The organism is Gilvimarinus sp. DA14, from assembly GCF_024204685.1.
Taxonomy (GTDB): Bacteria; Pseudomonadota; Gammaproteobacteria; order Pseudomonadales; family Cellvibrionaceae; genus Gilvimarinus.
In genome coordinates, this window is record NZ_CP100350.1 from 1,094,838 (window position 1) to 1,150,829 (window position 55,992).

General features: G+C 53.6%; 62 protein-coding genes and 1 tRNA gene (2 of these 63 running past the window's edge). 17 read left to right on the forward strand and 46 right to left on the reverse strand.

Annotated features, from left to right (window positions below; genetic code table 11):
- From lysS to cueR, 4 genes are all read right to left on the reverse strand, one after another.
- Positions 1-1,058: the 5' portion of a lysine--tRNA ligase gene (gene lysS / locus NHM04_RS04760; RefSeq protein ID WP_254265901.1), read on the reverse strand. Its footprint begins 427 nt before the window's first position; 1,058 of the gene's 1,485 nt are visible here — the first part of the coding sequence; its start codon is at positions 1,056-1,058; its stop codon lies off the left edge, out of view.
- A gap of 8 nt (positions 1,059-1,066) precedes the next feature.
- Positions 1,067-2,162 (reverse strand): peptide chain release factor 2 gene (prfB, locus tag NHM04_RS04765; RefSeq protein ID WP_254265902.1). Its coding sequence is split into 2 segments (ribosomal slippage): positions 1,067-2,089 and positions 2,091-2,162, totalling 1,095 coding nucleotides; the frame shifts between segments, so codons are not numbered across the junction.
- 91 nt (positions 2,163-2,253) lie between these two features.
- Positions 2,254-3,336 (reverse strand): permease, encoded by a 1,083-nt coding sequence (locus NHM04_RS04770; protein WP_254265903.1) that lies wholly within the window; start codon positions 3,334-3,336, stop codon positions 2,254-2,256.
- Positions 3,329-3,757, reverse strand: coding sequence for a Cu(I)-responsive transcriptional regulator (cueR, locus tag NHM04_RS04775; protein ID WP_254265904.1), 429 nt, complete (start codon positions 3,755-3,757; stop codon positions 3,329-3,331). The genes NHM04_RS04770 and cueR overlap by 8 nt, the downstream gene beginning before the upstream one ends.
- Before the next feature lie 354 nt (positions 3,758-4,111).
- Here cueR and NHM04_RS04780 point away from each other — a divergent pair, with 354 nt between their 5' ends.
- Positions 4,112-4,339: a 4-diphosphocytidyl-2C-methyl-D-erythritol kinase gene (locus NHM04_RS04780; RefSeq protein WP_254265905.1), complete on the forward strand. Its 228-nt coding sequence runs from the start codon at positions 4,112-4,114 to the stop codon at positions 4,337-4,339.
- A 19-nt stretch (positions 4,340-4,358) separates the two neighbouring features.
- Here NHM04_RS04780 and NHM04_RS04785 read toward each other — a convergent pair whose 3' ends face one another.
- Positions 4,359-4,613, reverse strand: a complete 255-nt coding sequence (locus tag NHM04_RS04785; protein WP_254265906.1) for a DUF4404 family protein — start codon at positions 4,611-4,613, stop codon at positions 4,359-4,361.
- Positions 4,614-4,724: 111 nt separating this feature from the next.
- Here NHM04_RS04785 and NHM04_RS04790 point away from each other — a divergent pair, with 111 nt between their 5' ends.
- Together NHM04_RS04790 and NHM04_RS04795 are read left to right on the forward strand one after the other, a co-directional pair.
- Positions 4,725-5,159, forward strand: coding sequence for a GtrA family protein (locus NHM04_RS04790; RefSeq protein WP_254265907.1), 435 nt, complete (start codon positions 4,725-4,727; stop codon positions 5,157-5,159).
- 21 nt (positions 5,160-5,180) lie between these two features.
- Positions 5,181-6,158, forward strand: coding sequence for a glycosyltransferase family 2 protein (locus NHM04_RS04795; protein WP_254265908.1), 978 nt, complete (start codon positions 5,181-5,183; stop codon positions 6,156-6,158).
- Between the two features lie 19 nt (positions 6,159-6,177).
- Here the strand turns inward: NHM04_RS04795 and NHM04_RS04800 are convergent, their stop codons facing one another.
- The 3 genes from NHM04_RS04800 to NHM04_RS04810 form a co-directional block, all read right to left on the reverse strand.
- Positions 6,178-7,482 carry an MFS transporter gene (locus tag NHM04_RS04800; RefSeq protein ID WP_254265909.1) on the reverse strand — a complete coding sequence of 435 codons (1,305 nt, stop codon included), beginning with the start codon at positions 7,480-7,482 and terminating at the stop codon, positions 6,178-6,180.
- Between the two features lie 80 nt (positions 7,483-7,562).
- Positions 7,563-10,037 carry an ABC transporter permease gene (locus NHM04_RS04805; RefSeq protein ID WP_254265910.1) on the reverse strand — a complete coding sequence of 825 codons (2,475 nt, stop codon included), beginning with the start codon at positions 10,035-10,037 and terminating at the stop codon, positions 7,563-7,565.
- Positions 10,038-10,045: 8 nt separating this feature from the next.
- The gene (locus NHM04_RS04810) at positions 10,046-10,735 is read right to left on the reverse strand and encodes an ABC transporter ATP-binding protein (RefSeq protein ID WP_305881959.1); all 690 of its coding nucleotides are present in this window, start codon (positions 10,733-10,735) and stop codon (positions 10,046-10,048) included.
- A gap of 49 nt (positions 10,736-10,784) precedes the next feature.
- Here NHM04_RS04810 and NHM04_RS04815 point away from each other — a divergent pair, with 49 nt between their 5' ends.
- Entirely contained in the window at positions 10,785-11,411 is a 627-nt protein-coding gene (locus tag NHM04_RS04815) for an arylesterase (protein WP_254265911.1), read from the forward strand.
- 16 nt (positions 11,412-11,427) lie between these two features.
- Here the strand turns inward: NHM04_RS04815 and recJ are convergent, their stop codons facing one another.
- From recJ to NHM04_RS04865, 10 genes are all read right to left on the reverse strand, one after another.
- Positions 11,428-13,158: a single-stranded-DNA-specific exonuclease RecJ gene (recJ, locus tag NHM04_RS04820; protein ID WP_254265912.1), complete on the reverse strand. Its 1,731-nt coding sequence runs from the start codon at positions 13,156-13,158 to the stop codon at positions 11,428-11,430.
- Between the two features lie 111 nt (positions 13,159-13,269).
- The gene (thrC, locus tag NHM04_RS04825; RefSeq protein ID WP_254265913.1) at positions 13,270-14,667 is read right to left on the reverse strand and encodes a threonine synthase; all 1,398 of its coding nucleotides are present in this window, start codon (positions 14,665-14,667) and stop codon (positions 13,270-13,272) included.
- 54 nt (positions 14,668-14,721) lie between these two features.
- Positions 14,722-16,029 (reverse strand): homoserine dehydrogenase, encoded by a 1,308-nt coding sequence (locus tag NHM04_RS04830; RefSeq protein WP_254265914.1) that lies wholly within the window; start codon positions 16,027-16,029, stop codon positions 14,722-14,724.
- A 103-nt stretch (positions 16,030-16,132) separates the two neighbouring features.
- A complete protein-coding gene (locus tag NHM04_RS04835) occupies positions 16,133-16,930 on the reverse strand; it encodes a thioredoxin fold domain-containing protein (protein WP_254265915.1) in 798 nt (265 codons plus the stop codon).
- 59 nt (positions 16,931-16,989) lie between these two features.
- Positions 16,990-17,892, reverse strand: a complete 903-nt coding sequence (gene xerD, locus NHM04_RS04840) for a site-specific tyrosine recombinase XerD (protein WP_254265916.1) — start codon at positions 17,890-17,892, stop codon at positions 16,990-16,992.
- Between the two features lie 126 nt (positions 17,893-18,018).
- Complete coding sequence (rplS, locus tag NHM04_RS04845; RefSeq protein WP_254265917.1) at positions 18,019-18,369, reverse strand: 50S ribosomal protein L19; 351 nt, start codon at positions 18,367-18,369, stop codon at positions 18,019-18,021.
- 38 nt (positions 18,370-18,407) lie between these two features.
- Complete coding sequence (gene trmD / locus NHM04_RS04850) at positions 18,408-19,112, reverse strand: tRNA (guanosine(37)-N1)-methyltransferase TrmD (RefSeq protein WP_254266595.1); 705 nt, start codon at positions 19,110-19,112, stop codon at positions 18,408-18,410.
- A 91-nt stretch (positions 19,113-19,203) separates the two neighbouring features.
- Positions 19,204-19,740, reverse strand: coding sequence for a ribosome maturation factor RimM (rimM, locus tag NHM04_RS04855; RefSeq protein WP_254265918.1), 537 nt, complete (start codon positions 19,738-19,740; stop codon positions 19,204-19,206).
- A 14-nt stretch (positions 19,741-19,754) separates the two neighbouring features.
- A complete protein-coding gene (rpsP, locus tag NHM04_RS04860; RefSeq protein ID WP_254265919.1) occupies positions 19,755-19,994 on the reverse strand; it encodes a 30S ribosomal protein S16 in 240 nt (79 codons plus the stop codon).
- Positions 19,995-20,202: 208 nt separating this feature from the next.
- A complete protein-coding gene (locus NHM04_RS04865; RefSeq protein ID WP_254265920.1) occupies positions 20,203-22,101 on the reverse strand; it encodes a beta-ketoacyl synthase in 1,899 nt (632 codons plus the stop codon).
- Positions 22,102-22,229: 128 nt separating this feature from the next.
- Here NHM04_RS04865 and NHM04_RS04870 point away from each other — a divergent pair, with 128 nt between their 5' ends.
- A complete protein-coding gene (locus tag NHM04_RS04870) occupies positions 22,230-23,225 on the forward strand; it encodes a GlxA family transcriptional regulator (protein WP_254265921.1) in 996 nt (331 codons plus the stop codon).
- On the opposite strand, the gene NHM04_RS04875 is transcribed toward NHM04_RS04870, so the two are convergent.
- From NHM04_RS04875 to NHM04_RS04885, 3 genes are all read right to left on the reverse strand, one after another.
- The gene (locus NHM04_RS04875) at positions 23,208-23,870 is read right to left on the reverse strand and encodes a class I SAM-dependent methyltransferase (RefSeq protein WP_254265922.1); all 663 of its coding nucleotides are present in this window, start codon (positions 23,868-23,870) and stop codon (positions 23,208-23,210) included. The two genes, NHM04_RS04870 and NHM04_RS04875, sit on opposite strands and share 18 nt — an antisense overlap.
- A gap of 68 nt (positions 23,871-23,938) precedes the next feature.
- Entirely contained in the window at positions 23,939-24,427 is a 489-nt protein-coding gene (locus NHM04_RS04880; protein ID WP_254265923.1) for an Hsp20 family protein, read from the reverse strand.
- Between the two features lie 127 nt (positions 24,428-24,554).
- Positions 24,555-25,505, reverse strand: a complete 951-nt coding sequence (locus NHM04_RS04885) for a TIGR01777 family oxidoreductase (protein ID WP_254265924.1) — start codon at positions 25,503-25,505, stop codon at positions 24,555-24,557.
- A 128-nt stretch (positions 25,506-25,633) separates the two neighbouring features.
- Between NHM04_RS04885 and NHM04_RS04890 the strand changes: the two genes are divergently transcribed.
- Positions 25,634-26,062, forward strand: coding sequence for a universal stress protein (locus NHM04_RS04890; protein WP_254265925.1), 429 nt, complete (start codon positions 25,634-25,636; stop codon positions 26,060-26,062).
- A 71-nt stretch (positions 26,063-26,133) separates the two neighbouring features.
- Here NHM04_RS04890 and NHM04_RS04895 read toward each other — a convergent pair whose 3' ends face one another.
- From NHM04_RS04895 to thrS, 10 genes are all read right to left on the reverse strand, one after another.
- Positions 26,134-26,874 carry a SapC family protein gene (locus NHM04_RS04895; RefSeq protein WP_254265926.1) on the reverse strand — a complete coding sequence of 247 codons (741 nt, stop codon included), beginning with the start codon at positions 26,872-26,874 and terminating at the stop codon, positions 26,134-26,136.
- A 168-nt stretch (positions 26,875-27,042) separates the two neighbouring features.
- Positions 27,043-27,119 (reverse strand) — tRNA-Pro (locus NHM04_RS04900).
- A gap of 120 nt (positions 27,120-27,239) precedes the next feature.
- Positions 27,240-27,596 (reverse strand): MerR family transcriptional regulator, encoded by a 357-nt coding sequence (locus NHM04_RS04905; protein WP_254265927.1) that lies wholly within the window; start codon positions 27,594-27,596, stop codon positions 27,240-27,242.
- Positions 27,577-27,885: an integration host factor subunit alpha gene (gene ihfA / locus NHM04_RS04910; RefSeq protein ID WP_254265928.1), complete on the reverse strand. Its 309-nt coding sequence runs from the start codon at positions 27,883-27,885 to the stop codon at positions 27,577-27,579. The genes NHM04_RS04905 and ihfA overlap by 20 nt, the downstream gene beginning before the upstream one ends.
- Positions 27,886-27,895: 10 nt before the next feature.
- Positions 27,896-30,271 carry a phenylalanine--tRNA ligase subunit beta gene (gene pheT, locus NHM04_RS04915; protein WP_254265929.1) on the reverse strand — a complete coding sequence of 792 codons (2,376 nt, stop codon included), beginning with the start codon at positions 30,269-30,271 and terminating at the stop codon, positions 27,896-27,898.
- 48 nt (positions 30,272-30,319) lie between these two features.
- Positions 30,320-31,357 carry a phenylalanine--tRNA ligase subunit alpha gene (pheS, locus tag NHM04_RS04920; protein ID WP_254265930.1) on the reverse strand — a complete coding sequence of 346 codons (1,038 nt, stop codon included), beginning with the start codon at positions 31,355-31,357 and terminating at the stop codon, positions 30,320-30,322.
- Between the two features lie 141 nt (positions 31,358-31,498).
- Complete coding sequence (rplT, locus tag NHM04_RS04925) at positions 31,499-31,858, reverse strand: 50S ribosomal protein L20 (protein ID WP_020208980.1); 360 nt, start codon at positions 31,856-31,858, stop codon at positions 31,499-31,501.
- A gap of 33 nt (positions 31,859-31,891) precedes the next feature.
- Positions 31,892-32,089 (reverse strand): 50S ribosomal protein L35, encoded by a 198-nt coding sequence (gene rpmI, locus NHM04_RS04930; protein WP_020208979.1) that lies wholly within the window; start codon positions 32,087-32,089, stop codon positions 31,892-31,894.
- A gap of 61 nt (positions 32,090-32,150) precedes the next feature.
- On the reverse strand, positions 32,151-32,690 hold the full coding sequence (gene infC / locus NHM04_RS04935; RefSeq protein ID WP_254266596.1) for a translation initiation factor IF-3: 540 nt from the start codon (positions 32,688-32,690) through the stop codon (positions 32,151-32,153).
- Between the two features lie 20 nt (positions 32,691-32,710).
- A complete protein-coding gene (gene thrS, locus NHM04_RS04940; protein WP_254265931.1) occupies positions 32,711-34,651 on the reverse strand; it encodes a threonine--tRNA ligase in 1,941 nt (646 codons plus the stop codon).
- A 180-nt stretch (positions 34,652-34,831) separates the two neighbouring features.
- Here thrS and NHM04_RS04945 point away from each other — a divergent pair, with 180 nt between their 5' ends.
- The 5 genes from NHM04_RS04945 to xthA all read left to right on the forward strand — a co-directional run bounded on the left by NHM04_RS04945 (position 34,832) and on the right by xthA (position 39,499).
- Positions 34,832-35,440, forward strand: a complete 609-nt coding sequence (locus NHM04_RS04945) for a DoxX family protein (RefSeq protein WP_254265932.1) — start codon at positions 34,832-34,834, stop codon at positions 35,438-35,440.
- A 77-nt stretch (positions 35,441-35,517) separates the two neighbouring features.
- A complete protein-coding gene (locus tag NHM04_RS04950; protein ID WP_254265933.1) occupies positions 35,518-36,141 on the forward strand; it encodes an RNA polymerase sigma factor in 624 nt (207 codons plus the stop codon).
- Positions 36,135-36,374, forward strand: coding sequence for a zf-HC2 domain-containing protein (locus NHM04_RS04955; protein ID WP_254265934.1), 240 nt, complete (start codon positions 36,135-36,137; stop codon positions 36,372-36,374). Before NHM04_RS04950 ends, NHM04_RS04955 begins: the two co-directional genes overlap by 7 nt.
- Before the next feature lie 107 nt (positions 36,375-36,481).
- Positions 36,482-38,626 carry a carboxy terminal-processing peptidase gene (locus NHM04_RS04960; protein WP_254265935.1) on the forward strand — a complete coding sequence of 715 codons (2,145 nt, stop codon included), beginning with the start codon at positions 36,482-36,484 and terminating at the stop codon, positions 38,624-38,626.
- Between the two features lie 57 nt (positions 38,627-38,683).
- On the forward strand, positions 38,684-39,499 hold the full coding sequence (xthA, locus tag NHM04_RS04965) for an exodeoxyribonuclease III (RefSeq protein ID WP_254265936.1): 816 nt from the start codon (positions 38,684-38,686) through the stop codon (positions 39,497-39,499).
- A gap of 53 nt (positions 39,500-39,552) precedes the next feature.
- Here xthA and NHM04_RS04970 read toward each other — a convergent pair whose 3' ends face one another.
- Both NHM04_RS04970 and NHM04_RS04975 read right to left on the reverse strand, forming a co-directional pair.
- A complete protein-coding gene (locus tag NHM04_RS04970; protein WP_254265937.1) occupies positions 39,553-41,793 on the reverse strand; it encodes a response regulator in 2,241 nt (746 codons plus the stop codon).
- A gap of 16 nt (positions 41,794-41,809) precedes the next feature.
- Positions 41,810-42,010: a DUF2788 domain-containing protein gene (locus NHM04_RS04975; protein WP_254265938.1), complete on the reverse strand. Its 201-nt coding sequence runs from the start codon at positions 42,008-42,010 to the stop codon at positions 41,810-41,812.
- A 174-nt stretch (positions 42,011-42,184) separates the two neighbouring features.
- Here NHM04_RS04975 and NHM04_RS04980 point away from each other — a divergent pair, with 174 nt between their 5' ends.
- Positions 42,185-42,541, forward strand: a complete 357-nt coding sequence (locus NHM04_RS04980; protein ID WP_254265939.1) for a hypothetical protein — start codon at positions 42,185-42,187, stop codon at positions 42,539-42,541.
- A gap of 20 nt (positions 42,542-42,561) precedes the next feature.
- Here NHM04_RS04980 and NHM04_RS04985 read toward each other — a convergent pair whose 3' ends face one another.
- The 3 genes from NHM04_RS04985 to moaC are packed head-to-tail and all read right to left on the reverse strand — an operon-like array spanning position 42,562 to position 43,753.
- Positions 42,562-43,017 (reverse strand): molybdenum cofactor biosynthesis protein MoaE, encoded by a 456-nt coding sequence (locus NHM04_RS04985; RefSeq protein ID WP_254265940.1) that lies wholly within the window; start codon positions 43,015-43,017, stop codon positions 42,562-42,564.
- Positions 43,018-43,022: 5 nt separating this feature from the next.
- A complete protein-coding gene (gene moaD / locus NHM04_RS04990; protein ID WP_254265941.1) occupies positions 43,023-43,277 on the reverse strand; it encodes a molybdopterin converting factor subunit 1 in 255 nt (84 codons plus the stop codon).
- Entirely contained in the window at positions 43,274-43,753 is a 480-nt protein-coding gene (gene moaC / locus NHM04_RS04995) for a cyclic pyranopterin monophosphate synthase MoaC (protein WP_254265942.1), read from the reverse strand. Before moaC ends, moaD begins: the two co-directional genes overlap by 4 nt.
- 30 nt (positions 43,754-43,783) lie before the next feature.
- Here moaC and NHM04_RS05000 point away from each other — a divergent pair, with 30 nt between their 5' ends.
- Positions 43,784-44,476 (forward strand): glutathione S-transferase N-terminal domain-containing protein, encoded by a 693-nt coding sequence (locus tag NHM04_RS05000; RefSeq protein WP_254265943.1) that lies wholly within the window; start codon positions 43,784-43,786, stop codon positions 44,474-44,476.
- 12 nt (positions 44,477-44,488) lie between these two features.
- On the opposite strand, the gene NHM04_RS05005 is transcribed toward NHM04_RS05000, so the two are convergent.
- A complete protein-coding gene (locus NHM04_RS05005; RefSeq protein WP_254265944.1) occupies positions 44,489-45,265 on the reverse strand; it encodes a YdiY family protein in 777 nt (258 codons plus the stop codon).
- A 232-nt stretch (positions 45,266-45,497) separates the two neighbouring features.
- On the opposite strand from NHM04_RS05005, the gene dusA reads away from it, so the two are divergent.
- From dusA to NHM04_RS05020, 3 genes are all read left to right on the forward strand, one after another.
- Complete coding sequence (dusA, locus tag NHM04_RS05010) at positions 45,498-46,457, forward strand: tRNA dihydrouridine(20/20a) synthase DusA (protein WP_254266597.1); 960 nt, start codon at positions 45,498-45,500, stop codon at positions 46,455-46,457.
- A gap of 195 nt (positions 46,458-46,652) precedes the next feature.
- Positions 46,653-47,612, forward strand: a complete 960-nt coding sequence (gene tal / locus NHM04_RS05015) for a transaldolase (protein WP_254265945.1) — start codon at positions 46,653-46,655, stop codon at positions 47,610-47,612.
- A complete protein-coding gene (locus NHM04_RS05020) occupies positions 47,605-48,069 on the forward strand; it encodes a TerB family tellurite resistance protein (RefSeq protein ID WP_254265946.1) in 465 nt (154 codons plus the stop codon). Before tal ends, NHM04_RS05020 begins: the two co-directional genes overlap by 8 nt.
- Positions 48,070-48,098: 29 nt before the next feature.
- On the opposite strand, the gene NHM04_RS05025 is transcribed toward NHM04_RS05020, so the two are convergent.
- Together NHM04_RS05025 and NHM04_RS05030 are read right to left on the reverse strand one after the other, a co-directional pair.
- Positions 48,099-48,587: an STAS domain-containing protein gene (locus tag NHM04_RS05025; RefSeq protein ID WP_254265947.1), complete on the reverse strand. Its 489-nt coding sequence runs from the start codon at positions 48,585-48,587 to the stop codon at positions 48,099-48,101.
- 2 nt (positions 48,588-48,589) lie between these two features.
- The gene (locus tag NHM04_RS05030) at positions 48,590-49,777 is read right to left on the reverse strand and encodes a SpoIIE family protein phosphatase (protein WP_254265948.1); all 1,188 of its coding nucleotides are present in this window, start codon (positions 49,775-49,777) and stop codon (positions 48,590-48,592) included.
- A 146-nt stretch (positions 49,778-49,923) separates the two neighbouring features.
- Between NHM04_RS05030 and NHM04_RS05035 the strand changes: the two genes are divergently transcribed.
- A complete protein-coding gene (locus NHM04_RS05035; protein ID WP_254265949.1) occupies positions 49,924-50,229 on the forward strand; it encodes a PilZ domain-containing protein in 306 nt (101 codons plus the stop codon).
- A 38-nt stretch (positions 50,230-50,267) separates the two neighbouring features.
- Here NHM04_RS05035 and NHM04_RS05040 read toward each other — a convergent pair whose 3' ends face one another.
- The 7 genes from NHM04_RS05040 to hrpA all read right to left on the reverse strand — a co-directional run.
- A complete protein-coding gene (locus NHM04_RS05040; RefSeq protein WP_371872582.1) occupies positions 50,268-50,978 on the reverse strand; it encodes a VacJ family lipoprotein in 711 nt (236 codons plus the stop codon).
- Between the two features lie 115 nt (positions 50,979-51,093).
- A complete protein-coding gene (locus NHM04_RS05045) occupies positions 51,094-51,552 on the reverse strand; it encodes a hypothetical protein (RefSeq protein ID WP_254265951.1) in 459 nt (152 codons plus the stop codon).
- Positions 51,552-52,457: a porin gene (locus tag NHM04_RS05050; protein ID WP_254265952.1), complete on the reverse strand. Its 906-nt coding sequence runs from the start codon at positions 52,455-52,457 to the stop codon at positions 51,552-51,554. Before NHM04_RS05050 ends, NHM04_RS05045 begins: the two co-directional genes overlap by 1 nt.
- Positions 52,458-52,664: 207 nt before the next feature.
- Entirely contained in the window at positions 52,665-53,399 is a 735-nt protein-coding gene (locus NHM04_RS05055; protein ID WP_254265953.1) for a DUF2063 domain-containing protein, read from the reverse strand.
- A complete protein-coding gene (locus NHM04_RS05060; protein WP_254265954.1) occupies positions 53,396-54,253 on the reverse strand; it encodes a DUF692 domain-containing protein in 858 nt (285 codons plus the stop codon). The genes NHM04_RS05055 and NHM04_RS05060 overlap by 4 nt, the downstream gene beginning before the upstream one ends.
- Positions 54,253-54,642 carry a hypothetical protein gene (locus NHM04_RS05065; RefSeq protein ID WP_254265955.1) on the reverse strand — a complete coding sequence of 130 codons (390 nt, stop codon included), beginning with the start codon at positions 54,640-54,642 and terminating at the stop codon, positions 54,253-54,255. The genes NHM04_RS05060 and NHM04_RS05065 overlap by 1 nt, the downstream gene beginning before the upstream one ends.
- A 112-nt stretch (positions 54,643-54,754) precedes the next feature.
- Positions 54,755-55,992 carry the final stretch of an ATP-dependent RNA helicase HrpA gene (gene hrpA / locus NHM04_RS05070; protein ID WP_254265956.1) on the reverse strand. It continues 2,671 nt past the right edge of the window, so the window shows 1,238 of its 3,909 coding nt (coding positions 2,672-3,909); the start codon falls outside the window, past its right edge; the stop codon is at positions 54,755-54,757.

Sequence of the window (55,992 nt, forward strand, 5' to 3'; positions counted from 1 at the left end):
TTGAGCGGAATGTGCAGTTTTTCCGCCACCTTGCGCGCCGATTCTAAATCGGAAATATCCGCCGCCGTGAGCTCGGGGTTAAACTGCAAAATAGAGTCAAACACGCTGATGCGGTTAAAAGGCTTGGCGAAATCATATTCGGTGCCCTGATAGTTGATGGTGGTGGTACCCATCACGCTTTCGCACATACCGCGCAGCATGCTTTCGGTGTGGTTCATCAGGTCGTGATAATCGGCGTAGGCCTGGTAAAACTCCAGCATGGTGAACTCGGGGTTGTGACGCGTCGAGACCCCTTCGTTACGGAAATTGCGGTTGATTTCATACACCCGCTCAAAACCGCCTACCACCAAGCGTTTTAAATACAGCTCGGGGGCGATACGCAGATACATATCAATATCCAGCGCATTGTGATGGGTAACGAAAGGACGCGCCGTGGCGCCACCGGGAATCACCTGCAGCATGGGAGTTTCCACTTCCATAAAGCCCTGGCCATCCAGGTAGTTGCGAATAAAGCTGATGCACTTTGAACGCAGTTTAAACGTGTCGCGCACCTCGGGATTGACGATCAAATCTACATAGCGCTGACGATAACGCAGCTCTTGATCCGCCAGACCATGATATTTTTCAGGCAGCGGACGCAGGGATTTGGTCAGCAATTTCCACTCGGTCAGGTTAACGTACAAGTCGCCCTTGCCGGATTTATGCAATGGGCCTGAGCCCGCGACAATATCGCCGATGTCCCACTGGCCATCGTGCTCTTTCATGGCTTTTTGCACGTCTTTACTGGCGTAAAACTGAATGCTGCCCTCGCCGTCTTGAATCAACATAAACGGGCCGCGCTTGGCCATGATGCGCCCGGCGACACTTACCTGATAATCCAGCGCCTCTAGCGCTTCTTTGTCCTTTTCCCCGTACTCGGCTTGCAGCTCAGCGCTTACGTGGGTGCGGCGAAAGTCGTTGGGAAAGGGATTGCCGCGCTCGCGAATCGCCGCGAGTTTGGTGCGGCGCTCGGCGATCAGTTTGTTCTCTTCCTGGGCGGTTTGCTTTTCGTCAGTCATGTCGAATCCTAGAGTCCGGCCTTAAGGCTCGCTTCAATAAATTGGTCCAAAGATCCATCCAATACATTTTGGCAGTTACTGGTTTGTACTCCGGTGCGCAAATCTTTAATGCGCTGATCGTCCAACACATAAGAGCGAATTTGACTGCCCCAACCGATATCGGATTTGGTGTCTTCCAGTGCCTGCTTGTCGGCGTTGCGCTTTTGAATCTCAAGCTCGTACAACTTTGCGCGCAGCATTTTCCAGGCTTTGTCGCGGTTGGCGTGCTGCGATCGCTCGCTCTGACATTGCACCACGGTATTGGTGGGCTCGTGGGTTAAACGCACCGCCGAGTCGGTTTTGTTAACGTGCTGACCACCGGCGCCCGAGGCGCGGTAGGTATCGGTGCGCACATCGGAGGGATCAATATCAATTTCGATATTGTCATCAATTTCCGGCGAGACAAACACCGAGCAAAACGACGTGTGGCGACGATTACCAGAGTCAAACGGCGACTTGCGCACTAAGCGGTGCACGCCGGTCTCGGTGCGCAGCCAACCAAAAGCGTACTCGCCTTCAAAGCGAATGGTGGCACTTTTGATGCCCGCCACTTCACCGGCCGAGGCTTCTTCCAAGGTGGTTTTAAAGCCCTTGGCTTCGCCCCAGCGCAGGTACATACGCAGTACCATCTCGGCCCAGTCCTGTGCCTCGGTACCGCCGGAGCCCGCTTGAATGTCTAAAAAGGCGCTGTTCTCGTCCATCTCGCCCGAAAACATACGGCGAAACTCCAGCTTTTGCAGCTGATCATCAAGGCCGCCGATCTCTTCGATCACCTCGTTCAGGCTGTCTTCGTCGTTTTCTTCCTTGGCCATTTCCAACAACTCGGACAAATCGCTCACGCCCGAGTCGAGATCGTCGATGGTTTTGACTACCGCCTCAAGGGAGGCGCGCTCTTTACCCAGCGCCTGGGCGCGCTCGGGCTCGTTCCAAACATTAGGCTCGCCCAGCTCGAGTTCAACCTCGGTTAGGCGCTCTTTCTTGGTGTCGTAGTCAAAGATACCCCCTAAGCACGTCGGTGCGTGCCTGAAGGTCTTTAAGGGCTGTCAGGTGGGGATTAATTTCCATGAGAACTCGCCGAAAAATTGTCAAATAAAAGCGGCGCATTCTACCGTAGAAACGCCCTCTACACTACCGTAGAGGGCGTTTCTACCCTGCATCAAACGGCAAAGAAGTTAAGTATCCAGGCCACCAGTAATACCTGCGGCAGTACAATTGCCGGCAGCGCGAAAGCCGTTTTCCAGGACTTCATGGTGTCTTTTATCACCATAATTTCGGTGTAGTCGGTGGCAACGCCGGCCATCAGAAACAAGAAGCTGTTGCCCGGTGCCTTAGCGCGGTTCATTAAATCCGCCGCAATGGGGGTTGAGCCCTCGGAACACACTTCAATAACGGCCGCCGCCACGGTAGTCAGCAGCAAGCCAATCAACGTCGGACCGAACCATTCGGCGAAAGCCTCGGCGGGCATTAACGCGCGGATAATAGCCGCCAGCAGCACACCGAACAACAGCCAGCGGATGACCATGCGCGAGCCTTTAAGCCCTTCACGCCCTACCGCTGCCAGTGCCTGTGGGCGCAAACTAAGCTGCCCCCACAACACTTTCAGCTGGGGCAAAATGGGCTCGGGCTTAGCCTCCTGCTCAGGAGCCTGCGGGTTGGCGGCAAGTTTGCGGCGCTTAACCGCGGCATCAAAAACAAGGCCTGCGATTATCGCGATCACCATAGACAGAAAGATAAAGGCGAGCGTCCAGGGCAGCCCTATCAGGGCAATCATCACCAGAGTGAGGGACAGGGAGTTCCAGGGACTGGCAATCAAGAAGGCCATAACCTGGCCCAGGCTGGCGCCTTTTTGGTAGAGCTTCATACCCACCATCAAGATTCCGTGGCTGCACAAATCGAGAAACACTCCCGCCGCCGTGGCACGCAAAATACCTGAAAAAGAGCCGCCGCGCCCAAGCATAGACACTACCAGTTGCTGCGGCACGAAATTAAGCAGGCCAACAAAGACAATGCCGATTACAACGCCCCACCACATAGTGTTCAGTAGCTCGAACACCCCGTGGGCCATATGCATCAGCCAGCCGGACGCCAAGCCGGTTAAATACAGGCTGTAGAGTAAAACACACCCAGCCAGGGAACCCCACAGCAAAAAGTCTGGCCGCTTCTTCGCTGTGGGCTCAGCACCGCAGCAACCTGCCTGAGTGGGTTTTGGTTCGGGCTTGCTGCAGCAATGCTCACTCATGGTAGTCCTCCAAAACGGTAAAAACCATGCCCGACTTGCTGTTCGACAAGTCTTGCAAAATTGCGCACTCGGGGGCTTCATCACCGCGACAACGCGACGCCAGCGCTACCAATGTCTCGCGCATGGCATGCAAATGCTGTAGCTGTTCGTCCAGCTGCGCGACTTTGTCTTCTACCGCCCGCTTCACATCAGCGCTGTGGCGCTCAGTGTTGCCCTGTAACAACAATAATTCGCGGCACTCATCCAGCGAAAAGCCCACCTTGCGCGCCCGGGCAATGAGCGTCAGTTGCGCCACATTGGCCTGCGAATAATCCCGGTAACCGTTATCCAGGCGTTGACTGTTTACCAACCCCTGGGATTCGTAATGCCGGATGGCCTTTGCACTCAGGCCGGTCTCTCGCGCCACTTCACCAATTTTCATTACTCGTCCTCTGCGTTCTGCGTTCTGCGTTCTGCGTTCTGCGTTCTGCGTTCTGCGTTCTGCGTTCTGCGTTCTGCGTTCTGCGTTCTGCGTTCTGCGTTCTGCGTTCTGCGTTAACAACACAATAAACCTTCCAGCAAGGTTAAGGTCAAGCACAAAAAACGCTCTATTTCGCCGTTTAATTATTGCAGCCAGGCATCACACGCCCCCGCAACCGCGCCAAAGGGACACGACTTTTAATATGAACCTGTAGGATTTATATCAGTAAATACAATGATTTATATTATGTAATTGACATTTTGGTTTAAATAATCAAAATAACCAATATAACAAGCAGATGGCAGGAATCTGGCGATGGAATATTTAGATGTATCGCACCCAGAATGGGACAAGATGTGGGAAGAGCTAGCACAGTACCCGCTCAACGGTGGGGATCATTTGTGTATTGAGGATGGTCAGTGCTGGGAGTACATGGGCTCCACTCAAGATCACCACCATCTGCGCCACCCCCGCCACCCGGTAAGCGGCAGGGCGGAATATATTTATATTGAGCGCGCTCGCGCAGCGGTGGGCTGGGCCTAAGCTGTCAACTTCACGTTCTTCACACCCCCATATTTTTCAGCGCATTAACAATCTGCCCCAACACTTGCGAGACCTGCGGGTGATCCTCTTCAAAATCCGCCAGCATCGCCTCCAGGGTGTCCACCGGACGAGGCTCGGGCGCCTCGCTACTACCGGCAGGATGAGTGTGGCGTTCAAGCTCGGTCATTAAGCGTTGCTGCTCTGGGCTGACCTCTTCATTGCCAAATAAGTCATGCAAGCGGGTGATCAGCTGATCGAGATTTTCCTGTGACATAGTTGTCCTCACTTGTTCGGTTACCTTACGTTTGGGTTCTTAAGATGGTATAAACCCTTCGCAATCTTAAAATTACATCATACCCTATGGTTTTAGGGTTCTGGAAAAACTGTGTCAGTTACGCCTGCTAAATCACATACAGCGAACGAATCGCACCTCAAGCGCTGGTGTCAATATCTGTATCGCCATCAAGTTACTCGCTTCTTGTTGGTGGGCGGCACCGCTACTGTATTGCAATATGTGTTTTTGATCATCCTCGCAGAGCTAACTGCCCTACCCAAGGTGGCCTGCTCCGCAGCAGCGTTTGCACTGTCGGCGGTGTATAACTATCTGGCCAACTACTACTTCACTTTTCAAGCAACGCAAAAGCACAGTGAATCGAGTATTAAATTTGCTTTTGTGGTTGCTCTAGGGCTGGGGCTCAACACCCTGGTTTTTTATATCGCCGATGCCCTGCTACCCCACTACTTGTTAGCACAACTGATCGCCACCGGAGTGACCCTGGTGAGCAATTTTTTACTGCATAAATTCTGGATCTACCGATAATGACTTTGGGATTTAACCATAATGATTAGGGATACCTCACTTGCCATCGTTGTGCCCTGTTACAACGAAGAAGAAATGCTGCCACAGAGCTTACCGGTGCTGCTCGAGACCTTGGACGCACTCATCGGCAAAGGCAAAATCAGTCAGGGTTCGCGCCTTTACCTGGTAGATGACGGCAGCCGCGATAAAACCTGGGAGCTGATCGACCAGGCTTGCGACCAACACAGCGGCCGCGTGGCAGGGGTAAAACTGTCACGTAACAAGGGCCACCAGAATGCACTACTGGCGGGCCTGGAAGCCACCGACGAAGATATCATTGTCAGCATCGACGCCGACCTGCAAGACGACCCCAGCAATATTGAGCGTATGGTAGATGAATACCACGCTGGCAACGATGTGGTTTACGGCGTGCGCGCCGCGCGCGACACGGACACCTTTTTTAAACGTTTTAGCGCCGAAGGCTACTACCACCTGATGCGCCGCATGGGTGTAGATTTAGTTTTTAATCACGCTGATTTTCGCCTGATGTCTCGCCGCGCGTTAAATGCGATGCTCGAGTACCGTGAAAGCCAGTTATTTTTACGCGGTATCGTGCGCGAAGTTGGCTTTACCTCCTCTACCGTTGAGTACGACCGCCAAAGTCGCGCCGCCGGGGAAACCAAATACCCACTGCGCAAAATGCTGTCGTTCGCATGGCATGGTATTTCCAGCTTTTCCACCGCGCCGCTGCGAGCTATTACCCTACTTGGAATAGTGGCCAGCGGCATGTCGCTGCTGATGATTCTCTGGGTACTGGGCACACGTCTTTTCACCGACAACGCCATTCCCGGCTGGACTTCCATCCTGATTCCACTGCTTTTTATCGGCAGCGTACAGTTACTAAGCTTGGGAATTATCGGCGAGTACTTGGCGAAAATGTTTGAAGAGCTCAAGCAGCGGCCGCGCTACCATCTTGAGACGGTCAAAAAACACAAGCGAGAAACCTCGCAACAAGACTAACCGGGGGGGGGTAACAGCCTTAGGCCTCCGGTAGAGTACGTGCCAGCAATGCACCCGCCGCACCCGCGGCGGAAAGCAACAAAATGGCCCAGCTTATTCCCAGCTCACTGGCAATCCAGCCAGACACACCCAGCAGCAATAACACCACACCGATAATCGTATTGCTGAGTGCTACGTAATCTGTGCGTCGGTTACCTTCAGCCAAATCCACCACATAGGTTTTGCGCCCCACCCTGACGCCTTGGTGGGCAACCGTAAGAAAAAAGTAAAACACCGGTAAAACCGCCGAATAGCCAAGCCAATGCGGCGCCCAGGTGTGCAGCGCGAAAACCATAAAGCCCAGCACCGCCGTCAACCAGGCCGCCAGCATCATTACCCGCCGGCTGGAGACATCGGCAAAACGCCCCCAAAACGGCGCTGACAGCAAGCTAGCCAGACCGCTGGCGAGTAAGAACAACCCCAATAACACCCCGGACTGTCCCACCTGTTGCTGTGCCAACACCACATAGTAGGGCGCGGTTAATGCCGAACACAAAAGTAGCGAGCGGGTAATCACAAAGCGGCGAAAAGGCTTATCGTTACGTAATAAACCTAACCTTGCCACAGCTTCGGTAATGGCGTTGCCTCCGCCTGAGGTTTCCCCGGCAAACTCGACCATCCGGGAATAGATAACGGCGGCCAGCAACCACATACCCCCCGCGCCCAACAGCAGCAAAGTGCAGCCCCAAATGGATAACTCGTTTTTGCTGACAATCAGCGCCACGGCCAACAACACGGTTACCAATCCTGCAGCGCTGGCCGACCAACCGTTTACCTGACCGCGCCTTGATTTAGGAATGGTTTTTCCCAAGACATCTTTAGCGGCCACAGAACAGAGTCCCCGAGCCAGGGCAAACACCACCAGCAAGGCGATAATGGCCCAACCCGCCGCCGCGCCCTCTAAGGTCCAGACCACCGCCGCCATGGCCAGCATACACAGAGCCTGCAATACTGAACCGCCCACCCATAACCATTTGCGCAGCGGCTGACGCCTTACAAAACTGGCGATAAACAATTGCGGCAAGAGAGAACCGGATTCGCGAATGGGCACCAGAAAACCCAATAAGTAGACCGGCGCCTGTAAAACTTCCATCACCCAAGGCAAAACAATTTTCGGGTTTGCCAAGGCATCTCCAAGCTTGCTGCAAAAGTAGCTGAGAATAAGAGTAAAAAAATTACCCGGCACTTCCCTGCAGGCCCGCTCATCTATCGCTTTGCAGATTCGGGCATCTTCTTCGTTTACGAGTTTATCGTAAAGGTTTTCACTCACGCTGGACGCTTTCATATTCAGCCACACATATGAAACATGGATTTAGCTAACAACACTTACGCCGGGCCTGATACAAATACTGTTCTCTGTGCGCATTACGCCGCTTCGCGCAGCACTACCGCCGGTGGGGTATTAACCGCATGGCGGCAGCTAAAGGCGCCAATAGCGGCAACAAATAAGGCCGTAATCACGGGAGTGAGCAGCCAGTAGAGATAATGGGGTTGGACAGGCACTTCAAATACGAACACTTGCAGGCCAATCACTAACGCCTCGGCGGCCACAGCGGCGATAATGCCGGCGGCAAAACCCAAAATCGCAAATTCGATCCAGACACCGCCGGTAATCAGGCTGCGACTAGCACCCAGGGCGCGCAGTAGACCCGCCTCTTGTTTGCGCTCGTTGATACTGCCGTTGACTGAAGCCACCAGCACCAAACAGCCGCCCAACAACACCATCAACAACACCAAGCCTACGCCATCACTCACTTGTGAGACGATCGTGCGAATTTGATTGATAATCCGATCCAACTCAATCACCACGATGGTGGGGTAATTTGTCAGTAGCGTGTTGATAAACGTTTTCTGCTCCGGCGGCAGGTACACACTGGTCATATACATGGGCGAGTAATCATCCAGCGCGCCCGGTTGAAAAATAAAATAAAAATTGGGTTGTAGTGATTCCCACTCCAAGGTTCTAAAACTGGCCACTTCGGCCTCGGCCTGTAAGCCACCAATGGAGAAAGTCAGCCGATCACCCAGTTCTATGCCCAACCTGCCAGCAACCTCTTGCTCGACGGAAACACCGGGTAAGCCGCTCTCACTGCGTGACCATTCATCCCACCACTGGCCTGCAACCACTTGGTTGTCTTCGGCCAGCTGGTTCGACCAGGTTAAGGAGGCTTCGCGATTAAGGGTGTCTTCGGGTTTGGGCTCGCCATTGATGTGCGTTAACCGGCCCCGCACCATGGGGTAGAGCTGTTCTACGCGCAATTGCTGGTTATCCAATAAACTCTTAAAAGGCTCCACCTGTGTGGGGGCAACATTAAGCACAAAGTGATTGGGGGCATCTTCGGGCACTTTGACTTGCCACTCTTCAATCAGTGAGGTCCGCACAATGGTTAATGTAAGTAGCAACATCACGGCGGTGGCAAATACCACCACCTGTAACACGCTGGCGGCGCGACGACGCTGAATACTCGCCACAGCCAAACGCCAACCACTGCCCGCCTGGCTGCCAGCTTTTTTACCCAGCGCCAGCAAGCCCACGGCCAGCAGCGATGCCAACACCGCGACCACTGCCAAAGCCAGCAACACGGTTGCGCCTAGCACCAGATCGCGACCGAATACCACCACCAATAAAATCAGAACAGCGCAGGCCATGGCAATCTGCCAAATAGCCGCACCGGTATCCACTTTCATTTCTTGGCGCAGCACTTTAATGGGCGCCACCGTGGGCAAAAACCACAAACTGGGCAGAGCAAAGCCCACCAAGGCCACGGGGCCACTTAATAAACTCAACACAAAAGAGCGCCAACGAGCAGGAGCCATTTCTATTTGGTACAAGCGGTGCACCGTCAGAGCAATGAATTCTTGAATCGCGTAACCAATTAGCAGACCCAGCAGCGCCGCCAACAGGGAAAGGCAAAGAAGTTGCGTCAGGTACAGAAATCTGATTCTGCCCGAGCCCACACCGAGACTTTTCAGCAACGCCACCTGGTTAATATGCCGCGCCGCGAACTGCCGCGCCGCCAGGGCAACAGCTACCCCGGCCAACAGCACACCCATTACCGCTGCCAGCACCAAAAAGCGTCGGCCAGTTTTTAAGGTTCCCTGCAAACGCCGCTGAGCGTTTTCTATACCGACGACTTCTTCGTGCTCGGTCAATCGAGGCTCAAGCCAGGTGATAAAGTCAGCCAGGTGCTCTGGTGTGGAGGCCAACAGCCACTGATACTCGACGCGACTGCCCGGCTGGATGACCTGGGTTTTTGCCAAATCCGCCCAGTTCATCATAATGCGCGCGCCCATTACGCTAAATGGGCCACTACCATCTGGCTCGCTCACAATCACTTTACTGGCGATTAAGCTGTGCTCACCAATCTGCAAGGTGTCTCCTAGGGAGATATGCAGCAATGGCAAAAGGCGCGAGTCCACCCACACTTCACCCACGGGCGGGATACCCTCTGCGCGCTCAACACTGGGGCCAGAGGTCGCGAATGGCTGCTCGCTAAGATCGATATAACCACGCAGCGGGTAATCCTCCGCCACCGCTTTGATAGACGCCAGGTGCATCTCATCGCCGGCGAAAACCATTGAGGCAAAGTGAGCAACCTGACTGGTCGAAATATCACGAGCTTGTGCCTCGCTCTGCCATTCGCTTTGATGTGGCTGATTACTGGTGATCAGCTTATCAGCACCTAACAGCGAATTGCTCTGCTCCAGTAAGGTGGATTCAAGGCGGTCGGTAAACAGCGCAATGGCACTTACCACCGTTACCGCCAGCGCCAGCGCTACCGCCAGCAGTTTTACTTCACCACTGCGCCAATTGCGCCAGAGTAATCGCAACGCCAGCATAACCCCTCCTATTGTGCAGCGGCCGCTGAACTGATTAACAACTCACCAGCGGCCAGCTGCACTTGCCGGGCACAGCGATTAGCCAAACGCTCTTCGTGGGTAATCAGCACCAGTGTGGTACCTGCCTCGGCATTTAACCCGAACAAAAGATCATTGATGGTGTTGCCAGTGGCACTGTCCAGATTACCTGTGGGTTCGTCGGCAAACAGGATTTCGGGCTCGCAGGCAAACGCCCGGGCAATGGCGACCCGCTGTTGCTCACCGCCGGACAACTGTGGCGGGTAGTGATTGAGCCGCTGGGCGAGCCCTACCCTGGCTAGATAATCCTCTGCGCGCTGGCGGGCATTTTTCTGCCCGCCCAACTCCATGGGTAACATGACGTTTTCCAGCGCCGTTAACCCCGGCAGCAACTGAAAGGACTGAAACACAAAACCAACACGCTCAGCGCGCACCCGCGCGCGTCCCTCTTCGTCGAGCTCGCCAAGGTTTTCACCGGCCAGTAGCACGCGGCCGCTGGAGGGAACATCCAGACCCGCTAACAGTCCCAGCAAGGTGGATTTGCCCGAGCCTGAAGCGCCGGTTATGGCCAGGCTTTCACCTTTCTCTATCCACAGGTTAATATCTGTGAGAATGGTAAGATCACCGCTCGCGGTGGTGACGGTTTTGCCCAACTGCTCGGCCTCGATCATATAAGCCATAAGGTCTCCCGGAAGGCGCGCTTAAGATTTGTTATTGCTGGATTCTACTATGCTCAATTGGTTTAGACGTTTAATTTTGGTAAATGGATGCCTGCTGCTGTTATTTTCTGCCACAAGCTGGGCGCAGCAACCTCAACCTATTCTGGTAATGGGCGATAGCTTAAGCGCCGGTTACGGCATTGATTTAGAAAGTGGCTGGGTGCAATTGCTGCGCGAGAAGCTGGAAAACGAAGACTTTAGCCATCCGGTCGTCAACGCCAGCGTAAGCGGTGAAACCACTACCGGCGGCGCGGCGAGACTGGCGAAACTGCTGCAAACACACAAGCCCGGCATTGTTATTTTAGAGTTGGGCGGCAACGACGGACTGCGGGGTCAACCGGTAAAAATAATGCGCGACAATCTAAGTGCAATGATCCAGTCCTCGCTGGATGCCGATGCCGAGGTTCTGCTGTTGGGAATGCAAATTCCGCCTAATTACGGCGCCCGCTACACAAAGATGTTCAGCGATATCTATCCGGCCCTTGCCGAGCAATACCAGATCACGCTGGTGCCTTTTATGCTAGACGGCGTTGCCCTCAATCGGGAGCTGATGCGCAATGACAGCATCCACCCGACCGCCGAAGCTCAGCCGATGATTCTGGACAATGTATGGCCTTATCTTGCGCCGCTGCTTTAGTGCGGCAGCTCAATTATTATACCGGCTCTAAGTAATCGATCATTAGCTGCAAAGATTCACGCCCGCGAAACTCATTGACGTCCAGTTTAAAGGCGGCGCGAATGCGCTCAATACCTTGATCCGGCCACACAGACAAATCTACATTGAAGGCAATAGCATCCAGCAATTGCTGCTTCTGCGCGTCCAGCGCCAGCACCAATTTCAGGTGCTTTTCCCCCACGATACGCTGCTGAACCAGATAAAACTCCCCATCGAATAATGGCTCTGGAAAGTGCTGACCCCAAGGGCCCGCGTGTCGCAACTGGCGCGCCAGCTCTAGCTCAAATTCGCTGGCGGCAAGTTCGCCATCGCTCATCAGGACTGCCTGTAAATCATCTGCAGCGAGCTGACGCTTAACTTCGGTATCGAAGGCTTCGGCAAAAGCCTGATAGTTTTCCCGCGCAATGCTCATGCCGGCAGCCATGGCATGGCCGCCAAATTTTTGCAGCAAGTGCGGCTCGCGTGCGGCCACCGCATCCAGAGCGTCGCGAATGTGCAGGCCGGGTATGGAGCGCGCCGATCCTTTAATAGTATCGTCGTCGGCATCGGCAAACACAATCACCGGGCGGTGAAATTTGTCTTTCACCCGCGAGGCGAGAATACCGATTACCCCTTGATGCCAGGTGGCGTCGTACAAGCACAGCCCCCAGGGCAAGTCCTGACCATCACCGACACTGAGTTTATCCAGCATGGCCATGGCCTCGCGCTGCATACCGCTTTCAATGGCTTTGCGATCGCGGTTAAAGCTGTCTAGCTCGGCCGCCAGCTCGCGCGCTAATTGAACATCATCACTAAGCAAGCAGCGTATGCCAATGCTCATGTCATCCAACCTGCCGGCGGCATTCAAACGCGGGCCTATAGCAAAACCCAAATCAGTCGCCACTAAACGCTCGCGACCACGTCCGGCCACTTCAAGTAATGCCAGGATGCCCGGGCGCGCCACGCCCGCGCGAATACGACGCAAGCCCTGCTCCACAAGAATACGGTTATTTGCATCCAGCGGTACCACATCGGCAACGGTTCCCAGAGCCACTAAATCTAGAAAGTTCGCCATATTCGGCTCGGGGATTCCCGCCTCGGCAAACCATCCTATAGCGCTCAGCTGTTTTTTTAACGCATTCATTACGTAAAAAATCACACCGACACCGGCAAGATTTTTACTGCTAAAAGAGCAGCCCGGCTGGTTCGGATTGACTATCGCATCGGCCGCAGGCAGCGCCTGACCCGGCAGGTGATGATCGGTGACGACAACCGCAATGCCCAGGTCGTTGGCCGCCTGTACGCCATCGATACTGGAGATACCGTTATCCACGGTAACAATCACATCAGGCTCTCGCTCAGCCGCGACCGCTACAATTTCCGGCGTAAGGCCATAACCATACTCAAAGCGGTTGGGCACCAAAAAGTCCACATGCTGCGCCCCCATGGCACGCAGTGCTAACACCCCGAGCGCAGAGCTGGTGGCGCCATCGGCATCAAAGTCGCCCACAATCAAAATACGCGCACCGGCCACTACCGCATCGGCGAGAATTTCAGCAGCCTCTGGTAAACCTTTTAACTCCGGGCGCAGCAAGCGCTGTAGGGTTAACTCTAGCTCCTCGGCATGCCGCACACCGCGATTGGAGTAGATACGATTCAGTAAGGGCGCAAGATCAGGCTCAGATAGTAAAGATGAGGGGGAGGGACGGCGTTTGATGATTTTTTGCATGGGGAAGACTCGTCGGACGACAGAGGTCTGATGTCGGACACATAAGGCACAGCAAACCCGTACCTTATGCAAAACTTAGCAGCGTCTGACGTCCGACATCAGACGATCCGATCAACACGCCAAATGGCTGCGCATAAACTCGTGCACGGTCTCGGCGTCGTTAGGCAGTACTTCGTAACGCTCTTCGCGGTCGAACAAATCCGCCATATGGTGCGGCAATTTGGGATCTTCCTCTTGCCCTGCTTTTTGCACGGCTTCGGGGAATTTCGCCGGATGCGCGGTCGCCAGGCATACCATGGGCACGTCTTTGCTGCGACGAGTCGCCCGAGCGGCATCAACGCCAATGGCGGTGTGTGGGTCAAGCAGGTATTCAGTGCGTTCAAACACCTCGCGAATCACTTCCAGCATGCGAGCATCATCCACTTTATGACTGGCAAATAATTCCCGTGCGCGAGCCAACGCCTTGTCATCCAGATGCATAGCCCCAGATTTAAAATCTTCCATGAGCTTGGCAATGGCGGCACCGTCGCGGTCGTACAAATCGAATAGCATACGCTCGAAGTTGCTGGACACCATAATATCCATACTGGGCGACAAAGTGTGCTGCAACTCTTGCTTACTGTGATCGTTGTTGCTGATAGCGCGGTGCAAAATATCATTGCTGTTGGTGGCAATGACCAGCTGATCAATGGGCAGCCCCATACGCTTGGCGAGGTAACCGGCAAAAATATCGCCGAAGTTTCCGGTGGGCACCGAGAAAGACACCGGACGGTGCGGGCCACCGAGCGCCAGGGAGGCGTAAAAGTAATAGACGATTTGCGCCATAATCCGCGCCCAGTTGATGGAGTTTACCGCCACCAGTTGGCGCCCTTCGGGCAGGAACGACTGGTCGGCAAAGCTCGCCTTTACCATGTTCTGGCAATCGTCGAAGTTTCCGTCCAGGGCAATATTGTGGACGTTATCTTCCAGCACGGTGGTCATCTGACGGCGCTGCACATTGGACACGCGGTTGTGCGGATGGAGAATAAAGATATCGATATTCTCACAGCGGCGGCAGCCTTCAATGGCGGCCGAACCGGTATCGCCCGAGGTCGCCCCCATGACCACAACTTTTTGGTCGCGCTTTTGCAAAATATAATCGAGCAAGTGTCCCAAAAACTGCAGCGCAAAATCTTTAAACGCCAGAGTGGGCCCTTGAAAAAGCTCTAAAATCCACTCGTTGTGACCCGTTTGCACCAAAGGCGCTATGCCCTGGTGGCGAAAGCTCTGGTAGGCTTTGTCAATCAAACCGCGTAAATCATCGTCGGGAATTTCACCGTCGACGAAAGGCGCCATCACCTTAAACGCCAGTTCTTGATAAGACAGACCTGCCCAGCTCGCGATCTCTTCACGAGAAAACTCGGGCAGCTTTTCGGGTACATACAGGCCGCCATCGGAGGCGAGACCGGTAAGCACTACTTCTTCAAACGACAGTGACGGCGCCTGGCCGCGGGTGCTGATGTATTTCACGTCGGTAACCTGAATTCAGTCCACTTGAGGGCAATTGCCCGTTATTTACACACCTTATTTTAAAGGCTCTAAACGAATGCGGGTAATAGGCCCGGTAATTGAGCTAAGCGCTTCAATTTTACTGATGGCGGTAGCCAAGTGTTTCTCAACCGCTCGGTTGGTCAACAGAATCAGCGGCACAATTTCTTCGTCTTCATCCGCCTCTTTTTGAATCAGCGCTTCAATACTGATACCCGAGTCGCTCAAAATAGTCGCCACCTGCGACAGCACACCCGGCTTATCAAGAGCCGACATGCGCAGGTAGTAAGCGGTTTCCACCTCGTCAATGGGCAGAATATTGCGATCGCTCAGGCTGCTCTGTTGAAACCCCAAATAGGGAACCCGGTGCTCAGGATCAGCTGTCAGAGTACGCGCCACATCGACGATATCCGCAATTACAGAAGAGGCCGTAGGCTCAGCGCCCGCGCCAGCACCATAGTACATGGTGGGGCCAACGGCATCCCCTTTAACCATAATAGCGTTCATGACACCGTCGACATTAGCCAGCTGGCGGCGCTCGGGAATCAATGTCGGATGTACTCGCAGCTCGATACCATCGGCAACCCGGCGGGCAATACCCAAATGCTTGATGCGGTAGCCCAACTCGTCGGCGTAGGCCACGTCCACCGGCTCAATTTTACTGATCCCTTCGGTGAATACCTTGTCAAACTGCAGCGGGATGCCGAAGCTCATAGAGGCCAGAATCACCAGTTTGTGGGCGGCATCGATACCTTCCACGTCGAACGTAGGATCGGCCTCGGCGTAGCCCAGCTCTTGTGCTTCTGCGAGAACGTCGCCGAAATCGCGGCCTTTGTCGCGCATTTCGGTAAGAATAAAGTTGCCGGTACCGTTGATAATACCCGCCAGCCACTCGATGCGATTGGCCGAAAGCCCCTCGCGAATGGATTTAATAATGGGGATGCCACCGGCGACCGCTGCCTCAAAGGCTACGGTTACGCCCTTGGCGTCGGCGGCGGCAAAGATTTCGTTACCATGCTCAGCAATCAGCGCCTTATTAGCAGTCACGACATGCTTGCCATTGTTGATGGCTTCCAAGATCAGGTCGCGCGCAACTGAGATGCCGCCAATCAGCTCCACAACCACATCAACATTGGGGTTACGAGCCACATCGAACACATCGCGAGTGACGTTCAAGGACGTCATATCCACCTGGGGGTTATCCCGGCGCGCGCCCACTTGCTCCACAATAATATCGCAACCGGCGCGGGCGTTAATGACGCGCTCATTGCGCGCGAGTACATTGACGGTGCCACTGCCTACGGTGCCCAGACCGCAGATACCTATTCTGACCGGTTTCAACATGAAATCCTCTTGTGGGGAGACGGTAAAAACAAAAGACGGCAACCTTACTCAGAGCTAAGGTTGCTGTCAATTGATGTTGGCGTGTGTTTGGAGAAGGCGGGCGCTATTGGCCCTGTTCGATGCTCTGCAGCAGTTTTTCAGGTGGCTGGTAGCCTACAAACAGTCGACCGTCAGGTAGCAGGATACTTGGGGTACCAGTCACGCCCAATTCACCGCCCTTGAGAAATTGCTGCTCAATAGGGGCATCGCAACTGGCCGGCTCGATTTCTTCCAGGTTTTTCAGCTTGTCCAGCGCATCGGTGGGCTCAGCGGCGCACCAAGCGCTTTCGAGCTTGGCCGCTGAAGGGCTGTTAGCACCTGCGCGTGGATAAGCCAGGTAGCGAATCTCAATGCCCAGATCGTTATAGCCTGGCATCTGCTCGCCGCGCTCGCGATATCCGTGCATTTGACTGTGCAGGCGGCGGCAGTAGCCGCAATCGACATCGGTAAACACATAGGCCACATGCTTGGCGCCATCGGCCGGGGTAAAGTTAATGGTGTCGCCCTCTTTCAGGCTGTCGACAAATTCTTTGCGCGAGTTAATCAAGTAGGGATCCTGCACTGGCACCAGCCCCTTGGCTGTCACTTCGTAGGCATCGCCCATAATCGCGTGCTGACCATCGGCGGTCATCATCAGGCTGGGGCCGCCGATCACTTGAACGCTGTACAAGCCATCAATCACCGAGGGGCGCACCGGACCGAGGGGCGCACCACCGGTTATCTTGTCCAGCTGAGCTTTGATAATTTGCTCTGGAGTCTGCGAATCCGCAGGCTCAGAGGCCTTGCTGGTGTCTTGAGCCGCAGCTGCGCAAGCCGCAAAGGCCAGTGCCGCCAAGCTGGTACGAACTGCATTCATAATCATAAAAATATCTCTGTTTATTACGGGCATCACCAATCGGCAGGCAGTTTAACACACAAAACTTAGCCCCTTGGGTGATGAACTTCATGCAGGCTTTTCATTCTCGCCTGAGCTACGTGGGTGTAAATTTGCGTGGTGGACAGATCGCTGTGGCCAAGCAACAACTGCACTACGCGTAAGTCAGCGCCGTGATTTAACAAATGAGTGGCAAAGGCGTGGCGCAGCGTATGCGGCGACAAGGGTTTTTCGATCCCCGCGAGCTGTGCCCAGTGCTTTATGCGGTGCCAAAACGTCTGTCGCGTCATCTGTTTAGCGCGAGTGCTGGGGAAAAGCACATCAGAGGATGTTGTGCCTAGCAAACTACCCCTGCCCTCTCTCAAGTAGCGCTCCAGCCAGTAAACCGCTTCTTCCCCCAAGGGCACCAGACGCTCCTTACTGCCCTTACCCAAAACCCGCACAACACCCTGACGCAAATTCAGCATCGGCAAAGTCAGCCCCACCAATTCGGTCACACGCAGGCCACAAGCATACAAAAGCTCCAGCATGGCCTTATCGCGCAAGCCCACAGCGTCTGTCACATCGGGCGCCCGAAGCAGCCCTTCGACATCCGCCTCGGTTAAAAGTTTTGGTAGCGCGCGGGGCAGCTTGGGGTTGTCAATATGCGCCAGAGGATCTGCCTGAAGCCTCCCTTCACGGATCTGATAGCGATAAAAGCCGCGCAAGCATGAAAGCAGTCTGGCAGTGGAGCGGCTGGAGTAGTGTCGGCTGTGGCGCCAGGCGAGAAAGGCCATGACTTGCTCTTGACTGGCATCGAGCAAAGGCGCCCCGCTCTCGGCCGCAAGCCAGGCTGCAAAGGCACTTAAGTCGCGGGCATAACTCTCGCGGGTATTGGAGGACAAGCCCTTTTCCAGCCAAAGGCCATCCAAATACTGGTGAATGATTTTTGAGTCCGAGTTTACCGTCATCTGCCTGCCATCTTTATGTCACTGGCATTATGCGGGCGGGAAATTTCCTTGCAACTATTTCCTACCGATATAAAAAAAGCCGGAGCAGTCTCCTGCTCCGGCTTTTTTCGGCTTAAGCGGTAAAACTTAAGACAGTTTTTCTTTAATACGAGCGGCCTTACCAGTCAGATCGCGCAAGTAGTACAGCTTGGCCTGACGCACATCACCGCGACGCTTAACAGCAATGCTGTCAACCTGCGGGCTGTGAGTTTGGAAAGTACGCTCAACACCAACACCGTGAGAGATTTTGCGCACGGTGAAAGCAGAGTTCAGACCACGATTACGCTTGGCAATTACCACGCCTTCGTAGGCCTGCAAACGCTCGCGGTTGCCTTCGGTTACTTTTACCTGAACAACAACGGTGTCACCCGGGGCAAATTCCGGAACTTCTTTTTTGAGCTGTTCGTTTTCGAGCTCTTGAATGATTTTGTTGGTCATCTCGTTTCTCCTGAGAGTCTGTAGCTTCACAGCTAGAGTTAGTCATTAAGGTCCCGACGAAAGTCCGTCAGCAGCACTTGCTGCTCCTCGGTTAAGTCTTTGTGTTGCAATAAATCTGGCCGTCTTAGCCAGGTTCGCCCCAGCGCTTGTTGTAAGCGCCAACGCCGAATTCTTTCATGGTCCCCGGATAACAACACCTCGGGAACCTCCGCCCCATCCAATGACTCAGGGCGGGTATAGTGTGGATGGTCCAACAGGCCATCGGTAAAAGAATCTTCCACCGCAGACTGAGCATCACCAAGGGCACCAGGCAACAGCCTGATGACCGCATCCATCAGCACCATGGCCGGCAATTCGCCGCCGGATAGCACATAATCGCCAATGGACCACTCTTCGTCGACTACTCGGGCAATCAGACGTTCGTCTATTCCTTCGTAGCGACCGGCAATCAAAATCAGATTACCGTTTTGCGCCAGCTCACTCGCGGCCGCCTGGTTAAATACCTGGCCCTGAGGCGACAGGTAAATAACTCTGGCATTTATCGCCCACTGCTTAGCAGCATCGACAGCGTCGGCCAGCGGCTGAACTTTCATCAGCATACCGGGGCCGCCGCCATATGGGCGATCATCCACGGTGCGATGCTTGTCCTGGGTAAAATCCCGCGGGTTCCAGCAGCGGATATCCACCCGCCCCTCTTTTACCGCCCGCGCGGTAATACCACTATCGCGTACCGCCTGAATCATCTCGGGAAACAGGGTTATCACCGCAATTCTCAGTGGCTCAAAGCCAGCTGTATCGGTGCTCACACAAGCCTCCGGGCCCGATCAGGCGCTTTTAAAACTGTGGATCCCAGGCAACGGTGATCACACCGGCATCGAGATCCACCTTTAGCACGTATTGCTCTGGCACATAAGGCACCAGGCGCTCGCGCTCATCAATGCTGTCGTCGGTGGCACCAACCACCAGCACATCATTGGCGCCGGTCTCCAGCAACTTGGAGACTTTGCCGAGCGAGTAGGTCTTGCCCTCATACTCGCTGACGACCTGCAAGCCCTGCAGCTGGTACCAGTAATACTCATCACCAGCCAGCTCGGGCAACTGGTCTCGCTCCACCGCAATGGTAATGCCGGAGTAAGTAGCCGCCAGGTCGCGATCGTCTACATCCTTAAGGTGGGCAACAAAACCCTTGCCATGAGGACGCGCGGCGTCGATTTCCACCGCCTTCACCCCGTGCGCGGTTTTTAACCACCAGGGATGATACTCAAACAGGTTTTCAGCAGGCTCAGTAAACGATTGGATTTTCAGCCAGCCTTTAACGCCAAATACGGCACTAATTCGACCGACATCCACCAGATTTGAAGAACCTGCCACAACCGGGCCGTTACTTAAGCGGCTTCTTTAACCAGCTTGGCAACGCGCTCGCTCAACAGAGCGCCCTGGCTTACCCAGTAGTCGATACGCTCTTGATCAACGCGCAGTTTCTCTTCCTGGCCACGGGCGATTGGGTTGAAAAAGCCAACACGCTCGATAAAGCGACCGTTACGCGCGCTGCGGCTGTCGGTTACAGTCAGGTGGTAGAAAGGACGCTTTTTTGAACCGCCACGTGACAGACGAATAGTTACCATGAATACTTTCCTGTGGTTGTGTGACCAGACTGGGCCTGGCCGCGATTAACTGTTTTAAGCGACGGACCTCTGTCCGGTCGCGAAAGGCGCCGTATTCTAAGGGAAAGCTTGCGCTTTGTATAGCTTTATTGCGCGACTTTTGTGCAGATTGAGCCGCACCGGATCTCACGACGCGGCTGGCGTCTGCTTATTTTGGCCTTAGGGGCCACTAAACCATATCGGCGAAGCGGTTGGGCATATCCAAATCGATAGGATGTACGTATCCGGGAAGGTTCAGCTTGCCAGCGGCCAGAGTAATCTCACTTTCGTCGATCAGGCCTTCGCCAAACTGATAAATAGTACCAAAGTCACCCTGCAGCGCAGCCTGGTCATACTGCGCGGCAGCCGCACGAGTGCTTTCACGTCGCTTTTCGTAGGCGGTGTAGGCGTCAGTGCCATAACGTTTGGCCAGCATCTGATTGACTACCCGCGGCGACAAGACGCTCGCAGTTGCATTATTGCCACCAAAACCCTTGGAGTTTAAAAAGGCAATATCGATAGGCTCTTCTGGCATGTAATCAGCCACTGGTATGTGCAGGCGATCGGCGTAAACATCGTCTGCGACCTTATCGATGGTTTTAATGCCCGGCACCACGCCATATTTAAAGCTACCCAAGCTGGCAATCAGCTGATCGGCGCTGGCGGGGGACAATGAGTGCCCGACATAGGCTTTAATAGCGGCGACGGGCCAGTGCTCGATGCCAAAATAGGCGGCGATTTGGTCAAAAATTTGCGATTCAGTGACCCGGTTTTGCGGGGTGCTTGAGCCGTGGGCGTGCACCATCGAGCGCTTGCGAATCGCCTCGTCACCCAAGATCGCGCGAGCCGATGCCACAGCTTTGGCAAAAGTAATATGGTTCCCCGGTCCCGGTGCCGAGATAGATTTTTTAAACCCGTCGGCATTAATAAACACATCGTTTACCGCGCCGTGAATATCCGCTCCGAGCTCGAACGCTAGGGCGTCGTCCATCAGCACCACATACTGGGCCGACTCTGCAATCGTGAAGCCGCAGTTTTCACCAAAAGGGCGACTGGAGCGGCGCGGGTCTGTGCTGTCGCTGTTATCAATTTTCTTCAACTTTTCCTCTACCCCCAGGGCACCCATGGTGGCATAGCCATCGATAATTTCCTGAGTGATGGGGGCCTCGGCGTTACCCACTACGGCTACGCGACAGCGGCCACTGCTGATGTCTTCCAGCGCTGAGCGCAGGTTATAAAGAAAAGAAGCACAGGCCCCGGCATTGGCCGAGGTGTGCCCGACACTGCCGAGAATGTAAGCGTTCACAAAATCGGCGGGCATGCTATTCAAACCTAACGGACACTGTTTGGTGGTGACACGGGAGCCGCGCAGACGTGCCTGCAGCAAACCACCAAAACCATTGTCATCCATTTGGCTCATAACATTACTGGCATAAACCCCCACTTGATCGGGCTTTACGCTGGCGGCAATGGTGGCCCAATCGATGCCTACCGAGCGCACGGCGTCGGAAGCGGCAATTACCGATAACTGCAGTGCACGCGGGTGAAACCGGGCATTGTAAAGTGCAGAAGGATCGAACCCCTGAGGCAGCTGACCGGCGGATTTAACGGGAATATCGCGATAGCTATCGAACTTCACCTCAACCGGTCCGGTCACCTCCACTTTGACTTTTCGCCCCTCCAGCTCGGTGACGCGCCAATTAGCGGGAGTAGGCTCGGGCAAATCTTTTGAGCTCAGAGTAAAGGTCTGGACGCCCGCCTCCCCCTGCAGAGTTGCACTCTTTTGCCAAGCGGCGGCATCAACATCAAAAAACGCGGGATCAATACGGCGGATCAGGCTGCCGTCCAGAATTTGCGGCCCGAATGTTTGTTCAATTTCTTCCAAGCTCAGAGATTTACCCTGACCATCGCACCACTGTCCGGCCTGACATTGAATCAGCCCCATCATCACGCCCAAGCCGGCAAGTGTTTGCTGACGCTCAGCCGCTGGCAGCGACTCTATCACCATACGCCGAAACGCATGATGCCCCGAACTGCGTCCGGCCGCATTAAAACCACCAAAACCGACAATCACAGGTAAACGGGACATAGATAAACTCCGGGCTGACAGACTTGTATTCAAGACTGAAAGTGTAGAGCGCGCCGATCCAGAACAGTCATGGACATTTGCGCCACAAGCTATGGTATTCTGGCCACACTCTTATTTTTGGAAGCATCATGACCGAAACCCGAATCAGCTTTGTTTTATCAGAAAATATGCTGGCTACCGGCACCGCTCTACCTATGGAGATGTTGCGCACCGCCATTTTAGCCAACAGACGACGCGGTGGTGACAAGCGCTGTGTGGTCAAGCTGTCCACCACCGCCGAACATCGCGGCAGCTACAACAGCACCACCGGCTTTCGCTGGCAAGCTGACCGACCACTACCCCAGACAGACAAAAGTGACATCATTTATCTACCGGCGCTGTGGCGCAATCCCAGGCCGACACTGCGCCGCTCAGGCGCACTGCTTGAATGGCTAAGGGATTGTCACGCCAGGGGAACGACTTTGTGTGCGGTGAGCACCGGTGTTTGCTTTCTGGCCCAGGCGGGCCTACTGGAAGGCAAAGCCGCGACGACCCACTGGCACTATTTTGATCAGTTCGAACGGGACTATCCCAAGGTTGATTTAAAGCGACAGCACTTTATTACCAAAGCCGGTAATATTTACTGCGCCGCGAGCGTCAACTCACTGGCCGACTTAACCGTACACTTTATTCACAAACTGTTTAATCGCACCGTGGCCACTCATGTCGAGCGGCACTTCTCCCACGAGATTCGCCGCCCCTATGAAAGCCTCGCATTTTACGAAAATCTCGACCACCCCCATCCAGACGAGCAAATTGTGCAAGTGCAATCCTGGCTACGCCAAAGTTACGCTCAGAACCTGAAAATGTCCCAGGTGGCGCAGCACTTTGATATGAGTACGCGCACCCTTAACCGGCGCTTCAAGGAAGCAACAGGCACAACTCCGCTGGACTACTTGCGCCAGGTACGCATCAATACGGCGCAGGAGTTATTAAAGACAAGCAACCTCAGCATCGCTGAAATTGCCGCCCAGGTGGGCTATATGGATACTGCTTATTTTACCGAGCGCTTTAAAGAGCAACTGGATATTACTCCCAGCGACTACCGCGCCACCGTAAGAGCAAAGCTATTTCATACTGACTGACGACTCCCCAGGTTTTTGCAGTATCACCACATCTTTATCGACCAGCGTTAACTCAGCCTGCCAGTGATCAGCCAACCAGTTAAATGTCGCCTCGGAAAAAAAGCACACATGTGTCGGATCATTTTTATAGTGCCAACGACTGAAGGCGTTCACATCAATCACGCGCTTGGTCATTAGCAGTAACAATCCTCCGGGACGCAGGCAATGCCACAAACGCTGCAGTTCATCTCCTGGCGCGTGCAAATGCTCCACGACTTCGGTGGCGATAATAAAGTCGTAGGTTTGCTCCCACACCGAAGTATTTGCAGCATAGAAAAGATCGTAGATTGCTACCGAGAACCCTAGCTCGTGCAACATTATCTGCAGCACAGGCTCTGGGCCACTGCCAAAGTCTAAGCCCGTTGCGCCGGGAGCTAGTCGCTGCTGCAGCGGATTGACCGCACGTGACAAGAACTTTCTATAACCCGGGTCATCAGGGCTGTTCTGGTGCAAATCATATTCAGCTTTTTCGGCTTGCGCACTTAGATAAAAGTGGGGCGGGACAAACACTAACTGACAACACAAGCACTTCCAATAGGAACGTCTGGGCTCTGAAAAATACTCACAACTGCGCCGAGACGAGCACAGGGGGCATGTGTGCGTCATAACTTCTCACATAAATTAGAAGACAAAAAATGCCGGCTTTGCCGGCATTTTTTCGTCAACCTCACCATTTAAGCTGCGTGAGTTTTGTCCTGAGTCACTGCCTCTTGTGCAGTAGTGACAGAGGCTTCGGAAGAACCATTACCAATAGCAATGTTGCGAGGTTTTATAGCTTCCGGAACTTCGCGCACCAGATCAATATGCAACAACCCGTTTTCAAAATTAGCAGTTTCAACCCTTACATGGTCGGCCAATTGGAAACGGCGCTCGAAATTACGAGCGGCAATGCCTCGATGCAAGAAGGTACGACCTTCTTCTTCGGCCGCGTTTTGTCCGGTGATGGTCAAATTGTTCTGGTTCACTTCAATATTCAGCTCGCTGCGGTCAAAACCTGCAACGGCCATCGTAATACGGTAGTGGTCTTCACCGGTCAATTCAATATTGTAGGGCGGATAGCTTGGCTGTGACTGCTCAGTGCGCGACAGGGAGTCAAGCAAGCTGGCAACGCGATCAAAGCCAATGGACGAACGATACAATGGAGAAAAATCAAAGTTACGCATAGCAATATCCTCATTAGAGCAATATATAAAAAGTTGCCTATCATCACGATCAGGCGTTTTGTGCCCCTCTACCGAGCCAGCACACTGCTTATTTAAGGTCTGCTTCAACGAATTCAAGTACAAGTTCTTAATTTTTTACACTGGCGTTTAGGGCCTCGCTCAAACTGGCAAAACGATAGTTAAAACCATGGGCTAGGGCTTGGCGCGGCTCAATATTGGCACTGCCTAAAAGCAGCTCCTCACCGGCCTGCCCCCAGAGCAGTTTCACCGCGAATTTGGGCATGCGTAGCAAGCAAGGCTTGCGCAAACAGTTCGCCAGAGCTTGGGAGAAATACTGGTTAGTGACAGGCTCGGGGGCAACGGCGTTGACCGGCCCCTGCACCGACGTATCCGCTAACAACCATACAATCATCTCAACCAGGTCTGCCCGGTGAATCCAACTCATCCACTGCTCACCACTGCCCATGGGACCTCCCAAGCCCACTTTAAAAGGCGGTAACATTTGCTGTAGAGCGCCGCCGCCTGCGTCCAGTACAACGCCAGTGCGCAGCAGACAGAGGCGGGTAGAATCGGGCAAACCGTCACGCGCTGCCTGCTCCCACTGGGTGCACAAATGGGCGGAAAACCCCTCACCGGTCGCTGCCGACTCATCAACCGAAGACCACACTTGAGGACCATAAAACCCTATGGCACTACCACTGATAACTACATCCGGCGGCGCAGAGTTCGCGCAGCGCTGCAATAACTGCCGAGTAAAAGCAACGCGACTATCCATCAAATACTGCTTGCGCGAGTGGGTCCAACGCTTAGCCATAATTGGCGCGCCAGCCAAATTAACGATGCCAGCGAAGTGCACACCTTCGAGCTGCACAAACTCTGACCCCAGCGATACCTTTTCCCCCCACAAAGCCTTCGCAACCTCTGGCCTTCGAGAGAACACAGTGACCTCGGCACGCAGAGCAAGTAGCTGTGCGACCAGTCCTTGACCAATAAACCCGGTAGCGCCGGTAATCAGAACTCTCTTACCCTGCAGCGACTCGTTTACGGGCGCCAAATCTAATTCATCTGATACGTACATATACTCCCCCACTCCAGCTTATTGGGTAAATGTACGCGCGAATCAGGTAAGAGTTCATAGCTGTTTGCCTTTTATTGACACCATAGCCAAGATTAGATGCACCTTTAATCGTAGAAGGATTATTAAATATGTCCGGTTATCGGCTAATCACCGTAGCGATTTCGCCAGAAGAGCACTTAGACGGTGCGCTACTTCTCGAGCGCGCCCTGAAGCTAACCTCTGCCGACGCCGTTCAGGTTATACAAGTGTGCAGCCACCCAGTAATTGGCGAGGGCCAGCTGGACCAGGGCGGCGCCGAAGATGAAGGGACGTTGAAGCGTATGCTGCGCGACGAGCTAGTAAACAAGCTTAGTCGATACCATATTGCGGCGGACAATATTTGGCTCTGCTTTGGAGAGCCGGCGCAGCAGATCCATCGAATTTGCCGCGACACGGATTCTGATTTATTAATTATTGGTAACCGTGAACACCACGGCCTGAAAGGGCTGACGACAATCTCTGCCAGCGCAATCGTCAAGGCAGCGCGCTTGGATGTTTTGACAATTTACTCGCCCTAGACACCTCTAGAGCGAATTTAAGACACAAAAAAAGCCGGCAAGCCGGCTTTTTTGTAACCCAAGCATAGCGCTTAGCTCAGTTTAGCGTTTTTACGCTCTACCAGATTGTTCAGGTTACTCAGTGAATTAAGGTGAGCGTAGATCAACTCCAAGCCATCGCGCTTGAACAAATCCGCCACCTGCTCGTCATTCAAAGCCTTGAGCTTTTCACGTTTCACAGTGTAGAAACCTTTAATGCTCATGTTGCTGTCGGCATTATTGCGAAACTCAATATTGGCCTGCATCGGCTCGAGCAGATCCAACTCTTTGAGTTTACGGCAGAAAGCCTTGGTCATTTCGGCGCGGTACTGATAATCCTGCAAGAACTTCAGAATTTCTTTCAAAAACTCAGTTTGCTCGCCATTATCGTCGAACAAACGCTCGCCTTCGCTGCCATCACGTACCAGTGCTTTGCTGTCTTCGTCGATACACAGAGTCAAGTTCTGATTTTCTTTATCGCCGGCAAACACAAACGGGTAGCGGCGAATGAATGCAGGAATGTAGCGGGCATCAAATGCGCCCTCTGAATTCAGCATCAGGTTTTCACCCTGCTGCACACCCACAATGGCTAGAGGAGTGTGCTCGCCCTCGGCGTTGGGGGCGGAGAAGATCACCGGGTATTCGGCCGCCGCGAACGGAATTTCCGTCGCCAGCAGAGGCACAGAAGTCAACTCGGAGGCGAAGTCGTGCGAAGTGACTTTAACGGCCAAAGTGCGATGCTTATCGCTGGTTACCGGCTGAATATTCTCGTAAATCATTAATTGCTTGGTCACGTAGATACCTCAATTGTTATTTTGCGCACGCTACCGCGCCGCTGGATCCAAAAAATAGGGGCACATAGTAGCATCTTATACAGAGGCTGCCACCTCAAGGACGGGATATAAGGTCGCAATAAACAATTACAAGGGAGAAAGCAAAAAGAGCAATAAAGAATAGAGAAATGGTCGGAACGGCGGGATTCGAACCCACGACCACCACACCCCCAGTGTGGTGCGCTACCAGGCTGCGCTACGTTCCGACTTTAGCGGCATTTGACGAGCGGCGCGTCAAATGAGGTGGGCATAATACCGGATTTTACCGAGATTGCAACACGCTTTTTAGCGAGTCTGGCCTTAGTAATCAGGGGCTTAGGCTTTGCCTATTTTTTCAGCACATCCAGCAATGTTTCCAGCTCGGCAATCATCTGGCTAACCAGCTGGTTGAATTGACTGGCATCCTGTTGCGCGGTTTCGCCACTCATTTGCTGGCGAGCACCGCCAATAGTAAAGCCCTGATCGTAAAGCAAAGAGCGAATCTGACGAATGGTAAGCACATCTTGGCGCTGATAATAACGACGATTACCACGGCGCTTGACGGGCTTGAGCTGGGGAAACTCCTGCTCCCAATAGCGCAGCACATGAGGCTTAACGGCGCAGAGTTCGCTTACCTCGCCGATCGTGAAATAGCGCTTGCCGGGAATAACCGGCAATTCGTCGTTATGGCTTGGTTCCAGCATAGGTTTCCACTCGAGCTTTCAGTTTTTGTCCCGGTCTGAAAGTAACTACCCGGCGTGCACTAATAGGAATTTCCTCCCCGGTCTTAGGGTTGCGACCGGGGCGTTGGCTCTTGTCACGCAGATCAAAGTTGCCAAAGCCGGACAACTTCACCTGCTCGTTGCATTCTAAAGAGCGCCTGATTTCCTCAAAAAATAACTCCACCAGCTCTTTGGCCTCACGCTTGTTGAGACCGAGCTCTTCGTAGAGTTTTTCAGCTAAATCCGCTTTGGTCAGCGCACCGTTGGGCATAGGTTCCCGCCTATCTCAGTGTTGCACCGAAATTTTGGGTTACATCGTCAACCACACACTGGATGAACCCGTTAATTTCCTCGTCGTTAAGAGTGCGGGAAGGATGCTGAAAGGTCAAGCCCAGTGCCACACTTTTTCTATGTGGATCAATGCCTTTGCCCATATAAAGGTCAAACACCTTTAAGTCCGACAGGTACTCTCCGGCACTACCTTGGATGCTGTTTAACAGCTTTTGCGCGGGCACTTCTTTGTCCACCAGCAACGCCAAATCACGACGCACAGCAGGAAACTTCGACAGAGGTTTAAAAGCCGGAATGCGCGCTGCAAGCAATGCATCCAGCTCCAGTTCAAATACAAAAACCCCGTCCGGCAAATCAAGCTCGTCCTGCACCACCGGGTGAATCGCCCCCAAAACGCCAATTTCTTTACCCGCCAAGGTGACTTTAGCGGTTTGCCCCGGATGCAACGCCGGATGGGCGCCCGCGCTAAAGGCCAGCTCCGAAGTAAGTCCAGTTACCCCCAGCAGAGACTCGACATCACCTTTGAGATCGTAAAAATCGACCTTACGTGCGTCATCGGCCCAATTCTCGCCAGCCAGCTGACCGTATATTAACCCCGCCAGAGTGGGAGTTTGTGCCACGCCTTGCGGCCCTGGAACAAATTTCTGCCCAGACTCAAACAAACGCAAACGCTGCTGCTGACGATTGAGGTTATAGCGCAGCACACTCACCAGGCCCGGGATCAGGCTGGTGCGCATCACGGCCATATCGGCACTGATAGGGTTTTGCAGCGCTACCGGATCGATCTCCGGCTCGAACTGTGCGGCCAACTTAGGATCGATAAAGCTATAGGTAACCACTTCCTGAAAATCGCGTGCAATCAGGTGGCGGCGCAAGCTCGACAGCTTAACTCGCGACTCCGTATAAGGCTTGATCGCCATACTCTGGTCCGGCACTTTAGTAGGCAGGCGGTTGTAGCCGTAGATACGGGCCAGCTCTTCGAGTAGATCCGCCTCGATGCTGACATCAAAACGCCAACTGGGCGCCTTTGCCCGCCAGCCTTCAGACCCAGCCGATACCGCAAACCCGAGGCGGGTCAAAATATCTTCCACATCCTCATCGGCCAGCTCGATGTTCAAGCCACTGACAATACGCTCTCGACGCAGGTCCACCTCGATCGCTTCAGGTAAGTGTTGATTAACCGCCTCAGTAACAGGCCCCGCCTGACCACCGACAATGTCCAGCAAAAGCGCAGTGGCGCGCTCAATCGCCGCACGCGCCAGCTGATAATCCACGCCGCGCTCAAAGCGATGCGAGGAATCGGTATGCAAACCGTAACCACGGGCGCGCCCGGCGATAGCCAGTGGATTAAAGAAGGCACTTTCTAAAAAGATATCCTGGGTGGCCGTTGTCACAGAGGCGTCTAAACCACCCATAATGCCCGCCATTGCCAGTGGTTTGCTGTCATCCGCAATAAGTAGCGTGCCTGCACTGAGAGCCACCTCCTGCTCATCCAGCAGCACTAGCTTTTCACCTTCTCGAGCCTCGCGCACGGTTATGCCGCCATCGATTTTCGCCAGATCAAACGCATGCATGGGCTGGCCCAACTCCAACAGCACATAGTTGGTCACATCCACCACGGCGTCAATCGAGCGTACACCACTACGACGCAGCTTTTCCTGCAGCCACAGGGGGCTTGGAGCACTGACATTAACCCCGCGTATAACCCGCCCCAAATAGCGCGAGCAGGCATGATCGGCGGCCAAAGTGACAGTCAACTCGCTGTCGATCGCGGCGGCGACCGGCTCGGCGGCCACTTCGCTAACCGGGTGGCGGTTGATCACCCCAAGCTCACGGGCAAGGCCTCGCACACTCAGGCAGTCACCGCGATTGGGAGTGATATCCACCTCAATCACGGTGTCATTCAAATTTAAATACTCGCGCAGATCCGTTCCCACAGGCGCATCTTCGGCCAGCTCCCACAGACCGTCATCATCGTCTCCGGCTTGCAGCTCGGTCTGTGCGCACAGCATGCCGAACGACTCGACGCCGCGCAGCTTTGCTTTTTTGATTTTAAAATCACCAGGCAGTTTGGCGCCCACGGTGGCAAAAGGTATTTTGATCCCCGCGCGGGCATTGGGAGCACCACACACCACCTGCACTTCACCGCCATCAGGGTGTCCAGCCACCTGACAAACTCGCAGCTTATCGGCATCCGGATGCTGCTCTATGCTGATAATCTGCCCCACATACACACCAGTAAATTCGCCCGCTACCGGCTCGGTGGCGTCAACCTCGATACCGGCCATCGTTAGTTGATCAACAATCGCTTGGGTGTCGATCTCTGGGTTGATCCATTCGCGCAACCAGGATTCGCTAACTTTCATAATTCCAATTCTCTTTGCCTGTCTGGCTATTTCTGTGTTTGGTTCGGCTTAAAATTGCTGCAGAAACTTCACATCGTTTTCAAAAAACAAGCGCAAATCGTTCACGCCATAGCGCAGCATCGCCATACGCTCCACGCCAATGCCGAACGCAAAGCCGGTATACACCTCCGGATCGATGCCCGAGGCTTTAAACACGTTGGGGTGCACCATGCCGCAGCCCATGATTTCGATCCACCCGGTGTACTTACACACCCGACAGCCTTCGCCATGACACTGAGTGCAGCCTATATCGACCTCAGCCGAGGGTTCGGTAAAGGGAAAGTAAGAGGGCCGGAAACGCACGGGTGCATCCGTCTCAAAAAAAGCTTTCAGAAACTGATCGACCGTACCTTTCAAATCGGCAAAGCTGATGTTTTTATCCACCACCAAACCTTCAATTTGGTGAAACATCGGGGTGTGGGTCAAATCGGAATCACAGCGATACACCCGCCCTGGGCAGACAATTCGAATGGGTGGCTCGGAGGACTCCATCACCCGCACCTGAACCGGAGAGGTGTGGGTACGCAACACATAGCTGCCACCCGAGGTCTGGAAATGTTTGTTTTCTACATAAAAGGTGTCGTGCATCGCCCGCGCCGGATGATGGGCGGGAATATTCAGAGCTTCAAAGTTGTGCTGGTCGTCTTCGATTTCCGGCCCCTCAGCTACCTCGTAACCCACTTGGGCGAATATTTCCGCGATACGGTCAAGGGTGCGGGTCACCGGGTGCAAACCACCGGCCTCGCGGGCACGCCCAGGCAGAGTGACATCGATGGTTTGTTCGGCCAATTTGGCCTCAATCGCGGCGCGCTCTAAACTGGCTTTAACCTCTTCGATGCGCGCCTGCACCTGCTGTTTGGCCTGATTAATTTTGGCGCCTGCAGCGGGACGCTCTTCGGCCGACAATTTACCCAGCATTTTGGCCTGAGCACTAATCTGACCTTTTTTGCCCAGGTACTCCACCCGAACTTTATCCAGTGCGGCCAGATCTTCGGCACTGTCTACCAGCTTGAGCGCCTCTTCGGTCAGCGCGGCGAGATTTTCCATCGCAGTATCCAATTATTTAGTGCGTTAACGTTTTAGATCCAGCTTGCGCTGGCGACCAATAAAAAAGGGGAGGCCTAAAACAGCCCTCCCCTTTATCGCGTACTTGCACGGGCAGCGAGCCCGTCTGCGTCATTGCGGCGATTAAGCAGCCAGAGCTGATTTTGCCTGAGCAACAACGGCAGCAAAGGCCGCTTTATCGTGTACAGCCAAGTCGGCCAATACGCGACGATCCAGCGCAATGTTGGCTTTCTTCAAACCAGCAATCAGCTGGCTGTAAGTCATGCCTTCAGCGCGAGACTGAGCGTTAATACGGGTAATCCACAAAGCGCGGAAGTTGCGCTTGTTGACACGACGGTCGCGGTACGCGTACTGGCCAGCCTTGATAACAGCTTGCTTAGCAACACGAAATACGCGCGAACGAGCGCCGTAATAACCTTTTGCAGCTTTTAAAACTTTCTTGTGACGACGACGCGCCTCTACACCACGTTTTACACGGGCCATAATAAACTCCTCTTAAATTCTCAAATGAACCAATTACTTGGCGCGCAGCATGCGATCTACTAACGGCTTATCGGCGGCGTTAAGCTGCTCGGTGCCGCGCAGCTGACGCTTACGCTTGGTGGTCATTTTGGTGAGGATGTGGCTCTTGTTAGCGTGCTTGTGCTTATAACCAGAGGCCGTCTTTTTAAAGCGCTTGGCGGCGCCAGAGTGTACTTTAGCTTTTGTTGCCATGAGAAAAACTCCGCATTTGCAATGATTGATATATAAGTAACCTAGGCAGCTAAAAGCCCGACTACTTTCTCTTTTTCGGGGCCATGACCATAATCAGTTGGCGGCCTTCCATTTTGGGCCGTTGTTCCACTGTGGCCAGTTCTTCAAGGTCGGTCTCGATGCGCTGCATCATTTCCATACCCAGTTCCTGGTGAGCCATTTCGCGGCCGCGGTAGCGCAGTGATACCTTGGCTTTGTCCCCGTTTTCAAGGAAACGTATAAGGTTGCGTAGCTTGACCTTATAATCCCCTTCTTCCGTCCCTGGACGAAACTTCATCTCTTTAATCTGCTGCTGCTTTTGCTTCTTCTTCGCAGCGGCTTTGGTTTTCTTAATCTCGAACAGGTGTTTCCCATAATCCATAACCTTACAGACGATGGGTGTACTATCAGGCGCTATTTCAACCAGATCCAAATCGGCATCTTGGGCCACTTTTAAGGCCTCAGACAGTGGGACAACCCCCACTTGATCTCCGTCGGCGCCGATCAGCCGGACTTCCGACGCTTCAATTTGATCGTTAATACGAGCTTTCTTGGATTTGCCTTTAGCGTTATCTCTTTTGATAGTGTCTTTCTCCTGTTCAATTAATCTTGTGTGTCAGACGCCAAAATCCGACTGCGGTTGGCAACATCCGCTGCCAACAGGTCGGTAAAGGCATCGACACTCATCACACCCAGGTCTTTGCCATCGCGTGTACGCACGGCCACCTGTCCAGATTCCACCTCTTTGTCGCCTACGACAATCAAATAGGGAACCCGCTGAATTGTGTGCTCGCGGATTTTAAAGCCGATCTTCTCGTTTCTCAAGTCCGAAACCGCTCTAAACCCACGATCTGCGAGGGTTTTTTCCACTTTTTGCACATATTCGGCCTGATTATCGGTGATATTGGCGATCACCACCTGCACCGGCGCCAGCCAAGTGGGAAATGCGCCCTCGTAGTTTTCAATCAAAATACCGATAAAACGCTCAAACGAACCCAAGATGGCGCGGTGCAACATCACCGGCACCTGGCGCGAACCATCCTCGGCCACATACTGGGCGTCCAGACGCCCAGGCATGGAAAAATCTACCTGGATGGTGCCACATTGCCACACCCGCCCGAGGCAATCTTTAAGGGAGAACTCAATTTTGGGGCCGTAAAAGGCACCCTCTCCTGGCAGCAGTTTGTACTCCAGCCCTTTAGCATCAAGCGCATCGGCCAGCGCTTTTTCCGCTTTATCCCACACAGCATCTTCGCCCACTCTTTGCTCTGGACGAGTAGACAGGCGAATAATGACTTCATTGAAGCCAAAATCGGCATATACCTGATACAACAGATCGGTAAAGGCCGACACTTCGTCCTGAATGGCGTCTTCGGCGCAGAAAATATGGGCATCGTCCTGAGTAAAGCCGCGCACCCGCATAATACCGTGCAATGAGCCCGAGGCTTCATTGCGGTGACAGGAGCCGAACTCCGCCAGACGCAGAGGCAAATCGCGGTAGCTGCGCAACCCTTGGTTAAACACCTGCACATGGCAGGGGCAGTTCATGGGCTTAACGGCGAACTCGCGATCTTCGGACTTCAACATAAACATGTCGTCGCCGAATTTATCGGCGTGGCCGGACTTCTGCCACAGGCTCAGATCCACCACCTGGGGGGTTTTGATCTCCTGGTAGCCGTTATCGCGCTGTACTTTGCGCATGTACTCTTCAATGGTGGTGTAAACAGACCAGCCCTTGGGGTGCCAGAACACCATACCCGGCGCCTCTTCCTGCATGTGAAACAGGTCGAATTTTTTCGCCAGTTTGCGGTGGTCGCGCTTTTCCGCTTCTTCCAGGCGGCGAAGATAGGCTTTCAGCTCTTTTTTGTCATTCCAGGCGGTGCCGTAAATGCGCTGCAGCTGCTTGTTGCTGGCATCGCCGCGCCAGTAGGCACCCGATACGCGCATCAATTTGAAGTGACGCATCACCCGGGTATTGGGCACATGGGGTCCGCGACACATATCAATGTACTCTTCGTGGTGGTAAAGCCCCACCGCCTTCTCACCCGCCTCGATCAGACCATCGACCAGCTCCACCTTGTAATCTTCCCCGCGACCGGCAAAGACTTCGCGCGCCTTGTTCACAGGCGTCATTTCCTTGATAACGTCGTAATCTTTTTTGATCAACTCCTGAATGCGCTTTTCGATGGCTTCCAGGTCTTCCGGCGTCAGTGGACGCTCGTAGTCGATATCGTAGTAAAAGCCATCATCGATAACCGGGCCTATGGCCATCTTTGCTTCTGGGAATAACTGCTTGATGGCATGGCCTACCAAGTGCGCAAAAGAGTGACGAATAACTTCCAGGCCTTCTTCATCGCGGCCGGTAATCAGGGAGATGGAGGCGTCGTGGTCAATCACCTCACAGGCATCAACCAGCTCGCCATCTACACGGCCACACACTGTCGCCTTGGCAAGGCCGGGGCCTATGTCTTCTGCCACCTGCATCAGGGTGACCGGTTGGGAAAATTCGCGTTTGGAACCGTCGGGGAGGGTAATAACAGGCATTTAAACGTCCTTCCTCAGTGGTGACCCCTACCAAAGGCCACTTGTTTTATACATTTTCGACGCACTGCGCCGCCAAAAGCCGGCCAGTATAGTAAAACTCGCTCCCACACACCACCGCCCGCCGTAACAATTGTCCCTTTGGTTCGTCTTTAGGGTATAGCACCCAGGCGAGGAAACACCATGATTCGACCAGTCTACAACCACTACCAGTCTTTTCTCCTGCACCTAAAGCCTATCGATAGCCTCGCGGGGCTGGCGCTGCGGCTCTATCTTGCGCCGGTTTTCTGGCTGGCGGGCACCAGCAAACTGAGCAGCTTCTCCCAGACGGTCGAATGGTTTGGCAACAATGAGTGGGGCCTGGGGCTACCCGCCCCCTGGCTGCTCGCCGCACTGGCCACCGGAGCCGAACTTGCCGGCGCCGTGCTACTGACTCTGGGGTTGGCAACCCGCGCCATCGCTCTCCCCCTTATGGTTACCATGTTGGTTGCTATCACGACCGTGCACTGGGAGTACGGCTGGCAGGCGATTGCCGACCCCGGCGCCCCTTTTGCCAACGAGCGGGTAGAACAAGCCGCGGTTAAACTCGAGCGCGCCCGCGATATTCTGCGCGAGCACGGCCACTACCAGTGGCTCACCTCTAGCGGCAAGCTTGTGATACTCAACAACGGTATCGAATTCGCCGCCACTTATTTGGTGATGCTGCTGGCGCTACTGGTGTGGGGCCCGGGGCGCTACCTGAGCCTGGATTATTGGATCGCACGTCACTTAAATGGCCAGCCGAGCCACTAACAATGCTATATTCTGCCCATAAAAAGATGCCGCAGGCTTTGTGCTGCCAACCCGCGATTAGGGAGAACCTCCGGCCCGTGAGCCAAACGACTACCGCAAACCATAGCGAATCCGAGCTAATTGACGCGGCTCTGGCGGGCGACCACAGCGCTTACGCCAAGCTCATCGACACCCACTACAGCGTTATGCTCGCCGTGGCAGGCGCGATAGCCGGCGAGAGTCTGGCCGAAGATATCGTTCAGGACGCCTGGATCTCAGCCCACCGCGCGCTGGCGCGCTTTGAAAAGCGCAGCAGCCTCAAAACCTGGCTATTGCGGATTGTTAGCAACGAGGCCCGCACCCGCGTGAAAAGCGAGGGGCGAAGCTGCTCACTGGACAATATGGCGCTGCGCGCAATGCCCAGCGACGATCACTTTAAAAGCAACGGACACTGGGCATCTGCGACCTCGCAGTGGCATCTGGACACCCCGGAAAAGATGCTTGAGCAAGAACAATTGCAGCGCTGCATTAACAAAACCCTGACCCTGCTGCCCCCGGCGCAAAAGGCGGTTTTTATCCTCCGCGACCTGCAAGACGCCCCCTTTGACGAAATTGGCGCAGTGCTTGAGATCAGCCAGAGCAACGCCCGGGTACTTATCCACCGCGCCCGCCTCACCCTCATGGCGGTGATTACGCGCTATCAGGAGACCGGACAATGCTGAAATGTCGCGATGTGGCACGCCGCGCCAGCGAATATATCGACGGCAGCGAACAGCCCAGCTTTACCTGGCAAATGCGCCTGCACCTGACCATGTGCGGAAACTGCCGCCGCTTTGTCAGGCACCTAAGGCTTACCCGACAGGTCACACGCCAGGCATCCACCCTGCCGCCGGCACCCACTCAGATGCGTCAACGCGTGCTCGCCATCATTGCCCAGAAGCCTCCAAACCGCTGATTACTGGGCTAGCTGAACAAATAATGCTATGTTGCTGTCTTATAAAAGGCGCACGGCTTATCGTCGTTGAGCCAATCTAAGTTGTAATGCGGAGCCTTGAGTTTCTTATGCCAGATAGAATGCCCCTGCCCCTTCGCGTCGCCCAAGCGGCGTGCCTGTTGGTTTTTGCCCTGTCATCTACCCTGTGTTTGGCGCTCACCCCAGAGCCTCTGAATATTACTGATGAGCAGAAAGAAACCACCGCCGAAATTGTTCAGTCTCTGCACAAGCATCATTATCGCGACCAAGACATTAACGACGAACTGTCGCAAAAATTTCTCGAAAACTATTTGCAGACTCTGGACCCAGGCAAAAGCTATTTCGTAGAGAAAGACATCAGCGAGTTCAATAAGCACGCCAAGCAGTTTGACGACGACTTTCAAAAGGGCCAACTACAGTTTGCCTTCGATATCTACGAGCGCTACCGCAATCGCTTTATCGCCAGAACGCAGAGCGCGCTGGCATTGCTGCAAGACAAAGAACACGAGTTCGACTTCGAGGTTGAAGAGTCACTGCTGGTCGATCGCGATAAAGCCTCTTGGCCCGCTGACGATGACGCTGCCCAAGAGCTTTGGCGCAAACGGGTAAAGGCTGATGTTCTCAACCTAAAGCTGGCAGGAAAAACTGTTGACGAAGCCCGTGAAGTATTGAGCAAGCGTTACAAAAATCAGGCGCGTCGCATGAGCCAGCAAACTGGCGAGGACGCATTTAACGCTGTGATTAATGCCTTCACCATGCTCTACGACCCACATACCAACTATCTGTCGCCGCGCACGCTGGAGAACTTTAACATCAACATGTCATTGTCGCTGGAAGGCATCGGCGCGATGCTGCAAAGTGAAGATGAGTACACCAAAGTGGTGCGTCTGATACCGGCGGGGCCTGCCGACAAGCAGGGCCAACTTAAACCCGCCGATCGTATTGTAGGCGTGGGCCAGGGCAAAGACGGTGAAATTGTCGATGTAGTTGGCTGGCGCCTGGATGAAGTGGTTGACCTAATTCGCGGCAAAAAAGACAGCACTGTGCGCCTTGAAGTATTACCAGCCAAAGCCGCCGCAGGCAGCACTACTCACATTGTCAGCATTAAGCGCGATAAAGTAAAACTGGAAGAGCAAGCCGCGCGCAAAGCCGTATTCGAACTGAGCGACGAAACCGAGCAGAGCTACAAAATCGGCGTAATCGATATTCCCACCTTCTATATGGACTTTGAAGCCTACCGCAACCGCGACCCCAACTATAAAAGCACCACCCGCGATGTATTCAAACTGCTAGGCGAATTAGCGGCCGAAAACGTCGATGGGATTATTGTGGATTTGCGCAATAACGGCGGCGGCTCACTGCACGAAGCGACGCAATTGACCGACCTGTTTATCGACCAGGGCCCGGTGGTGCAAATTCGTCAAACCAATCAGCTGATTTCGCGTAATTATCGTTCTCACTCCAAGGCAGTGTATCGCGGGCCGATTGTGGTACTGATAAACCGTCTCAGCGCCTCCGCCTCGGAAATTTTTGCCGGCGCTATTCAAGACTATGGCCGCGGCATTATTGTCGGCAGCCAGTCGTTCGGCAAAGGTTCCGTGCAATCACTGCAACCTTTGCAGCACGGGCAGCTAAAAATCACCGAATCGAAATTTTATCGCGTCTCCGGCGACAGCACTCAGCATCGCGGTGTCCTGCCGGACATTGAGTTGCCAGAGCTGATTGACCCCGATGACGTAGGCGAAAGCAGCTACGATTACGCCCTGCCCTGGGACAATATTCACGCAGTAAAACACGATCGCTACTATGACATTGCCAAGCTGCTGCCGGCCATTGACGCCCGCCACCGCGAACGCATTGCCACCGATCCGGATTTTATTTTCCTTGCACAAGAGCAGGATCTGGTAAATGCCAACGCCAGCCGAGACAGCATTTCTCTGCGCGAAAAAACACGTCTGACGGAAAAAGACCAACTGGAGCAACAACTTCTGAGTCTGGAAAACACTCGCCGTAAAACCAAAGGCCTACCCCCTTATAAGTCTTATGAAGAGATCAGTGGCGAAACCAGCGCTGAAGACGAGACCGAAGCGGACCCCGAGGCTCAGGCAATGGACACCGGCCCGGAAGACATAGATCCCTCTAAAGATCCATTTTTGACTGAGGCAGGCTATATTCTGTTGGACTTTATTCGCGGTACTAACAGCGAAGACGCCCCCAAGGTCGCCAACTTTTAACCCCAGGCACGGCGACCTCGGTCGCCGTTTTTTGTTTCACCCTGCGTAATTAAGCTCATGAAAGTTATCTCGTTTAATATCAACAGTATCCGTTCACGTCTGCATCAGCTGCAGGCCATTATCGACAAATACCAGCCGGACTTTATCGGCCTACAGGAAACCAAAGTCGCTGACGAACAATTCCCCGTTGCCGACGTAGAAGCAATGGGTTATCACTTGGCTTTTCACGGACAAAAGACTCACTATGGTGTGGCACTGATGTCCAAACACCCGTTTATCAAAACGGTAAAAGGGTTCCCCGCAGACACCGAGGAATCGCAAAAGCGATTTATTGGTGGCCTGTTCGATGTACCCGGTTTTGGCGAAGTGTATGTATATAACGGCTACTTTCCCCAAGGTGAAAGCCGCGACCACCCTCTGAAGTTTCCCGCCAAAGAAAAGTACTACGCCGACTTAAACCGACTGCTGGAACAGGATCACAGTGCCGACACACCGCTAATTATGATGGGCGATATGAACATCTCCCACCAGGACATCGACATCGGCATTGGCGAAGACAACCGCAAGCGCTGGCTGCGAACCGGCAAGTGCAGCTTTTTACCAGAAGAACGTGAGTGGCTTAACACCTTGCTGGAGTGGGGGCTGGAGGACACCTACAGAGCGATCCATCCAGCCAAAGACGACACTTTCAGCTGGTTTGACTATCGCTCGCGCGGCTTTGAGCGCGACCCCAAGCGCGGCCTGCGCATCGATTTAATTTTAGCGAGCCGCGCGCTGGCCCCTAAATGTATTGATGCGGGAATCGACTACGAACTACGCGGCATGGAAAAGCCCTCGGACCACTGCCCGATCTGGTCAGAATTTAAAGCCTAAAGATCAACATCAAACGCCGCCGAGATATAGCGAAGGCTGACTTCGCTATATCTCTAACTTTTTGCCGTGGCCGATAAATCCAACCAGCGCTGCAAACGACCTTCTAACGCTTCATAACGCAAAGGTTTGGCTAACTGATCGTCAAAACCTGCGGTGAACAGTTCGCTAATCTGCTCCTCGGTCAATGCCGGGATCATCGCAATCACAGGTACGCGACGCCGACTGTTGGTGGCTTTTTCATGCTCGCGAATATTCTGCACCGCGCGCACGCCCGAGTCCTCCGGCAACTCACTGTCAAGCAGCACTAGGTCAAAGCGCTCCTTTTCCAGAATGGCCACCGCCTCCGGCCCCGAGCTCACCAACTGAACATAGCAGCCGAGTTTTTTCAGCATACCCGAGGCCACCATTTGGTTGACCCTGTGATCTTCCACCACCAGTACCCGGGCGACCCCCGGACCGTCGCTAACCGGCACTACCGGGTCGACCTGTGCGCTCACGGGCTCTACTTCACAGCTGGCACAAAGCAAGCGCTGGCAAAGCGCCTCGTACAGCTGTTTGTACATAATGGGCTTTTCTAAGCAGCTTACCTGGGTATAGCGCGTTAAATGCTCCTGCACCTCCTCGGTATCGCGCTGCAGCACACTCATCGCAATGACCTGACGCAACTCGGCGGTGGACTCTTCGGTAGCCAACTCTTTGGACAGCGCCAGCGCGTTAAAACTATTAAGACGGTTGTAGATCAGTACCAAATCAATGGGCTCGCCCTCGTCAGTACAGGTTTTCAACCGGCTAACCGCCTGTTCGTAGCCATAAACCGTCTGCCCGTATACACCCCAGTTACCTAGCTCATCGACCAGGTTTAGCGCGACCCGATCGGGCAAATCCACCAGCAGCACACGTTTACCGCGCAGCTTTTGATCGGCACCCAATGGCTTGCCGTGATGACTGATGGTTTGCAGTTGCACGTTGATCACCAAACGATTGCCACCAGAGGGGGCTTTCAACAGATGCACGCTGCCGCCCATGCACTCGGCCAGGCCTTTACTGATTGACAGCCCAATCCCCACCCGGCCGGTCTGCTCTGCTTCGGACAAACGCGTTTCGTCCATCTCAGCTTTGGCTTCATCGGTACGGTGGTAATGACTGTCAGCAATCACAATTTGCAGCTCGCCGCCATCACTGCGACTATCGCCATACGTGACTTCAACAAATACGTTGCCGGTCACCGAGAACTTAATCGCATGCCCCAGCAAGGTCGCTGTAATTTGGCGCAAACGGGCAGCGTCGCCCCTAACCCGGGCGGGCAAATCGGCGTCCAGCAAGTAGTTCAGCTCTACCCCCTGCTGATGAGCCTCGGAAGAAAAATCACGCACCAGCTTCGCCACCAAGCGACGCAGATCAAACACCGATTCGTCCAGCTCAAGGGACTTGGTGGTGATCTTGGAAAAGTCCACCACATTGTTTACCAAATCCAGCTGCCGCTCACCTGCCTTAGAAGCCATTTTCAGCAAGTCGCGCTGACGATCGGACAAATCAGCTTCATCGACCAGCGATAGGGTGCCCAGAATGTCATTGAGCGAGGCGCGAAACTCATGGCCGAGGTTAATTAAGAATTCGTTTTTTAGCTCAATAGCGGCGCGAGAACTCTTTTGCTCGTGCTCTAACCCCCGGGCGCGCTCATGCAATACATGGTTGGCTTCCAGGCGATCCCAGTAACCGGCCCCGGTCACCTTTGCCTGATGCACCAACATCATATAAAACAACACCATAATCGCCGCATACAAATAGCCGTCCACCGTTGCCAGCAACATGGCCGTAACCGCAGCGGGAATCATGCCGATAAACAAATAGGTTTTGAGAAAGCGTATATACGGGGCGAATACATTGGCCACAGAAGAATAAAACACCACCGTGTAAAGCCACATTAGTAGTGTTTCTTCGCGCATCCCCAGCACCCATGTCAGGCTAACCAGGATAACGCTCCACCAAATAGCCCCCAAAAAAGAGGCGAGGAAATACTGGGTCCGCCAGCGTTTGGGCGCGCGAGCGTAAAGCGCCTCAAAGCGAAACAAGTAGTAACTGCGCAGCAAGGTAACCAGCAGCAGACCGGTTACCAACACCACCGCAAGGTTCGTCTCCCGATAAAAAAAGTCACCAAATGCCAAGCTTAGGACGAACACCAGGAAATTCAGCAACAAGCCGCGACGACTGTACTTCGCCACTCGAGCATCGGTGTCGTGCATCACCTGGCGATCTTTCTGCACTTTAGAGGTAGGAACAAACAGGTCAAACATAGTTGCGCCTCAACGGCTATTTCATCATCACTTCGACCAGTACGGTCTTGATTAGAAAACCCAGCAACCCCAAGCCCAGGGCCAAAAATAGAATAAAGGTACCAAACCGGCCCGCCTTGGACTTTTTCGCCAGGTCCCAGACAATAAACACCATAAATGCGATCAGGCCACCGATACCCAGTACCAGCGACCAGTTTTCAAACTGCTCAAAAGACATTATAAAACCCGATTGGGAAAGCGCTGCTCAATGGCCGGTATTGTAACCAAGTTACCCCCCAACCGCATCTTGATCAAAATCCCCTGCCCGAGTTGAAAAAATTGGCATAAACTAATACTCGCCCCCATCTCTGAGGGGCATTTAACCTGTGGATTAGCTGACAGAGGGTATCCCATGAAACGTCTTATTCCCTGCGCCGGTTTGACTGCTCTTTTGTGCCTGGGCGCCTGTAGCCCGGAGGGCGAGCCGGATTCCGAATTGGAGCAATCGGCCAAACAGACTTACGAGAGCGCCAAACAAACCGCCCAAGCCGCCGCCAGCGCTGCCGCCGACAAGGCTCGCGAACTGGGAGAACAGGCTGACGACTTGGCCGATAAAACAGCCGATGCCGCTGGCGAAGCCTGGGAAGACACCAAAGACGCCACTGCTGAAGGCGCCGAGAAAGTCAAAGAAATGAGTAAGGACGGCTGGGAAAAAACCAAAGATGCCAGCCAGGATGCCGCCGACTCGATTGACGAAGCGCTGGAATAGCCTTTACAACATAAAGACACTTAATCCCAGCCGCTGGCGATTTGGTCATCGGCGGCTTTGGCCTGCACCCAGGCGACAGCGCCACTACGGCGATGCTCTTTTTTCCAAAAAGGCGCCGAGGTTTTTAACTTATCGATCAGAAACCTAGCCCCTTGGAAAGCCTGGTCGCGATGTGCAGCCGCCACTGTCACCAGAACAATTTGCTCCCCGGCGGCGATTCTTCCCACCCGGTGAATTACCCGTGCCGAGTGCAGCGGCCAACGCTCACATGCCTCTTCTACGAGCGCTTGCAGCGCCGCCTGCGTCATCGCCGGGTAGTGTTCAAGCTCTAGCGCAACAACAGGATCAGCAGCGTGGTCCGGCCGCACCCGCCCAACAAACTGCACTACGCCACCGGCTTCGGGCGCCGCCGCCAACAGCGCCTGGTATTCTCCAGAAAGATCAAAATCCTCATTCTGAACACTCACAAACAGCACAGGGTTCAACCTCCCGTCACCGGAGGAAAAATCGCCACTTCGTCACCATCGGCAATACTGGCCCCAGGTTTCACCATTTGCTGATTAACAGCTACCAACACCTTGGTTTCGGCAATGGCCGACTGCCAGTGCGGCCCCCGCCCCTGAAGCTTTTGCAGTAAATCAGCCACTGTCACCTCGTCTGTAGGGGGCAGATCGAGCTTCAACTCATCGCAGCCCAAGGACTCTCTGAGTTGAGCAAAAAACAACACCCGAATCACGTTTCCTCCCGTACATAGTGACCGCGCCGGCCACCGGATTTCTCGATTAAACACACACCTTCAACAACCATTGCCATATCCAAAGCTTTGCACATATCGATGATGGTCAGGGCTGCCACACTGGCGGCGGTCAAAGCCTCCATTTCCACGCCCGTGCGCCCGGCAAGCTTGCAGTAGGTTTCGATATTCACCGCACTTTTATCTGAGTCTAAGGCAAAATCTACAGCCACCTTTGACAAGGCTAAAGGATGGCACAAGGGAATAAGATCACTGCATTTTTTTGCCGCCTGAATGCCGGCGATGCGCGCAGTAGCCAGTACATCACCTTTTTTAAGCGCGTTAGTTTCAATCGCCTGTAAAGTGGCCCGCGACATCAACACACGGGCCTGAGCACGAGCTTCGCGGGTTGTGACCGGCTTATCGGAAACATCCACCATGCTGGCAGCGCCGCTGCTATCACAATGTGTTAGAGTCATTGATACTCACCTTCTTCTGCGGAGGACTTTATGCAATTACATCTTGTGAAAGAGCGCTGGCCAGCGCAATTCCCCGAACGTATCCAGCTGTACTCCATGAACACTCCCAATGGCATAAAGGTGGCCCTTGCTTTGGAAGAAATGAATCTTGCCTACGAGCCTCACACCATAAACATTCTAGAAGGTGAGCAACACGACGAGGCGTTTAAAGTCATCAATCCCAACAGCAAGATCCCTGCGCTCATCGACCCCAAGGGGCCCGATTACCACTCAATCAGCTTGATGGAATCCTGCGCCATTTTGAAATACCTGGGAGAAAAAACCGGCGACTACATACCGCTGGACAAAGCCGGTAAAAGTGCTTGCGACCAGTGGCTATTCTTTCAGGCCGGTCATATCGGCCCCATGTTTGGGCAATTCGGACACTTTTATAAATACGCCACCGACCAGTGCGACCACCCTTACCCGCTGGAACGCTATCGCCAAGAAACCAGACGTCTGTTAGCGGTACTGGAAAAACACCTAAGCCGCCACGAGTATATGCTGGGCGAAAGTTACAGCATAGTGGACATGGCTATTGTTCCTTGGGTGGACTGCCTAACCAGATTTTACGATGCTGGCGAAGCCTTGCAACTGGCCGAGTTTAACTCCGTCAACCTCTGGCAAGGCACCTGCACCAAGCGCCCGGCCTACCACCGGGCGCTTGAGGTCTGTTCGCCCTAGAGAGCACCCCGTTTAAAAGTTATACACCAGATTGATGTAAGTCGTGGTATCTGTGCCCTCTTTGTCATCGGCCACGTCTGTGTCGTGATTTACGGTATAGCCTACTTTCATCTGCATGCGATCGCTGATTTTAGTGCTCAACGAGGTATCACTCAGGTAGCGGGTATTGGCGTCGGCGGCTTCTGCAGCGAGCTGTTGATTAAATGTGGCATTTTCGGTGATGCGCCAGTTAAGCTCACCGGCGACACGTACCATAAAGCCTTCCTCGCTGACGATGATATCGTTTGCTTCGTCTTCGACTTTATCGCCCCAAAAATAACCTGGGCCAATCTCGCCATCCAGAGTCAGGGTATCGTTATTAATAAAGCGAGCACCGTAACCTAATGAGACCACGGTGTAATCACGGTAAGAACCGAATTCATCGTGGGTGTGAGAGGCAAAGCCAAACAGGCTGCTGAATTCATCATCGAAGAGGTAAGACGATTTCGCCGAACCAAAATATTTCTCAGCGGTAGTCTCGGTAACTTCAACACCTGAGTCTTTTTCAATCTGATCTTCTTTGTAAAGCACCGAGGCAACAAACTCATTTTTCCAATTTTGCAGGTTTTGAGTCGCGTCAATTCGACCGTTTACCGAAGTAGTTTCGGTATTACCACTGGTGCTGATAGCCCCCAACTCAGCGGCCACCTCCCAAGTTTGAACTTCGGCAGCGTCCTCTTCCTGAGCCATAACGCCAGTAGCGCTGGCAAGTAATACAGCGGCTGCAGCACTGGTGTATAACGTTTTCATAGCCTCTCCTTACATCGACGGTTTCGTTGAGCGCCATTATACACGCCACAGGGCAGCATTTAAGGTGCGATCCACACGCAAGTGTGGCCTGGGCCACAAGTACTAATTTTGTCCCCGATTGACAATTAAGGCTAAAATACGCGGCCAATTCACCCGTCGAGAGAATAGCCGCTCAGTGCAGCCAGCAAATACCACAGCCCCAATTAATCGACGCTTCACCTGCGCCCCGATGATGGATTGGAGTGATCGCCATTGTAGATACTTCTGGCGCTTGCTCAGCGAGAACGCGGTGCTCTATACCGAAATGGTGACCACAGGTGCAATAATTCACGGCGATCGCGAGCGGTTTTTACGCTTTCATCCGACCGAACAACCGCTGGCCCTGCAATTAGGTGGCTCGGATGCCAATGCCCTGGCCGAATGTGCCGCTCTGGCTGAACAGTGGGGCTATAACGAGATCAATCTCAACTGTGGCTGCCCATCGGACCGCGTGCAAAATGGCAGAATAGGCGCCTGCCTGATGGCCGAGCCGGAGCTCGTGAGAGACTGCATGAGCGCCATGATTGAGCGGGTGAAAATACCAGTTACCATCAAGCATCGTATCGGCATCGACGATATGGACGACTACGACGGCTTAATTAAATTCGTCGATACTGTCGCGCAAAGTGGCTGCAATACTTTTATTATTCACGCGCGCAAAGCCTGGCTCCAAGGCCTGAGCCCCAAGCAAAACCGGGATATTCCGCCTCTCGACTACGAACTGGTCGCCCGCATCAAGCGCGAGCGCCCTCACTTGGAAATTATTATAAACGGTGGTATCACTCACCTGGAGCAGTGTGAAACCCTGCTGCAAGAAGTAGATGGCGTAATGCTGGGCCGTGAAATTTACGCCAACCCCTATCTGTTAGCGGGAGTGGACCAGGCTATTTATGGCAGCAATAAGCCAAAACCCAGCCGTCGCCAGATCATGGAACAGTTTATGCCCTATCTGGAGGCCGAGCTGGCGCGCGGGACCCGCCTCAACCAAATGACCCGGCACATTCTCGGCCTCTATCAGGGACTGCCCGGTGCGCGACAATTTAGGCGCATCATCAGTGAACAAGCCCACAAAAAAGGTGCGGGTTTAGAGGTGGTCAGTCGGGCCCTCGCCGCAGTCGAAAGCGGCCGTTCTGCTTTGCCCCACTGTCAATAGCGTTTACAATAGCGCCTCTGAGGTTTTGGGGTAACAGCGGCCGCCCTCGCGGGACGTAATCACGGCCATAAGGCACCCCAGCAGGGTCTGGCAACAGGCCCACTCGCCGGGCGCAAACAAAGATGCTCCACCCAGAGAGCAACCGGAACGGCCGCACGCTAGTAGTACGTAAATACACTATTTAGGAGCCAAATTGTGAGTACCAAACTCGAACAACTCAAGCAAATGACCGATGTGGTAGCTGATACCGGCGACATCGAAGCGATCAAACTGTACAAACCACAAGACGCCACTACCAACCCGTCATTGCTGCTAAAAGCCGCCCAACTGCCAGGCTATAAATCTCTGCTGGACGCCTGCATCGCCGCCGCAGCCAAAGAGGGTGGCAGTTCCGACGAACAGCTCAAGTACGCCTGTGACCATCTGGCAGTGGCCATCGGTTGCGAAATCCTGAAACTGGTTCCCGGTCGTATCTCTACCGAAGTAGACGCACGCCTGAGCTTTGACACCAACGCCAGCATCGACAAGGCGCACCACCTGATCGATTTATACCAACAAAACGGTATCGACAAATCTCGCGTACTGATCAAGCTGGCCTCTACCTGGGAAGGCATCCGCGCCGCCGAACAGCTGGAAAAAGAAGGCATTAACTGTAACCTGACCCTGCTGTTTGGCTTTAACCAGGCTGCCGCCTGTGCCGATGCTGGCGTATTCCTGATCTCGCCTTTTGTGGGCCGCATCCTCGACTGGTACAAAAAAGCCACCGGCGAAGACTATACTGCCGAAACCGATCCAGGCGTGAAATCAGTGCGTCACATCTACAATTACTACAAGCAGCACAACTACGAGACAGTGGTTATGGGTGCAAGCTTCCGCAACACCGGTGAAATCGAAGCGCTGGCGGGTTGCGATCGTTTAACCATCAGCCCACAGCTGCTGAAAGAGCTGGACGAGGATACCGGTTCACTTGAGCGCGTATTGTCACCCAGCAACACTGGCGAGAGCATCGATAAGCTGATCGATACCGAAAGCTCGTTCCGCTTTGGCATGAACGACGATGCCATGGCCACCGAGAAACTGGCTGAGGGCATCCGCAACTTTGCCGTCGATCAGGTTAAGCTTGAAGACCTGCTGAAAGAGCTGGCCAGTGCTTAATCGCATCACCCGCTTTTTCGAGAGCCGTCTGTCGAAGACAGACGGCGACTCAGGTGCTTTTAGCGACGACGAAAGGCAGATGACAGCCGCGGCCCTGCTGATGGAAGTAGCGGCTAGCGACAGGGTTTTTGATGACGCTGAACTGGCTGCGTTTAAAAAGATTCTCGCCGACGTTTATAAGCTCTCAAACGATGAAGTAAACGAACTGCAAAGCCGCGCCGAACAGCGCCAGCAGGACGCCACCTCGTTATTTCAATTCACCCAGTTGGTAAACGACCATTTCTCGCACGAGGAAAAGTTTGTTCTGGTGAAATCCATGTGGCAAATTGCTTACGCGGATGGTGATTTGGACAAATACGAAGAGAGCTTGATACGCCGTGTGGCAGAGCTGATTTACCTTTCGCACACAGATTTTCTCGTGGCCCGTAATCAAGCCCGGGAAAATTCACCGGCTTAAAAACTGGCTATACCTGAGAGCGCGACCGCCTACTGGTCGCCTTCGAGCATATTCACCAAGTCTGTGAAAGTTTCTTTGTTCTCGCGATTGAGCCCCATTAGAATTCGGTGGGCTTCAATGACTTTTGTTTTCAGAATATCTTCATCATCTGGCTGCTCCTCGCTTAATGGCTCAGCATCAGGCACAGGCTCCTGCAGCTCATCCACAATGGTAAAAATATCCGCAAAACCCATGGTCTCTAGAATTCGATTAATACTCGGATTGGTAGAATAGATAACCGGGCGGGAGCTGGCGCGCTGCTCCCCCAGAATAGATATCTTTGCCATTAAACCCAGAGTGGTACTGTCAATGGCCTCTGCCTCCGACAAATCAAAAAGCACACCACCAAAGTCTCCCCGGGCAAACATATCATCGATAAACTGATCGAAAGAAATACACAGCGTCAGGCGCACATCACCCAACATTTTAATCACAAACACACCAGCGTGATCGGCAACCAGAATCTGGCCAGGTCGCATGCTCAATAACCTCGGGTAATGGTCAAAATTGCGATATCGTCCGGCGTGTCACTCACTTCCTGCACGGCCAGAGCGTCGCAGACGGTCTGTAAATTCTGCGCCTTTTGCGCCATTAATGCCAGCAAATCCCGCTCTTTTTCCTGCAACGTGCTGGCCTTTAATATCTCTAGCACTCCATCGGAAAAACACACCAAAGAAAACTTCTCGGGCAGCTGACATTCATGCACTTGCCAGCTAACTTCTTTAAAAATACCCACAGGTTTACCGCTGCCTAACAAAAACTCAGCCTTGCCGTCGGTAACCAGAATCGGCATAGGCAAGTGCCCAGCCACCACGTAGCGCATTTGTCCTGTATGGGTGTCGATAACACCGACAAAAAACGTTAGATGATGATTTAGACTGGTTTCATTAATCTCGCGGTTAATACTGGTCAACATTTCGCTGGCGCCAGTTTCGAAGGACTCAGCTGTACTAAACAGCCCCTCCTCACGCACCATCCGACTGACTAAATGCTTAAGCCAAATCGTCACAAATGCCGAAGAAGCCCCATGCCCGGAAACGTCTGCCAGATAAAAAGCCAAATAGCGGCGCCCAACGTGTGCATAGTCAACGAAATCACCGCTAAGATAAAGCGAGGGCGCAATATGGTGAGCTATAGAGTAACCTTCAGCGGTCACCTGTGGTTTGGGCAGTAAGCGCCTTTGAACCTGGCGGCCGGCCACCTGATCGCGCTCCAAAACCCGCAAATTTTCACGCAGCCCCTTATTCGCACTCTCGAGCTTTTCACGATACTTCTTGTTTTGCGCCAACAAGTCGCGCCGCTCCAGCGCTTTTTCCACCGAATGCACTAAGACTTCCATATCCACGATGGGTTTTATCAGATAGTCGCTGGCCCCCAGGCGCAACGCAGACACCACGTCGCTCATTACGCCGGCACCGGAAATAACAATTACAGGGATTTCACTGGAAATATCGTGCAGATTTTTCAATACCGCCAAACCGTCCATCGACGGCATGCGTAAATCGGTGATGACCAAGTCCACACCACCAGCAGCGTACAACTCAAGCCCCGCAGGACCATCGTTAGCCTCCAGCACACGGTAACCACTATCCTCAAGAAATGCAGTAATACTGTGCCTTACCGGCTTGTCATCATCGATTATGAGCAGCGTGCGGCTGGTATCGTTCATTACTCTACCTGTGGAGCCAAACAGCGGGAACCCGCTGGCGTAATGGCGCCTAACAGTACTCCCTTATCTGCCCGCGCGCAAGCCTGTGGTATTGCAAACCGTTCGCTGCTACTCTTTACGATAACGAATAAAAACAGGTGTCGAGTATGGGTATTTCAGATCAATCCTACGAAGAAAAACGTGATTTTATCCGTATGAAAATTGACGCTCCGCTACAGGCGCGCCTGACAGGAGATGCAGGGACTTATACTGGCACCTGCACAGAATTAAGCGGTGGCGGCATGCAGGTCGTGCTGGACACAGCACTGCAAGAAGGCTCGGAGTGGGAAGTAGACATTAGCTCAGAACACGGCCACAGCCCACAGCTACGCGCCATCGTTAAAGTGGTGAGAGTTCAGGCCGATGGCAAAGACTACCCTACAGGGCTGCAAATTATTGACGTAATCAACTAGCCGTTGCGACGCTTAGCTACAACTGGGTTAAAGCGTCGCTAAAAATCATCAAAGTCGTCCAAATCACCGCCAAAGTCATCTTCGACTTCGCCGTCATTGATCAAATATTCCCGCCGCTGCAAATAAATATCGCGAAACAGCACATACTTATCTGCACCGATATCCTGCTCCAGATTGAGCAAGCGCGAACGAGTATCCATCAGCTCAAACACTTTAATTTCGTAGCTGGTTTGGGTGTGGCCAATGTAAGTTTTGGGGTCGGTGACCCAGTCCACTGGAGTGGCAGCCGCATCGCGTAAAGTCCGAGGTCCGAACACCGGCAACACCAGATAGGGACCATCAGCCACGCCCCATTTCGCCAGAGTCTGGCCAAAATCCTCGCCGTCGGAACGCGGCAACCCCATATGGGTGGCGACATCGAAGACTCCAGCCACACCAAGGGTCGAATTAATCAAGAAACGGCCACTGTCCTTGCCCGCCTGTACAAACTTAGCCTGGAGCAAATCATTAAAGACATTGCGCACTTCAAGAATATTGAAAAACACATTACTTACTCCCTGGCGCACGGGAGCCGGGGTGACCTTTACGTAACCTTTAGCGACGGGCTTAAGCACATATGTATCCGCCGCATCATTAAAGGCGAACATGGCGCGGTTAAAGTCTTCCCAAGGGTCCCTAGCATCGGACGCCTGAGCGAAAGCGCTGAATAAAAGCGCCGCTGTAAGTAGGATTCGAGATACGGAATTCAAGGAAATCATCCTGTAGTCCAAAAGGAAGTAGCATCTGGCTCTCCCGCCAGATGAACGATTGTTCAGATTTTACCGAATTTCCAGTTCCGACACAATCTACCGGGCCGTAGAAGGGTTACAATCCGCAGCGAAACACCATAAGCAATAACGGCGCGCCCTCGCTGTCGGCCTGATAAGCCTCACTCACCAGCTCCGCAACTGCTGGGCTACAACGTTTAGCAGCCTGACTCACCAGTTGATAGCGCTGCTGCAGTAAACTCAAGGCGTCTCCTGCGGTCTGGGCTCGCAGCACAATATTAGCCTCGCTACCGCCCGGCGACTCAATCTCAGTTTGCGATGGTTGCGCAGCCGTTTCGGCCTTGGGCTGAGCGGCTTTGCTACGAGAACCCAAGTTTGCCAGCCAGCCATTGATGCCCCGGTCACTGTAATCGCACTCTGCCATGCGATTAACCGCATCGTTCGACTCAATCATGTCCACCGCCGGTTCGCAGTCAGCCTCTGTCGCGAAAACGGCGGCACACCACAGCAAGCTCACGATCGTCACAAGCGCGGACAAGTGTGTACGGGACAACATTAAAACTTCAACTCCATACCCACGCCCAGATAGTCGTCGTCACGAATAACATCATCTTGGTTGCGAGTGTAGTACACGAAGGTGCGGGTACGCTTATCAAACTTGTAATCGCCGCCGATGCTGAAAGACTCGCGCCCCTCTATTTTGATATCCGACTCACCATACTGAGTTTTAAACACCCACTTGTCGGTGATATTCCATTGCGCCGAGGCAAAATACCCGTTGCCCTCATTCTCCTGCTGTTCATATTTCTCCCAGGCGCCGCCAAGCATCACCGGCCCGAGGGTGTAAGCCCCCACCAAACGCCATGTTTTCTGGCCAGTAACATTCTCTTCTATATTACTGTCCATGGCCGCCGCAACGTAAAAGGCGCCCTGGTCGTAAGCCAGAGACGTAGACCAACCATCGATACCATCAGTCTCTTTGGTCACATAGGCCGCCTTAGCAGTCAGCGGCCCCCAAGATTTTGGGCTGACATACTGAATAACATTCTTACTGCGATTTTCACCGGCAAAAATATTGCGAATATCGCCCTCCATGTCGTTAAACAAGTCCACTTTAGAGGCCGATGTTTTCAATGGAGAATCGTACACACCGCCCATCAAGGTGCCGTAATTTGTCTGTAATCCCAGATAGATATTGCGCTGGGTTAGCGTTTGACCATCCTTATCGCCATCATCAACACTGGTTTCATACTCGAAGCGATAAATCACCAGTACATCTTCGGCGATGGCGTTATCACCCATAAGCCCGATTCTGGACGAGTTGCTCTGTAGCTCCAGCTCTCTATCACCGGCTTCGTCGGCCTGCTGGAAAGCTACATTGGCTTTACCGTATAAAGTTACCGCAACCGACGGTTGCGCAAGAAATGCCAGGGCGCTCAGCCCCCCTAACCAATACCGCATAATTCGCTCCTCTGCCCTTTAACGTGACGCTTTTATGTCTTAAAGATTACATTTTAGTGACATATTTATTACAAGCTCGCGCATCTTGCCGGGCAATTATTTCATTATTGTTACAAAGCGTGTTTTTTTTGCGAAACGGATTAGCAAAAATGTCGCTCTACTCACCACAAAGGATAGTCAGAAATGGAGATTTTTGCCCGCTAGGGGTTATTTGGCCGCCCATAAAATGTCACGGGCCTGAAGATCCAGGAGTAAGTTGCGGGCAAAACTGGCAAGCCCGGCCGGGTCTACGCCGCCCATGTCGGCTGCCAATCGGGCAAGAGCGTCACTGGCGCTGCCAGCGCGCTCTTGCAACAACTTAATAAAGTGAACTGTCGCCGCATTGCTGAGCATAAATTCCACTTGATCGGCGCGATTGCGGTAGACCAGCAAATAGGTGAGTTCGGCAGGCGGGGTCTGTGGCTGATAGCCCGGTCCCAACCGATGGACGGGGTACTGATAACTCAGACACCACAAAAGCTTGGATACTTCAATTCCAGCCGACAGCAAATCATCATGCGGGACTGCCTCTGGTAACGTTTCATCCGCCACGTCCAGGGCCAGCTCCACCCATTCATAATGGGCCAGTTCTAGCAAAAACGGTGGATCTCTCGGGTCCGGCGCGCGCTCGTTTTGCAGATAGGTCAAAAACTCCTGGCTAATCTGCAAAAAGTAGGGGCTTGCGCTTTGATGCCGATCGATAAAATCCCGCACCAACTGGTGCCAATGATCATCCGCCAGTATTTCCCGCAGGACCGGGAAACCTCCGGCAATAAAGCCCTCGATATTGTTGTAAATCAAGTCCCGGTAAATGTCCAAGCGCCGCTCTTCTATCCCTTCGGGGGCGGGATTGCGTACAGGAGCACGTAAATGTGCGGCAAACTGGCGCTGGATCTGGCTCATGCCAGCACACCTTGGCGCTTACTGCGCGTCGCACTGGTATTCTGATACTTACGAATTTGCGCTACCTCATTGAGGAGCTCGGCTACCGGGGGAATATTGAAATCCCGCTCCAATAAAGTGGGCACCGACCCCGCCAGCTGATAAAACCTGTCGAGCAGTTGCCAGGCAGGTGGCTCCACCGCAGCGCCGTGGGTATCCACCCGCAAGTCCTCTGCCTGGTGGTAATGACCGGCAATGTGCGCGTAAGCCACCCGCTCCAGTGGTAACTTGCGCAAGAATTCTTCGGCGTCGTAACCGTGGTTAATGCTGTTGACGATAATGTTATTAACATCCAGCAACAGGCTGCAATCTGCCTCGGCGAGCACCGCGCTTATAAATTCGGCTTCACTCATCTGCTGGCCGGGCGTGCAGTAATAGGAGGCATTTTCCAGCGCTATTCGCTGCCCCAGAATATCCTGTGCCTGTCGAACCCTTTGCGCCACATGGCGCACCGACTCTTCGGTAAAGGGTATGGGTAAGAGGTCGTACAAATGCCCCTGATCACTGCAAAAGCTGAGATGCTCAGAATAACCGCGAATCTTGTGCTCGTTGATAAACGCTTTAACGCGGCGCAACAGCCCGACATCTAACGGGTCTCGCGAGCCGATGGAAAGCGACAATCCGTGACAGACAAAAGGATAGCGTTCGGTATAGCGGCGCAACTGCTTACCCCAGCGGCCCCCAACGTTAATCCAGTTCTCCGGCGCTACTTCCATAAAATCGATCGCCTGAGGCTCGATTTCCTCCAGCGGCTGCAACAGGCTCCGGCGCAGGCCAAGGCCCGCCCCGGATACCGCAAAACGATGCTCACTCATCAGTGGCCGCACGTACCTTCGCCGCACTTACCTTCTTTGTCGGCTTTGGCATCGGCCTTTTCGCCGCCGCACTTGCCTTCACCACATTTTCCCTCTTTATCGGCTTTCTCACCGCCGCACTTGCCTTCGCCGCATTTCCCTTCTTTATCGGCCTTCTCGCCGCCGCACTTGCCTTCGCCGCATTTGCCTTCTTTATCGGCCTTTTCGCCGCCACATTTGCCTTCGCCGCACTTGCCCTCAACGTCGCGCTCAGCAAGTTTGTAGCCGCTTTGCAAAGGCTCTGCAGCAAAAGGATTTTCAGCCGCTGAAACCGCAGGGGCGGCCACAGCCCCGGCAATAAAGGCGGCGCCCACAGCGGCCGCAAGGGGGGATTTAAACGATTTGCTCATAACACCATCTCCATTGATTAACTAACAATTGAACCTACTCACGTACAAGCGGTTCAACTATAGAGGATTTGGCGCAGCAGATGTTACAACCAGATCGCGTTTTACAGCCAAGCTAGGCCGTCGCCTCCTGCCATAATTTGTTAAGACGTTTGCTGGAGACTGGAAATCGCGTTTTCAGCGTCTGCGCAAACAGGGATACCCGAAGCTCCTCTATCCCCCAGCGGTAGCGCTCCAGTAGCGGGTTTTCTCGCAGCAGATACTCACCGTGTTTGCTTAAATAGGCCTCCAAGCGTGCCTGATGGGGTTCGACCTCAGCCATCATCAGGCGATCTTTCTGCACATTGAGCGCGGCTTTCTCCAGGCGTAAATTGATCGCCTCAAGGTAGCGCGGATACTCGGTAAACCACTCGAAGGGCGTGTTAAATACCATTTTGGGGTAAAACAGCGCGTCCAGCTGATGGCTGATATCACCTGCGGCCAGCGCCACGGCCAGGGCATTTTTACTCTGCTTTAACGCTTTTTTGATACTGACAACCTTCGCTAAAGAATCCACCAGTATTGCCTCCAACGCCTGGGCACGCTCCACCAACGCAGGCTTTACCTTGGCCACAGCGGCATTAAATGCTGCATCATCCCTGGGGATTTCACCATCGGGCATTCCCAGCTGGCGCGCCGCTGCCATACAGATATCGTCTACTGCCGCATCGCGCTTGCCAATCTGCACCACAGACAGCCCCAGCTCTTTGCCCTTCATTAAATCTTTTTGGATATACTTCACCGTATCGCGACATTCCAGAAGAATCAGCCGCGCAACTCCGGCGAGGGTTTGATCGTGAGCCTGGCGCGGATCGTCCATGACCTCTAAAGTGGCCGACTCTTTCTTATCCAGTAGCGCCGGATAAGCGCGAATCGATAAACCCTTGCGCTTTAACTCCACGGTCTCCGGCAGCTTTATATCCCAGCGAGTAATGCCCTCGCGGGTCATATCATCGGCGGCATCGCGAATGTTACTCTGTACTTTTTCCCGATAGCGATCTCTCAGGTCTGCCAAATCGCGGCTGGCAGCAATGGTTTTACCGCGATCGTCCACCACTTTAATATTGAAGCGGTAAAAATCTTCCAGTTTGGAGATATCCCAATCCGAGTCTTTCACCTCTACCAGGGTTTGGCGTTTTAACTGATGGGACAGTGCCTCGGTGAGCGGCACATTGTCGGGCGACATCGATGTTAAGGCCTTGTCCACAACATCGGGGACGGGTACAAAGTGTTTGCGAATGGGCTTGGGCAACGCCTTAAGCAGGTCGATGCATTTGTCGCGCAGCATCCCCGGCACCAGCCAATCCAGGCGGT

What these genes read in the sequence shown, in the direction of transcription:
- rpsP (WP_254265919.1), bottom strand. Translation starts at nt 19,994, where the DNA reads ATGGTAACTATTCGTCTGTCACGTGGCGGTTCAAAAAAGCGTCCTTTC.
- NHM04_RS04885 (WP_254265924.1), bottom strand. Translation starts at nt 25,505, where the DNA reads ATGTACGTATCAGATGAATTAGATTTGGCGCCCGTAAACGAGTCGCTG.
- NHM04_RS04865 (WP_254265920.1), bottom strand. Translation starts at nt 22,101, where the DNA reads ATGTCCCGTTTACCTGTGATTGTCGGTTTTGGTGGTTTTAATGCGGCC.
- NHM04_RS05035 (WP_254265949.1), top strand. Translation starts at nt 49,924, where the DNA reads ATGGGTATTTCAGATCAATCCTACGAAGAAAAACGTGATTTTATCCGT.
- NHM04_RS04810 (WP_305881959.1), bottom strand. Translation starts at nt 10,735, where the DNA reads ATGGCTTATATGATCGAGGCCGAGCAGTTGGGCAAAACCGTCACCACC.
- NHM04_RS04785 (WP_254265906.1), bottom strand. Translation starts at nt 4,613, where the DNA reads ATGTCACAGGAAAATCTCGATCAGCTGATCACCCGCTTGCATGACTTA.
- NHM04_RS04970 (WP_254265937.1), bottom strand. Translation starts at nt 41,793, where the DNA reads ATGTTTGACCTGTTTGTTCCTACCTCTAAAGTGCAGAAAGATCGCCAG.
- trmD (WP_254266595.1), bottom strand. Translation starts at nt 19,112, where the DNA reads ATGATTCAGGCGGTACGCGATAGTGGTATTACCGCGCGGGCGGTAAAA.
- NHM04_RS04795 (WP_254265908.1), top strand. Translation starts at nt 5,181, where the DNA reads ATGATTAGGGATACCTCACTTGCCATCGTTGTGCCCTGTTACAACGAA.
- NHM04_RS05045 (WP_254265951.1), bottom strand. Translation starts at nt 51,552, where the DNA reads ATGTTGTCCCGTACACACTTGTCCGCGCTTGTGACGATCGTGAGCTTG.
- dusA (WP_254266597.1), top strand. Translation starts at nt 45,498, where the DNA reads ATGGATTGGAGTGATCGCCATTGTAGATACTTCTGGCGCTTGCTCAGC.
- moaC (WP_254265942.1), bottom strand. Translation starts at nt 43,753, where the DNA reads ATGACTCTAACACATTGTGATAGCAGCGGCGCTGCCAGCATGGTGGAT.
- NHM04_RS04800 (WP_254265909.1), bottom strand. Translation starts at nt 7,482, where the DNA reads ATGAAAGCGTCCAGCGTGAGTGAAAACCTTTACGATAAACTCGTAAAC.
- NHM04_RS04805 (WP_254265910.1), bottom strand. Translation starts at nt 10,037, where the DNA reads ATGCTGGCGTTGCGATTACTCTGGCGCAATTGGCGCAGTGGTGAAGTA.
- NHM04_RS05005 (WP_254265944.1), bottom strand. Translation starts at nt 45,265, where the DNA reads ATGAAAACGTTATACACCAGTGCTGCAGCCGCTGTATTACTTGCCAGC.
- NHM04_RS04880 (WP_254265923.1), bottom strand. Translation starts at nt 24,427, where the DNA reads ATGCGTAACTTTGATTTTTCTCCATTGTATCGTTCGTCCATTGGCTTT.
- recJ (WP_254265912.1), bottom strand. Translation starts at nt 13,158, where the DNA reads ATGCAAAAAATCATCAAACGCCGTCCCTCCCCCTCATCTTTACTATCT.
- NHM04_RS04875 (WP_254265922.1), bottom strand. Translation starts at nt 23,870, where the DNA reads ATGACGCACACATGCCCCCTGTGCTCGTCTCGGCGCAGTTGTGAGTAT.
- NHM04_RS04780 (WP_254265905.1), top strand. Translation starts at nt 4,112, where the DNA reads ATGGAATATTTAGATGTATCGCACCCAGAATGGGACAAGATGTGGGAA.
- NHM04_RS04870 (WP_254265921.1), top strand. Translation starts at nt 22,230, where the DNA reads ATGACCGAAACCCGAATCAGCTTTGTTTTATCAGAAAATATGCTGGCT.
- NHM04_RS04980 (WP_254265939.1), top strand. Translation starts at nt 42,185, where the DNA reads ATGAAACGTCTTATTCCCTGCGCCGGTTTGACTGCTCTTTTGTGCCTG.
- NHM04_RS05025 (WP_254265947.1), bottom strand. Translation starts at nt 48,587, where the DNA reads ATGCGACCTGGCCAGATTCTGGTTGCCGATCACGCTGGTGTGTTTGTG.
- NHM04_RS05050 (WP_254265952.1), bottom strand. Translation starts at nt 52,457, where the DNA reads ATGCGGTATTGGTTAGGGGGGCTGAGCGCCCTGGCATTTCTTGCGCAA.
- NHM04_RS04830 (WP_254265914.1), bottom strand. Translation starts at nt 16,029, where the DNA reads ATGTTGAAACCGGTCAGAATAGGTATCTGCGGTCTGGGCACCGTAGGC.
- NHM04_RS05000 (WP_254265943.1), top strand. Translation starts at nt 43,784, where the DNA reads ATGCAATTACATCTTGTGAAAGAGCGCTGGCCAGCGCAATTCCCCGAA.
- ihfA (WP_254265928.1), bottom strand. Translation starts at nt 27,885, where the DNA reads ATGCCCAACGGTGCGCTGACCAAAGCGGATTTAGCTGAAAAACTCTAC.
- pheT (WP_254265929.1), bottom strand. Translation starts at nt 30,271, where the DNA reads ATGAAAGTTAGCGAATCCTGGTTGCGCGAATGGATCAACCCAGAGATC.
- NHM04_RS04960 (WP_254265935.1), top strand. Translation starts at nt 36,482, where the DNA reads ATGCCAGATAGAATGCCCCTGCCCCTTCGCGTCGCCCAAGCGGCGTGC.
- thrS (WP_254265931.1), bottom strand. Translation starts at nt 34,651, where the DNA reads ATGCCTGTTATTACCCTCCCCGACGGTTCCAAACGCGAATTTTCCCAA.
- NHM04_RS04905 (WP_254265927.1), bottom strand. Translation starts at nt 27,596, where the DNA reads ATGCTGGAACCAAGCCATAACGACGAATTGCCGGTTATTCCCGGCAAG.
- NHM04_RS04945 (WP_254265932.1), top strand. Translation starts at nt 34,832, where the DNA reads ATGATTCGACCAGTCTACAACCACTACCAGTCTTTTCTCCTGCACCTA.
- xthA (WP_254265936.1), top strand. Translation starts at nt 38,684, where the DNA reads ATGAAAGTTATCTCGTTTAATATCAACAGTATCCGTTCACGTCTGCAT.
- NHM04_RS04815 (WP_254265911.1), top strand. Translation starts at nt 10,785, where the DNA reads ATGCTCAATTGGTTTAGACGTTTAATTTTGGTAAATGGATGCCTGCTG.
- NHM04_RS04955 (WP_254265934.1), top strand. Translation starts at nt 36,135, where the DNA reads ATGCTGAAATGTCGCGATGTGGCACGCCGCGCCAGCGAATATATCGAC.
- NHM04_RS04770 (WP_254265903.1), bottom strand. Translation starts at nt 3,336, where the DNA reads ATGAGTGAGCATTGCTGCAGCAAGCCCGAACCAAAACCCACTCAGGCA.
- cueR (WP_254265904.1), bottom strand. Translation starts at nt 3,757, where the DNA reads ATGAAAATTGGTGAAGTGGCGCGAGAGACCGGCCTGAGTGCAAAGGCC.
- NHM04_RS05030 (WP_254265948.1), bottom strand. Translation starts at nt 49,777, where the DNA reads ATGAACGATACCAGCCGCACGCTGCTCATAATCGATGATGACAAGCCG.
- rplT (WP_020208980.1), bottom strand. Translation starts at nt 31,858, where the DNA reads ATGGCCCGTGTAAAACGTGGTGTAGAGGCGCGTCGTCGTCACAAGAAA.
- xerD (WP_254265916.1), bottom strand. Translation starts at nt 17,892, where the DNA reads ATGACGGTAAACTCGGACTCAAAAATCATTCACCAGTATTTGGATGGC.
- NHM04_RS05065 (WP_254265955.1), bottom strand. Translation starts at nt 54,642, where the DNA reads ATGAGCAAATCGTTTAAATCCCCCCTTGCGGCCGCTGTGGGCGCCGCC.
- rplS (WP_254265917.1), bottom strand. Translation starts at nt 18,369, where the DNA reads ATGACCAACAAAATCATTCAAGAGCTCGAAAACGAACAGCTCAAAAAA.
- rpmI (WP_020208979.1), bottom strand. Translation starts at nt 32,089, where the DNA reads ATGGCAACAAAAGCTAAAGTACACTCTGGCGCCGCCAAGCGCTTTAAA.
- NHM04_RS04890 (WP_254265925.1), top strand. Translation starts at nt 25,634, where the DNA reads ATGTCCGGTTATCGGCTAATCACCGTAGCGATTTCGCCAGAAGAGCAC.
- pheS (WP_254265930.1), bottom strand. Translation starts at nt 31,357, where the DNA reads ATGGAAAATCTCGCCGCGCTGACCGAAGAGGCGCTCAAGCTGGTAGAC.
- NHM04_RS05060 (WP_254265954.1), bottom strand. Translation starts at nt 54,253, where the DNA reads ATGAGTGAGCATCGTTTTGCGGTATCCGGGGCGGGCCTTGGCCTGCGC.
- NHM04_RS04975 (WP_254265938.1), bottom strand. Translation starts at nt 42,010, where the DNA reads ATGTCTTTTGAGCAGTTTGAAAACTGGTCGCTGGTACTGGGTATCGGT.
- NHM04_RS04835 (WP_254265915.1), bottom strand. Translation starts at nt 16,930, where the DNA reads ATGATTATGAATGCAGTTCGTACCAGCTTGGCGGCACTGGCCTTTGCG.
- NHM04_RS05055 (WP_254265953.1), bottom strand. Translation starts at nt 53,399, where the DNA reads ATGAGCCAGATCCAGCGCCAGTTTGCCGCACATTTACGTGCTCCTGTA.